This is a genomic window from Bacillota bacterium, assembly GCA_030705925.1.
Classification (GTDB): domain Bacteria; phylum Bacillota; class Clostridia; order Oscillospirales; family Feifaniaceae; genus JAUZPM01.
The window spans coordinates 57672-115342 of record JAUZPM010000001.1 but is presented as its reverse complement, the minus strand read 5'-3'; the positions used below and the strand labels follow the sequence as shown (position 1 = coordinate 115342).

The window sequence follows — 57671 nt, the reverse complement described above, 5'->3', positions numbered from 1 at the left end:
TTAAAAAACATAATGAACCATTGGCAATTGTATGTATTCTTGCTTTTGCCGGTTATATACATAATTATTTTCTCTTATGTTCCAATGGCGGGACTACAGCTGGCCTTTAAGAAATATAATGTCAGACTTGGAATATGGGGAAGCCCGTTTATAGGTTTTCGAAATTTTATTAAGTTTTTTAACTCATACCAATTTGTAAGAGTAGTAGGAAATACGCTTAAAATATCTATTTACAGTCTTATTGCAGGGTTTCCGATCCCGATTATTTTTGCACTTATACTGAACAGTGTGCGTGCAGAGCGTTTTAAGAAGACGATGCAGACTGTTACATATATGCCACATTTTATATCAGTAGTTGTTTTAGTTGGGATAGTCGTTCAGATCATAAATCCGCGCGTTGGCTTACTCAGCACAGTATACTCAGCATTAAATAATGGAAGATACCCTCCTGATCTGCTTGCAAATCCTGGCGTCTTTCCCCATTTATACGTATGGTCCGGTATCTGGCAGACATTCGGTTGGAATTCAATTATTTACACGGCTGCTCTTGCTTCGGTAAGCCTGGATCTGCATGAAGCGGCTCAAATTGACGGGGCAAGCAGATTTCAGCGTATGATTCATGTGGATCTTCCTGCAATCATGCCTACTGCGATAATTATGCTTATTATGAGATGCGGTCATATCATGAGCGTAGGCTTTGAAAAAGTATTTTTGATGCAAAACGATCTGAACCTTTCCACAAGTGAGCTGATTTCGACATATGTTTATAAGGTTGGGTTATCTTCGAGCGGGTCAATGGATTTTTCATACTCTACTGCAATAGGTTTATTCAATTCTATTATCAACCTTATACTCATTATCATTGTGAACTCAATCTCAAAACGCGTAAGTGAGACCAGCTTGTGGTAAGGGAGGCGATATTATGACAAAAACAGAAGAAAAGACATTTATAAATAAAAATAATCTTTCCATTAGCAGTAAGGGAAGTAAAAAAGTAAAGTCACCAATTGAAGATAGGATATATTACACAGTTATTTATACTCTTCTAATTTTTATACTCCTTATAGTACTTTATCCTTTAGTATATATAGTTTCAGCATCATTTTCATCACCAGAGGCTGTTACATCGGGTAAAGTGGTGCTTTTCCCGGTGAGCCCAAGCCTCGCTGGTTACAAGGCTGTGTTTAAGTATAAGGATGTATTTATAGGTTATCGTAATACCTTCTTTTACACGATTGTAGGTACTGCGGTTAATGTGGCAATGACTTTAATGACGGCGTATCCGCTTTCTAGAAAGACTCTGCCGGGCAAGGGATTCTTTACATTTCTTTTTACATTTACGATGCTTTTTTCCGGCGGTATGATTCCCAATTATATGTTGATGAAACAGCTGCATCTTCTGAACACACCATGGGTCATGATTATTCCCGGGGCAATAGGCGTCACCAATCTTATAATTACAAGGACTTTCATGCAGAGCAATATACCTCAAGATTTGCTGGAGGCCGCACAGATAGACGGGTGCTCTGATTTTAAATATTTCTTTTCTGTAGTTCTGCCGCTTTCCCAGGCAAATATAGCAGTAATAACGCTTTACTATGCAGTCGGACATTGGAATTCATATTTCAACGCATTCCTTTTCCTCAGTAATAAAAGGTTATTTCCGTTGCAGCTTTTCTTAAGGGATATCTTGCTTTTAAGTCAGATTGACTCAAATTCTGTTGCCAATCAGGATACGCTAGTTGCGGTGCATGGTCTTGCTGATCTGCTTAAGTATTCATTGATTGTTGTTGCAACGGTTCCTATCCTTTGTCTATATCCCTTTGTTCAGCGTTATTTCGTAAAGGGAGTAATGATAGGATCGCTGAAAGGATAGGGGCAATTTTGAAACTTTCAGTTAACACCCTGCTCTTTGGGGCTTGTCCGGATAGAGATCGGTATACGCCGGTGGAAGCAATCAAGAGGATTGCAAAAGCAGGATTTGATGCAGTAGATTTCAATTTCTGCCCTACCATCCATGACGAAGCATATTTACGCATGGATAACTGGAAAAACACCATTGAAAAAGTGAGTCAAACCGCAAATGAATGCGGAATTGTTATCGAGCAGTCACATCTGCCGTTTTATAATTTTGCTACTCCCGGATGCGAAGAAATGGAGTTCCGAGGGGAAATGCTGTCAAGATCGATTACTGCATCAGCTATACTTGGAGTCAAGTGGGCGGTTTTTCACGCAGGGAATGCGCCTGATGCAGTACTGAGCATAAAGGAATCAAAAAGAAGGACCTTGGAGTTCCTAGACCCATATTTAAACCAGGCAGCAGCGCTTGGGGTGGGAATAGCAATAGAGAACCTGTTTATACCGGCATATCTAAATTCTACGCACAGATATTGTTCAAATGTTGAGGATGTTTGCGATCTTGTTGATACTATCGGTGAAATTGCAGGTATATGCTGGGACTTTGGACATGCGAATCTTATAGGAGATAATCAGACGGATTGTCTAAAGGCTGCCGGCAAAAGATTAAAAGCGTTACATGTTCATGATAACCGGGGAAAGCATGATGATCACGCACCGCCGTTTACAAGCGGAAGTAACATAAAATGGGCGGATATCCTTCCTGTTTTAAAAGAAATCGGATACAGCGGAAATTTTAATTTTGAGGTCGGGGCGAGCCGTGTACCGGATTCATTGCATGATGGCCTTGCGAGTTTCCTAGAGCTTACAGGAAGATACATGATAAAAATGATAGGTTGATAGTTTGGGAGCAGATAATGAAGCAAAACATTGATTTGGAAAAGTTTAGAATTGTTCAGGGTTTGACAATCTCTAAAGCATCCGGGCTTTCTTTAAAACCGGATAAGGATGGATATATCCGCTTACGTCTTGAAGGAGATGCCGGAAAACTCGGCGGGGAAATATGGGATGATGATAAATATTTGATCATAGATATGCTTGCAGATATGGATGCGATGGCTAATATTGACCTTCTTTTCTTTAAAGCGGAAAAAACCGATCCGAATGAAAAGAACTGCATCAACTGCCGCATGATTCCAACTAGACGAGTAAAAATGGCGATTAAACTGGATGAACTTAAATCAAAACGATATTTTCTTCCTACACTTCCCGGGATGCTTAAAGGTCATATATCCTGTATTCCAACAAGCATTAAAGCGATGAGCGCCATGGAAATATATATTCACCCCGGTTACAGCCATGTATTTAAAAGCATCCATATATTCGAAATATATCTCTCAGATACCATTCCTGATATGACGGTGATAGGAAAACCCCTTGTAGATGAGCTTGGGCAATGGACTGAAAAAGAATGGGGCGGCAAGACGCACGGGGTAGATGAATTAATAGCTTATCTTAAAAATGAATATGCAAGTGCAGAAAAAGATAACAGCTATCCTGAAGGATGGAGCAGATTCGGCGGGTTCAAAGATATTAGATTTGATAAAACCGGTTATTTCCACACTCATTTTGACGGGAAACGCTGGTGGTTAGTCGATCCAGATGGTTACGCATTTTTCAGCAACGGCATGTGCTATGGCAGCCGAATGGGAGTTCATGGTTTTGTGGATAAGATGGAGAACCTCTTTTCATGGCTTCCCAAGAAGGATGATCCTGAATTTAGTGACGCTTGGACGACTGCTGATAAAATACCCGAGTTTGCAAAAAGAAACGGAATTGATGCTGGCAGGGAGCGCTATATGTTCAATTTTGCACGGGCAAATATGATACGTGCATTTGGAAAAGACGGTTGGTGGGATGCCTGGGTAAAAATTAACGGTTCAAGGTTAAAACGCTGGGGTTTCAATACGATCGGTGTCGGCGTCGATAATTATATAGATGAGCGTGTTTTGGATTTTCTCAATGCTGTTAAGATACCTTTTGTCTGGACGCTTAAAAACTTCCCGCTTACAGAAAAAAGGGTATTCAGAGATTTTCCAGACGTTTTTTCGGATGAATATGCAGAAAAGTCTAGGATATTTGCAGAGCAGCTTATTCCACTTGCAGGTAATCCATATTTTATAGGTTACTTTGTAACAAATGAACCAGAGTGGAAATTTCAAAAAGTCAATCTGGCTGAACGCACTTTTGCAAGTCCTGAAAGGCTTGACAGCAAAACGGCATTGATTGAACTGCTTCATAAAAAATATGATTCTATTGCTTCACTCAATATTTCATGGAATTCTAATTTCACATGTTTTGAAGATCTGTACACTCCTGTTGAACGCTTAAATATGTTAAGCAGCGGTGCTGAGGCTGATTTGAACTCGCTTCATATTATACTCCTTAAAAAATATGCATCTATCACTGGCGATGAACTTAGAAAAGCGGCGCCCAACCATATGAATCTAGGTATGCGGTATTCGTCGGGAAGCAGTAAAGAGATGGGCGGCTGTGAAGAATACGATGTATTTTCATTTAATCGATATAATCCGTCACCGACTGAACCGCTGGACGAGTGTTCAATGGTCTGTGATATGCCGATGATTATTGGGGAATGGCATATTGGGGGTGGAGATAAAGGGCTGTTTGCACACGGTCTGCTTTCATCCCCGACTCAGGAGGAACGTGGACGTGCATGCGCATATTTTATGCAGAATGCAATGGCACATAAAAACTGCGTCGGAATTCACTACTTCGAAATGAACGATCAGCCCCTACTTGGCAGATTTGACGGTGAATGTATGCAGCATGGGGTAATTGATATTTGCAACCGGCCATATGATGAGCTTACAGCCTACTTTATGAAAACTAATAGGCACCTTTATGGCTATGTAACAGGAAAAATTGAACCCGCAAAAACTGGCGGATTAATCCGCCGCGCAAGATAAAGGAGTATCTAAGGTGTATACATTAAAAAACGGGATTTTATATAAGGATGGAGTTGCACATATCGCATTAGGGCAGTCCTACTACCCATCTTACCATCCTCAAAAGGTGCCTGTTCTTGAGACCGGCGACAGAATGGGTGAAATGGTAAAAGATCTTAAAGATATGAAAGACGCTGGCTTTAATATTGTAAGGATGGCTGCACTTGGAAAAATTGAGCTTGATGATAACAATGAGGTTTCAGTAAGCTTTCCATTTATTGATGAGATGCTTAAAGAGGCAAGCAGAGACGATCTTGCAACTATGGTGCGTCTTCAGGGCTATAGTATTAACCTGCATGGCTATGAGAATGCAACGATGCAAAATCAAAGCGGTGAAGAGATGCCATTTTATTGGTCATGGTTTGTTAGAAACTGTTTAAATCATCCCGGTATCCTTGAGGATAATGAAAGGGCAACTCTCGTTTCAGCGGAGCATTTTGGAAAGTTCGACGATATGGTCAGTTTTCAGATTTATAATGAGGCAGCTTACCCGACTAAGGAATTTTATGATTACAATCCGAAAACAATAGAGTCTTACCGCAAATGGCTGATTGAAAAGGGGTTAAAGTCTGAAGAAGAGGCGAAAGATTACGAGCCTCCGAGAAGAAGACCATATTACGATGAAGATCCACAGGAGTGGGTGAACTTCCGCCTTTTCAATACGGAACGCATGAGTGGCTTTCTGAATAACTTAAGTGATATTGCAAAAAAGGGTTACCAAAAAGCCGAAACGCTTACATGTCATATGGCAAGTCCGTTTACATCAGGAAATGCACTTAGAGGTCAGGATTATTTCGATATCGCAGAGCGGATGGATATTGTGGGCATTACGCATTATGTCAAATCATACGGCCCGGATTACTACCTTGCTTCTTTAGTGCTTGATGGGGCAGAGTGTGCAGCAAGCACATACGGCAAAAATGCCTGGCTTATTGAATATAACGCCCGTACAGCATGCACTCTTTCTGAGTGGGAACGTGAAACATACAACGCAATAGGTTCTGCGTTTAAAGGAATAATGTATTACCAGTGGAGGGCGGACTTTCCGTTTGACGACGCACCGGAACCAAATGGGTTTGGGATGGTTTTCAATAACGGAGATAAAACTGAAAAGTATGATGGTGCTGTCAGAATGACAAAATTAATCGACAGCCTGTCTCCATATATAGCGGAAAGCAAAAAAGTAAGAAGCCGAATAGGGATATTGTATTCGAAACATGCTAACGCCTATTATGACGCGATTGACAACGGTGATGTGAGGTCTGTATATCACGGAAAAGATCGCAATATCGAATTTCTGCGGCGTATCTATACCGCACTTAAAGATTGCGGTATCACACCGGATATAGTAAGAAGCTGTGATCTCTCAGACAATCCGCTTGGGATAGAAATGCTTTTTGTGCCTTCTGTTAAGGGGCTATCGGAAACAGAAACAGAAGAAATCGCGGCATTCGCCGAAAAACATACAGTTTTTAATTATACAATAAAAGGTGACGGCTATATCATCCACGAAAATTGTAATAGCGAAAAAATTCCGCAGGGTTGTTCTTATTCAATGGCAGAGCTAATTAGTGTGCTCGATTATATTCCGGCTGCGGCGGTAAGATGCCCCGATAATTCAGTGAGCACGGGTTTGATTGAAGGCTCAAATAAATTCGGCAGGCATTATTTGATATCACTTACAAACCATGACGGATTTGAGAGAGCTGTTTCAGACGGTAAACTTAATATTTCGGACGGAATCGGTGGAGGCGTAAGCAAGGCGAGATGGATCACTCCATACGAGCAAAAAGATCTTGTAATTGAAAAAGATGAAAAGGGTTTTGGGATTTCGCTTCCAAAGATCGATACCGGAGCTTTTGTGATTTTATATAACGGGGATTTTACAGCATTATAATAATTTTAGTTTGGAGAGATGGAAATGAACATTGAAAGGGCCGCTAAAATCGGGCTTTTGCTTATTGGTTCTCCACGTTTTAAAACACTCGGAGAAGGTACTGAAAATGGCACATATGGGGAAAGAAAGCAGATTGAAGTCGACGCCATAGTAAAAAATCTGAGTGTTGCGGGAGAAATCGTATTCCCAGGGATAGTCTATGAGCGAGATGATGTCAAGAAAGCTATCGAAACCTTCTTCAGTGAAAAAGTGGACTGCGTTGTGGCGGCATATCTGTCATGGTCAGAAGATTTTGCATGGATTAGATTTTTAAGAGACATGCCTCCGGTTCCGATTCTGTTTGCAAGCTTTATCCGTGAGAGCGTTGATATAACAGATACAAACGATGAAGACCAGTTCGTGGATTTTCTTTCGGCAGGCAGTCTTGTCGGCGTGCAGGAGGGGTCAGGGGATTTTAAACGCTTTGATCGCCCCATGCGTGAGACGTTTATAGGGGATATGAATCAAGTTGTAGATAAAGTCAAAAAGTTTTCCAGTGCTGCCAGAGTACGTTCGATGCTTCGCAGTTCGACGATGGCGCTACTTTCGTCCTATAACGAAGTGATGTGGTCGACCTATGTCGATCCTTACAATATATTTTATAAAATTGGACCAGAGATCCGCTTTTTATCAGTGGCACAGCTTGTTGACGAGATAGATGCAGTTTCTAATGAGGATTTGAAGGTGACCGCAGGTAAAATTAAAGAGCAGTTTAAATTTTATAAAGATGTGGATATGATCAAATTTGAGGCCTCTGTTAGGGCTTCAATGGCGCTTGAGAATCTCTCGGCTAAATATGATGTAGATTTAACTGTTTTAAATGATATCGATCCTGTTCTCTTCCAAAAGGTCGGTTTACGTCCTGGTTTTCTACCTACAAACAAGCAGTCAAAGCTTACTGTTGTGCCTGAAGGCGATATAGGCGCAGGGCTGGCGGTATATATACTTACTCTGCTTTCTGGAAAACGTGCAAACTTTATAGAGCCGTTTTACATAATCAAACAAAGGAATACTTTTGCGGCTGGCCATGCGGGTCCTAATGATTACACGGGATGCCCGGAAAATACCATAATAGCTCGGGATACCCGCTTTGCAAAAACAAATTATAAATATGCAGGAGCACCGTTTGCGTGGTATGTCTTTCCCGCAGGCGAAAAGACGATGGTGCACATGTCGGAAAATAACGGGCGTATGAAGCTTGTCTGTACTTTAGTTGAGGCATTGCCGACTGACCATTATCTTGCGAGCTACTCACATGCAGAGTTCAGACACAAGACGCTTGAACCGCAGGAACTGTTTGATCGCCTGATAAATATAGGCGTTACTCAGCATTACGGGATAGTCGACGGCAATTATATGGAAGAGCTTAAGGCGTTCGCCGAATTAATGGATTTTGATTTTTATCAAATATAATAAGAAAGTTTGACTGTTTTATTATTGCGGCAGTCAAGGAGAGGTGCAATTATGAGTTTTATGTTTAACCCCTATCCATACGATGATCCAAATGCGGTCAATAAGATAGACAGCAGTGGTATCGATGTAAAAAGTATTGTTAATGGGAGTGCAGCAACCGCTGAGAATTTAGCAAATGCTGCGCTAGAGAAGATAAACAGCGCTAGAAATTGTGTCATGGGTTTTGACGGGTATGCGACTGCGCCGGTAGATGTTCTTACAACTCTGACCGGCCAGCAGCTTTCATTAAAGAAAATACCGTTCAATATTATTCAAACTTCAGACTTATTTCAGGATGAAGATGTGCTGAGTGCATATCTTGAAAAAAACAATCTGCCTACAGACAGAGAAAAAGATCCTGTTTTACTTTATGGCCACCGTTTTATAGGTGGTTACGAAAAGTTGTTTGATGAAATTAAGCTGAAAGAATGCATAGATAAGATAATTAATTTCAAAAAAACAGGCAAAGGTGTTTTGATCATTAGCGGAAGCGGCGCGCTCTGCGAAAAACTGAGGGTTCTTTACGACCGTAAAATTTACGTTGATATAACGCCGCTTCACGCTATATTAAACGTAAAACGAGGCAATTACCTAAATATTGGGCTTAAAAATGCGCTTGAATTCAAGGCTATGGCAAGACGCTGTTATTACGTTGACTTTGAACTTGCACTTGATTTAAGACTTCAGCTGCTTAAAAACGGTGAGATAGATGATTATGTAATAGGCGTTGACCCACTTAATATGAAATTATTACCATATGCTACACTGAAGCAGGTATTTGAAAAGGGGCTAAAATATCCGTTCAGATGCAGACCTGTTTATCTTGAGGGGGTTTGGGGCGGATATTCAGTTCACAAGCTCAGAAACCTGCCTAAAGAGATGAAAAACTGCGCATGGGTATTTGACATGATACCAATGGAGGTCAGCATCGTTTACGACGTTGAAGGAATGTTATTGGAATTCCCATTCTATGCGCTCGTACAATGCGAGAGTGAAAAACTGATGGGAAAAGAGAGCGTTTCAAAATTCGGCAATTACTTCCCGGTTAGGTTTAATTATGATGATACCATGCATTCAAACGGAAACATGTCTATTCAGTGCCATCCAGGCGAAAAATATGTTGTTGAAAACAATGGCGAGCTTGGACGTCAGGATGAAAGCTACTATATAGTTGAAGCAGGTCAGGGAGCAAGAACTTTCCTCGGCTTTAATAACGGAGTTGACGTTGAACAGTTTATAGCTGATACTAAAAGGTCTGAAAAGGAAGGAACTCCCGTCGATTATGAAAAATATGTAAATGCTGTTGAGTCTAAGCCGGGCGTTCAGGTCATGATTCCGGCCGGGACGATTCATGCGTCAGGGCGAAACCAGCTGATACTTGAGATCGGAAGCCTTACGGTGGGATCATATACATATAAGATGTATGATTATCTTAGAAAAGATCTTGATGGAAATCCGAGACCTATTCATACGTATCACGGTGAAAAAGTTCTTGTGCGTGATCGCAATACAGACTGGATAAAATCCAATGTTGTACAGGAAAAACGTCTTGCTCGTAAAGGTGAAGGCTTTGAAGAGTATATAGTGGGTGAACATGACCTGCTGTATTTTACACTTCGCAACGTAAAGCTTGTTGATAAAGCGACAGATAATACTGACGGCTATTTTCATGTTCTTGCACTGGTTGATGGTGAAAAAGTGCTTGTTCGCTCTAAGGCACATCCAGAATATTGTTTCGTACAGAATTACCTTGATATTGTTGTTGTTCCTGCGGATATGGGTGAATATGAAATAATCAATCTTAAACCGGGTACTACGGCGATTCTTCATAAAACAATGCTCAAGCATTAAGGGGTAAAGGTATGGCTGAGAGAGAGCAGGCAGTACTCGCAGTTGATGTTGGCGGCACATTTTTCAAATCAGCGCTTGTTACTACAGATGGGGAAATTATCAAAGACAGTAAGATACAAGAGCCTGTTGATTCTTCTGGACCGGCTGACGGAATCAAAAGATGTCTGCAAAACATACTGAAAAAGCAATACATTTTTGCTCAGAACAGATTTGAGTTGTTGGGGATAGGAATAGACACTCCCGGACCTTTTGATTTCATAAATATGGAAAGCAGGATGCAGCACAAATTCAAATCTATTTATGGGATACCCCTAAAACCTTGGATCCAAGAAATATTTGACAACGTCTACATAAAGTTTTTGCATGATTCCTCAGCTTTTCTGATCGGAGAGTCATGGAAAGGTGCTGCTAAAGAATATGGAAATTCAGCAGGCGTAATGCTTGGAACCGGACTTGGCTTTGCAGTGATGAGAAATAAAAATATTTTGCAGAATTGTGACGGAGGCCCTGCGGTCAGTATTTATAATTTGCCGTTTAAGGGAAAAACGGCGGAAGAGTATGTATCGAGGCGCGGAATGATTTCAAGGTATTTAAGTAAATCCCCTTATTCTCAAGATATAGATGTTGTTGACATCGCTGAATTGGCGCAAAAAGGTGATATAAATGCGATGCAAACTTTTGAAGAGACCGGTCAGGTGCTTGGTGAAATAATAAGTCCTATCCTAAAACGGTTTGACACTGAATGTCTTGTTTTGGGAGGACAAATCTCAAAATCCTTTAACCTTTTTAGAAATGCGTTAGTCGCTGGACTTGATGGCGTAAATTCACTAAAAAAAATTGATTCGAGTGCGGACATTGAAGGGGCTCACCTATTGGGGTGTGCGGCAGCTATACTTAGTGGCGTTAATGTTAATGATATTGTCAGGTTTGAGATTTTTTCAGGTTAATATAGGTTCTTACATTCAGTTAATCCATTAAATTTTTAGCTGGTTGGAAGGGGAAAGTATGAAAAGATTAAATTGCGTGCTGTCCGTTATTCTGGTTATAGCAATGGTTGCAACTATGATGCCTCTTGGCGCCTATGCTGCAAATGACGATTCCGGGACTCAAACTGGCGGAACTTCTTATGCTAATTCAAAGGATTCACCAATATCAGTCATGGGAACAGACGGTTCATATCCAGGACTCATAATTACTGAAGTTGTTAATTCCTCATATAAACCTGAGGGTGTGACTACTTCAGCAGACGGGTATGACATAATTGAGGTGTACAATACTACCAATAGCAGCATAAACTTAAAGGGTTACAAGGTGGGGCGTAAAAATACCTGGCAGACATCAGTCACAAGGCCTGGCGGTGTGAATGATTACGTAACACCGGTTACTGGAAGCGTTTCATATACAGGTATAAACGATATTACCGCAGATTCACGTGCCTGGGGAGAGTACGCGGGCGGAGACTGCATGCTGCCGGCACACGGTGTCGCGACGCTTTGGGTGCGTTATTATACGACTGGAATAACAAATTTTACTGATTTTAAAGCGCTTGATAAAGATGACTTGAAAGCGATTTATCCAGATGCCAATACAAATTATACTTTTTTGTGTGAAGACGATTACGGACTTCTTCCCGGGGATACATTAGATGCTAAACCTTTGACGAGTTCAACAACTGGAGCCGGGGTAGACAACCAATACAGAGGTCAGTTTTTGCTAGATAATCCGGGATCTACAACCAGGGTTATGCTTATGCTGTTAACACCCGATGCGACAGCTGAGGATGAGAGCTCGGCAGCAAAATATACGGATAATGATGCCGCTTATATGATATCATATGCTAGATATTTCGGAAGCGATGTAACATATCTGACAAGCGACGGCGGCACTTCCACTGCAGGCGTATCATCTGCAAAATTTTATTACGATCTATCCAAAAATCAGAGCATGATACTTGAAAGCAAAACTGCACCCTCAGTCGGAACAATGACTTATAAGCAAAAACCGACATATAACGATACAAATGCTCCTGTCATGTCTGATGTAACAGCAAGCACTTACAACCCGGATAACGGTGCTGATATAACGATCGGAGTTACCGACGACAAAGATATTAGACTTACATCCCTATTTTACAGAACATCAAAAGATACGGCTTTTAAAGAGGCTTCAGAGGATATAGTTCTTCGCGAGACAAAAAAGAACAGCATTGCAGCAGACATAACAAAGGCGGATATTGCAAAGAATATTCCGGCGGAAGATCTTGCAGGAGCCGATTATATCGAATATTATGCAACTGCATTGGACGGAGGAAACAATCCGGCCGCTGTGGGGAGCGCAAGCGCACCCATCAGAATAAACGCGGCAACGGCTGTTTCAAAAACAAACGTTGCTATAACCTATCCAGTGGATATGTCGGTATTCACAGGATCATTCAATGGGATCCTTACAGCAGATTTGTCTGATAAGGATGGGATAGACACCTCTTCTGCGACAATTACAGTGGACAACGGCACGCCTATTTCAGTTCCTGCTCAGAATGTATCAAATACAGCTCTGACTTATTCCTTCGCGGGTAATCCTCTCGGAGTCGGCACACATACAATAAAACTTCAGGTTCATAGCACCAACCAAAGTAAGGACTCGGGCGAGGCGACTGTAACGATCGGTGTAACTGAAGGCAGTTCGACCAAGGACGGAGATTATCCAGACCTTATGATAACCGAGGCAAAAGTTTACACGACTCAGGTTCAAGGCGTGGATGCATACTCGGCGGTTGAGATATATAATGCAAGCGGGCATCCGATAAATCTTAATAATTATAAGCTGGGACGAAAAGCAGACTGGCCTGGAGCCGGAAATTATGACGGGGATATAGCAAATTTAACGAATACATATTATACCGGAATGAACGGGATCACTAAATATTCGGCTGCATGGAGCGGAAATACTGAGCCAAGCGGAGGCAACTGGCTTCCCGCAAATGGAGTAGCCACCTTATGGGTAAGGTATTATCCTATGAGCAAGTTTACCGATGCGGCCGCTTTCAAGGCTCTAGGTGTTGATAGCTTCATTTCGGAAAATCCAACTGTTAATAAAGATTCACTTTTCTTAGCGGAAGATACATACGGATTAAATGCCGGAGATGATCAGACATCTGCTGCCGCAGAGCCGGAGCCAAAATCAGCATCCGACGGAGGCGTTTCATTCAATAAGTTTAAAAATATTTATTTAAAGAGGGTGGGCAGTACAACGCGTGTTATGCTTTTGATGCTCGACTCTTCCGCAACAGTATCGGAGGCCAACCGCTTAAAATATGTTGATGACGACAGTGATATTATGTCTGTCGCGAAATATTTTGGCTCTGATGTAAGTACCGTTAACTCATCTGTTAAATTCAAGTATGATTCCGCAAAAAATTATCTGCCGGTTTCTGAAAAGCTTTCCCAGAGCAATCTTGGAGTAATAACCTATGATCAAAAGCCTATATACGTATCTGATAAAACAGCCGCGGAAATAACGGATAATACCGGCTCATCTTTTAAGTCTGCTGACGGGGCAAAGATTTCAATCAATATGTTTGATAACCGTGATTTAAGATATTCGACGATTTATTATAAGACTTCTAAGGATACGGATTTTAAATCAAAATCGATAGACTATGTAGCTCAAAAAGGCTCAGTTGCTTCAGACACGCAGCTGGCAGAACAGAATATTTCGCTTACCGCAGAGGAACTTACTGACGTCGACTATATCGATTATTATGTAACAGCAATAGATGGCGGCGGAAATACTGCAACACTTGGCAGCAGCGCTATGCCGCATAGAATGATAAATGAAAGTTCAAATCATACTATTGTTAATATTACCTCACCCACTGAGGGCGAAAGTTTCAGCGGATATTTCAGAGATACCCTTACAGCTGACCTTGTGGATGGTGACGGGATTGATGCTTCAACTGCCCAAGTAGTAGTCGACGGCGGCACGCCTATTGCAGTTCCTTCAGAAAATGTTACAGATAAAACGCTTACCTACTCATTTGCTAGCCACCCGCTAACAAAGGGCGATCATACGATAACTGTTAAAGTAAACAGTAAAAACACTGAAAAAGCGGCGGGCGAGGCAACTGTACATATTACTGTTACGGAAGCAGCGGTGAAACGCCCTGATCTAGTTATGACCGAGGTGAATGCTGCACCGGGCGGAACAGGAAACCTGGAATATTTTGAACTGTATAATACAGGGAACCGTGATATCCCGCTTAGCGATGTTCAGTTTAATTATTTGCCGTATATATCTGATTTGAGTAAAGTATACACCAACCCGTGGGTCACGGAGACTCAATATGATGATAAGGGCAATGTGGTGCCGTTTGTCCTTAAAAAGAATCAGATTTATGTAGTCTTTATTTATCAGCAGGGCGCTCAAAAGCTAGGTTACCGTTATGATTCAGATGCGGAAATGGAGCGCACATGGAACGAACTGTTCAAATCAAGATACGGCGTTGAAATTCCAAAGACAAATCGAATTATGGCGCCTTATACAGACAGTAACGGAACTGTAATAAAAGGCGCTGCAAACCTGTGGAACAGTATCAATGCAAAGACAATGCAAATTGTTGATAAATCAACGAAGGCAGTTCTTTGCCAGGCAGTTTATAACGACGGCGCTGTACAGTGCGCAACTGATCAGACAATCGATTATGTTTATTTCGATGGCTGCGATCCCGTAAATAATTGTGAATCACTACTGGTTGATTATACGGGTTCGCCGACTCCTGGAACTCTGCGTGATTACCAGCAGCCAAACTTTACGAGTACTGCGCCGCCCTCTGTAGACTGCGGTGAAGTCGAAGCAGTAAGGCAACCGGACGATACGACATTTACCGCGAAGGTAACAGATCCGGATAATGATATTAAACTTGTTTATTTGTTTTATAAAACTGATCAAATGAGTGGATTCAGCTGCGCTCAAATGGCTAAGACTGAAAATGCTGATGAGTATCGTGTAAGCATATCAATTAATGCTATTAAAGACAGTAAAAGTATTGAGTATTATATAATTGCTACAGACGGCGCAAGTTCAGCATTTGCCCCGCAGTTTATAGATAACCCATATAAACAGACGATAGCAGATACAGAGGGACCGCATATAGATTCAATAACACCTGCTAACGGCGCGAATATTCAAGGAAGAATCAACGGTCAGATAGTCATAACTTATAGTGATTATTCGGGCGTAGATAAAAACTCAATCAAGTTTTGGTTCAACGGCGAGGATGTTACGGATAAGTGCTCAATAAGTGATTATAAACTCACATATAATATGGGTTTATTAACACAGATTGGGGCTTATACCTCAAAACTGCAGATAAGCGATAAATACGGAACCGAAGTTGACGGAAAATATCCGGAGCAGAGAACTGCAATTCATGAAAATAGCTTTAATTTGATACCAATAGTCAATGATCATATGCCTTCTAAGGAAATCATACATGCCCCAATGAACAGCACAATTGACTCGCAGGATCTTGCTGTTCAGGCTCTCGTAATCGATAGCAGTGATTCAAACAATCTGACTTTGCAGTATATTACTGATGACGGGAAATCCGGGACTCTTTCAATGGCAAAAGATACTGCGTTAAGCTCTGCCGGAAACGGAGTTGCATCAACGTATTACACTGCAAGCATTCCTGTTTCTGTGATTAAGGGGCGTTCGTACGTTAAGTATTGTATAACAAGCAGTGGAAATACAGAAATGAGGGCACCATCTTCAGACGGAAGCTGGTATCAGACTGCACTTCAGGCTGCGACGGTGCCGCCGGAGCTTATGATAACCGAAATGCAGCCGAACCCGGATGGCAACGATGATGTTGAATTCATAGAGATTTATAACACAAGCAATAAAGAACTTGACCTGATGAATTATAAGATCAACTTCCAGCCATATCCGCAAACAGCACCAAATGATTATCGTTTTGTTAATTTTGATATGATGATGGATTCATACGGGTTCAGCGGAGGAAAGTATATTATTAACCCGGGTGAAGTGGTTGTAGTTCATTTATTTACTTCTGATGCACGTAAAACAGGGATGACGCTCGATTCCTTCCGTGAAGACAGCCGAATCAACTTATCAGAAAGCAATACTAAGGTTATAGAGCTACCGGCTGATACATCAGTAGATTCTAACAGGTGTCCGCTGCCAAACACACTGGTAAGAAAAGTAATGCTGAATTATAAAAGTAATCCCAACGTTGGACCTTATATATGTGTAGCTACTTATAATGATGAGCTTTCGGCTGGGTACAGCGACTCCCTTAACGGTTTGTCTGTCACTTATGGGGCACCTATAGATGGTACGATTAATTTACACAAACTCGAACATGGTGCTGTGGCTACCCCCGGCAAAATAGATTGGCGGCAGAAAGCAGTAAATTATAACGATAAGTATGCACCATATATTATTCATCAGAAACCGGTAAGCGACGGAGCTGCTCCTCAGGAAATAACACTTACTGTTCAGATATTTGATGAAGCTGAGATAATCCATAAGTCTATCTACTACAGAACGTATGGTACTGAAGGATGGCAGACCGGTGATCTGACACCGGTTGCAGGAAAAGATAACTTGTTCCAATTTACGGTAAGCTATGATTATCTGCAATATACTAATAAACTTGAATACTATTTTGCAGCAACTGACGGGCTTCATGAGGCAGTTCTCAAAAGTCAGAGCGGTGATCCATTCACTATAACGTATAAAGATGTAGCCCCTCCGCAGGTTGGAAGTTTTAAGCCTGAAAACTACTACTTTTACGAGGACTCAAAGATCCCTGTAGTGAAAGCATATATTGAGGATAATTCAGGTATAAACAAGGCAAGTATCCACTTGTATATGGATGATATTGATGAGACTAAGGATACAGTAATTTTAGAGCAAGACCGCGGATTTAACGTTGCTTACACACCGGGAGTTGCAATTGCGGATGGCCGGCATACTCTGAAACTTGTAGCGGCAGACTTGTCTGAAAATAAAAATGTTTTAACTCAGGTAACTGAATTTTCAATCGGAGACGATTCAAAATTAAATCATTATCGTGGAGAAGTTCACAGTCATACCCAGGAATCGGACGGAACAGGAACCGTGGAACAGGCATATGAGTGGGCTAGATATCATAGCAAGCTCGATTATTTCTCAGTTACGGATCATAATGATATGCTTACCACTGATGTGTATAAGAATCAGCTTAAGAGAACTAAAAAGTATAATCAAAACGGCCCTGGCGGATTTATCGTGTTCAACGGATGGGAAACTACTTATTATATGAATACTGGCTGGTTTGGTCACTTTAATATGCTTAATGTGGATTGGCTTAAATCTGATCCTTCGATACCTGCACGTCAGTATTACGATTTCGGAATTGCAGATCCAAATGCGGTCATGCAGTTTAACCATCCCGGCAATTATGACGGAAACAACTGGGGCGACTTCAATGACTTTGGATATTATTCAACACAAGCTGATGATAAATTTGCACTTATAGAATTCAATGCCAATGTAAGCAATGATGATGAGTACAACCGCGCATTGTTTAAAGGTTGGCATGTATCCCCAGTCGTTAACGAGGATAATCATCAGATGTTCTGGGGGTCGGCTGATCCGTCATCCGGAGTTGCTATGGCACCCGCACTTACGCGGGACAATATAATTGAAGCGTTCAGGAAAAACAGAACCTATGCTGCCGGTGACGACAATATAATAATGGAGTATAAAGTTAACGGAAAATGGATGGGAAGTATCCTCAAAGATCCGGATAAGCTGGATATTGATTTGAAAATTTACGGCAAAGATATCAACAATATCCCAGCTGGCACTGTTAGCATAGTTACAGATGCGCAGGTAACGGTATTCCAGAAAACTTACACCGCAGCGGATGCGGTAAACGGAGTTATACATATGCAGTATCAGCTTCCAGCGGATTATAAGTATTGCTATATTAAGCATACGAGGACAGTTGGAGCGTCGACTATTACAAGTATAACAGCGCCTGTCTGGGTCGAAAAAGAACGTGGGATCAACATTGATTCGCTCGATCTTGGATTGTCAAGCGATACAGCTAACCCTGACGCGGTTAAAACCATAGTCAAAAATACTTCGGATGATAATGCGACAAATTTAACTTTATCATACTATTTGGGAACAGTTGATGGCTTTACACTCAGCAGCGATATAATAAATGGGCTTAACGGTTTGCAGCCCCTTGCAGTTCGCAGCCTATCCTCACTTGGAGCAGGCGAAACAGCGACCGTTGGAGTTAATATGCCGCGAAGCCTTGACAGCAGACGAATTTTTGTACTGCTAAGCGGTGTGGTGAATGGAAAACTGATCAGAGATGTCAAATATATCACGCCTTCGCCAATTTATATAACGGAGATTGTAGCTGACAGTTCGGATTACGTGAAAGGCGGTGTCGTATATTCCCGCCCATTCAATTATATCGAAGTATACAATAATGATAATGTTGCTCGAAATCTAAAGGGGCTTGCAATCTCCACCTTCGTAAAAGCGGGTCAGACTGCAGCATATAATACGGCAAAGTATTTAGATAAGTACTCAATAAGTGAAGATTTAATGATCGGGCCTCGTCAGGCAATGGTTCTATGGATTAAAGACGGGATTACAGCCGGGGCGAATAACTCGCTTACTGTAGCGGATTTCAACAAATACTACGGAACCAATTTCGATACCATTTACCAGTTTGTTAAGTCTCCACTGGATCAGTCAGGATCAAGAATATTGTCTGTAAACCTTAATGATGATACAGATAGTCCAACGCCTATAACCTGCATAAAGTATAATGTTGACGAGAGCCTTAACTTGGATGTTGTTGAAAATAAGGGTATTACATATACTTATAATTCAACAGGAATAGATACAAGTATCAAACTAAGCAATCGGGCTGTTCCGACACCGGGAGTTGTCGTCGAGGGTCAGGTTCCGAATTACAGCAACGATTATTCACTGAGTTCGGTTAAACTTGTATACGCCGGCGGAGAAACAAATGTGAATTTAAGTGATAAGAATACAAGCTATCGCGTTTCGGTTCCTGAGGGCGTTAAAAGTGTAACATGCATTCCTGAAACCAAATGTCCAACATTAAACTTAAAAATAAACGGAGTTAAGGTCTGCAGCGGCGGATTTATAGACGCAGGCTCAGGAAATACGTTCCCGACGCTAAACCTTAATAAAACCGGAGCAACTGCAGTTGTTGAAGTTCTTAATGATTCTGATAAAACGGTTGCAACGTACACATTTTCAGTTGGGTCAGGCGACTTAAATATTGATACTGATAACGGCAGCTCGGGTGCCAGCGGAGGCACATCGGGGGGTGCGGATGGATCAAGTGGGTCTTCAGGCGGCACAGATACATCCGGAGGTACTACAGGAGATAGCGGAACGACTGCGCCTACCGAAGGCAATGCTTCTACACCTGATTTCTCCGATACTTCAAATCACTGGGCAAGTGAAGCTATAAAATATATTGCGGATAAGGGTATCATTAAGGGCTATGAGGATGGAACATTCAAGCCTGATGCGACAGTAAATCGCGGAGACTTTACGCTTATGCTGATGAGGTCTTTTGCCGGTGACAAGTCTGGCACCGGAACGTTCAACGATGTTGATCCAAATGCATATTACGCAGGCGCGGTTGCAGCAGCTAAAGACTTAGGTATTGCAACTGGGTCTGATGGAGCATTTAATCCTAAGACTAATGTAACAAGACAGGATATGTTCGTTCTGTTCGCAAGGACACTAAGAGCGTTCAATCTGTTAGACGAAAAAGCGGACATATCTAAGGTAACGTTCAGTGATTCTGACAGTATAGCTGATTACGCCAAAGACGACATTCTGCTTCTTGCGGCAAACGGCTATATAAATGGAACTGAAGGAAAAATAAACCCGACAGGTACCGCTACAAGAGCAGAAACAGCGCAAATGCTGTACAATTATTTTACTAAGCATGCTTCTTAAATCCTATAAATCTCTAACTCTCTCTAACATAAAAAGCACCCATTCGGGGTGCTTTTTATGTTTTAAAATATTTATTCTTCTATAATTTTTCCTTCTATAGAAATGACAATCACCTGCCAAGGGATCATTTTGCCGCTATTAATAATTGCCTGCTTAACAGCATTTTCGATTCCGCCGCAGCAGGGCACTTCCATCCTTACAACTTTAATGCTTTTTATATTATTGTTTTTTATGATTTCGGTCAGCTTTTCTGCATAATCACCTTGGTCAAGTTTTGGGCAGCCTATTAATGTGATGTGGTTTTTTATGAACTTTTCATGAAAGTTTCCGTAGGAAAACGCCGTGCAGTCAGCGGCAACAAGAAGATTGGCTCCGTCAAAGTAAGGTGCGTTGACCGGCACAAGTTTAATTTGGATAGGCCATTGCATAAGTCTGCTTTCCGGGGCATTTTTTTCTTCAATTATTTCGGGAATATTCTGACGGTTTAAGGCTTTAGCCATACTGCCTGGGCAACCGCCTTTATTTACGTTCAACCGAGCCGCAACAGCCTTTTCATTAAATGGCAATGCCTCTCGCTCTTCAAATGAAATAGCTCCTGTAGGACATACCGGAAGACAATTCCCAAGCCCATCGCAATAATCGTCGCGCATAAGTTTTGCTTTCCCGTTTATTACAGCAATTGCTCCTTCATGGCATGCATTAGCGCATAACCCACAACCATTGCACCTTTCTTCATCTATTTTAATGACTTTTCTTAACATTTTTATCACTCCAATTCCTATTGTTATCTTGTTTTTGTAAATATATTGTATTATATTAAAGGTAAAAAAGCGGTTGTATTTACAACAGAAAGAATAAAAATGAAAGATGATAAAACTAGACTAAGCAGAGTATCATTGTTTAGGGGGATTGATTTCGCTGACCTTGACGTGGTTATTCGATGCCTTAACGCCAAAAAAGCCGCCTATAAGAAGAAGGATATTATTTTAATGGAAGGTCAATCTGTTTCATCGGTAGGAATAGTGCTGTCAGGGAATGTTCAGGTCATAAAAGAAGATTTTATGGGAAACCGCAATATTTTAGCTGAGATACCTGCAGGAAGCCTGTTTGCGGAAACTTTTGCATGCGTTCAAACGCCAGACCTTCCGGTGTCTGTTATTTGTTCTGCTGACTGTGAAGTGTTGTGGATAGACTTCAGACGTATTATTTCTACATGCTCAAACGCGTGTATATTCCATACTAAGTTGATTGAGAATATGCTGATGATATTAGCCTCTAAAAATATATTGCTTAACCAGAAAATAGAACATATATCAAAAAGGACTACAAGAGAAAAACTGCTTTCGTATCTTTCAGATGAATCATATAAACAGGGCAAAAATGAATTTGATATCCCTTATAACAGGCAGCAGCTTGCGGATTATTTATGCGTTGACCGCAGCGCCCTGTCCAGTGAACTGTGTAAACTTCAAAATGAAGGGATATTACAGTTTCATCTTAACCATTTTATATTGATACAATAAACATACTTGCCGCTGCGATATGTATGTGAAAGCCTTGAGACAACAGTGCTGTGGGAGGAAATTGGCAAAAAAATCTCTATATTTTATCGAATAAAATTATAAAAAGATAAAGACAAAATTTATACTCTTTGGTATAATAAACAGTTAGAATGGTTAAAAATATATATCTTTACTGAGAGGGAAAAATGAAGACTTTAGAAGAACATAAACGTATTAAAGTGACGGTTAATGGGCGTGAAATTGAAGTATATGATAACCTCACAATATTGCAGGCACTGCTTCAAGAGGATATACATATACCTCATCTGTGTTATGACATTCGGCTTGAGAGATCTAATGGGAACTGCGGACTTTGCGTAGTTGCACTTGGAGAAAATGGAGAGCAGGACGTCAAGGCGTGTCAGACGCCTATCAAAGAGGGCATGATAATCGACACAAACAGTGAAAGACTTGTGAATTATCGTAAAATCAGACTTGAGCAGCTTCTTTCAGATCATAATGCAGACTGCGTGGCTCCATGCGTTATGACATGCCCGGCTAATGTGGATATTCAGTCCTACCTCCGCCATGTCGGCAACGGTAATTTCGAAGCTGCAATCCGTACAATCAAGGAAAACAATCCCTTTCCGTTAGTCTGCGGACGTGTATGTCCTCATCCGTGTGAGGCACAGTGCCGCAGAAATTTAGTCGATTCGCCTGTTGCGATCAATTATGTTAAACGTTTCGCGGCTGACTGGGATATGTCCAGAGAAAATCCCTGGATGCCAAGCAAGAGCGTTGACACGGGAAAGAAAATAGCAATAATAGGTGCCGGCCCGTCTGGTCTTTCTGCGGCATATTATAGTGCTATCAAAGGGCATGACGTTACAGTATTTGAACGCCAGAGCCATGCAGGCGGAATGATGAGATACGGTATCCCGGAATACAGACTGCCAAAAGCGACACTTGATAAAGAGATCGACACAATGAAAAAACTGGGTGTCAAAATAATGACTGGGAAGGCACTAGGCACTCATCTGCATCTAGAAGATTTACATAAAGATTTTGACGCGGTTTACCTTGCTATCGGGTCATGGCAGGCAACTCCTATGCATATTGAAGGTGAAAACCTTGACGGCGTATGGCTTGGCATACAGTATCTTGAACAGGAAATAAACGGATCTAATCCTAAGCCAGACGGTAATGTTATTGTCATCGGCGGCGGCAACACTGCTATAGACTGTACGCGGACTGCGCTTAGAAGAGGCGCAAAGTCAGTAAAGCTTATTTACCGCAGAACTCAAGAGCAGATGCCCGCGGAACCTTACGAGGTTGAGGAAGCATTAAAAGAGGGCGTTGAAATGCTCTTTTTAATGGCGCCCACAAAGATAGAGTCAGAAAACGGCAGAAAGAAACTGCACTGCATAAAGATGATGCTTGGCGAACCTGACCGCTCTGGCCGCCGCCGTCCTGTACCTATTGAAGGCAGTGATGTTGAAATAGAAGCTGATACTATTATCGGTGCTATCGGACAAAGCACAAATACACAGTTCTTATATAACGATTTACCTGTTAAACTTAATAAGTGGGGCAATATTGATATTAGCGGCAAAACACAGCAGACTTCTGAAAGCAATATTTTTGCTGGCGGCGACTGCGTTACAGGCCCGGCAACTGTTATTCAGGCAGTCGCCGCCGGCCGCCATGCCGCTGAAGCTATGGACTGCTACTTAACAAAGGGTTATGTCAAGGAGCAAAACACAGATTACAGTTGCAGCCGCGGTTCTATGGAGGATCTTCCACAGTGGGAATTTGAAGAAAAGCCTAAAATTCCGCGTTCGAAAATGCCTTCCATTTCAATCGAAGAGAGAAATCATAATTTTAATGAAGTTGAGCTTGGTTTGATTGAGAAAACAGCAAGAGAGGAAGCGAACAGGTGCCTAAGATGCGGCTGTACCGAAAGATTCTCATGTGATTTAAGAAAAGAGGCCACAGCACACGGCATCGAATATAAAGATCCCGCATATGAACGTCCATTCATTCCGATTGTCGACGATCATCCGTTCATAGTCAGAAACCATAATAAATGTATTTCGTGCGGAAGGTGTATTGCCGCTTGCGCAGAAATAGAAGGGCCTGACGTGCTTTCATTCTATATGAAAAACGGGCGCCAGATCGTTGGAACAAAGAGCGGACTTCCGCTTCAGGAAACTGACTGTGTAAGCTGTGGACAGTGTGTCAACGCATGCCCGTGTGGAGCACTCGATTACCGCCGTGAAAGAGGAAGAGTATTCAGAGCGATAAATGATCCGAATAAAACAGTTGTCGCTTTCGTTGCTCCTGCAGTAAGAAGCCTTATAACAAAACAGTATGGTGTTCCGTTTGAAAAAGCCTCCGGATTTATGGCCGGGCTCCTAAAGAAAATGAAATTTGATAAGGTATTCGATTTTACCTTTGCCGCTGACCTTACGATCGTTGAGGAGACGACGGAATTTCTCACAAGAGTCGAAAAAAATGGAGTCATGCCGCAGTTTACATCATGCTGTCCAGGCTGGGTCAACTTCGTTGAAAAGAGATACCCTGAGATTATCCCTCATCTCTCCAGCTGCAAATCACCGCAGATGATGATGGGCGCAACTGTTAAGAACCATTTTTCAAAGATTTCAGGAATTGACAAAGAGAATCTTTATGTTGTTTCAATCGTTCCGTGCCTTGCAAAGAAGCATGAGGCTGCACGTCCTGAATTTGCCCCAGAAGGTATCCGCGATGTTGATGCAGTACTCACGACCAGTGAAATGATCGAAATGGTTAACCTCGCAAATATTGATACAAATGATATCGTTCCGCAGGAGTTTGACGATCCTTATCGCCAGGTCACAGGAGCCGGTATCCTGTTTGGAGCTTCCGGCGGCGTTGCTGAAGCGGCGCTTAGAATGGCAGTCGAAAAGCTGACTGGAAAAGCGCTTACCGATCATCTCGATTTTGAAGAGATACGCGGGTTCGAAGGGGTTAAAGAGGCAACAGTTGACGCTAACGGCACAAAAGTCCGCGTTGCTGTAATCAGCGGGCTACATAATGCCGAGCCTATCGTTGAAAAAATAATCCAGGGCGTTGATGTTGGCTATGATTTGATTGAGGTTATGGCATGCCCCGGCGGCTGCATATGCGGCGCCGGACATCCGGTTCCGGAAAAAATCGATGCTCTTGAAAAACGACAGCAGACGCTCGTCAACATCGATAAAATTTCAAAATACCGTAAGTCACAGGAAAACCCTGATATTCTGCGGTTATATGAAGAGTTTTACGGTGAAGCAAATTCTCATTTGGCACACAAGCTTCTGCATACACATTACACACCACGCAGGGGTGATAATGCCTGTGCAATGGTTTCCGTTCGCAAGAAAGCGGATTCAGCTTTTGTAACACAAGAATATACGGTATGTATGTGCGACTCCTGTAAAAGCAAGGGTGCTAAGGAGCTCTATGATCAGCTTTCTGAAACTATAAAGCAGCTGAAAATGGATCCGTTTATAAAGGTAAATACAATAAGATTGAAGGAAACTCATGCTGGGGAGGGCATATATGTGACCCTTAACGGAAAAATGATAGAAGATCCCCATCTGGATAATATACTTAAGAAATAATAATGAAACAGCCGGTGCAACGCACCGGCTGTTTAAATATATGACTATCATTGGTCATTATCATTGTTATCTTTATCAGCAATCTCCTTTGATTGTTCTGTTTGAAAACGCGGCGCTCTTTTATATAAAACTTTTTTATTAATCGTCCGGGTTTGCTTGAAAACTCGCAATATAGCATAACTTAATGTATAAAATACTACAATAATACTCCCTGCAATGAGCCCGGAAGCTTGTCCCTTGACAAACGGCATACTAATGATTGCCGCAATCAGAGATAGCAATACAAATACCGAAGTATACGGAAAGCCCCACATCTGACACTTACCGTCAGGGCAACCATTCTTTTTTCTAAACTTAATATGGGTTGCCATAATTACCGCATACGAAAATAAGATGGCAAATCCGCCTGAACTGATTAAAAAAAGGTATACGCGAGGAAACAATAATCCAAACCCTAACGCAATAAGCATAGCTACCCCTGATGCTAAGATTCCGCGATAAGGAACATCGGTTTTATTCTTCAGCCATTCGGGGGCATGACCCTCATCGGCAAGTGAACGCATCATTCTGCCAAGTCCAAACATTGCAGCAAGCATGGTTGAAAGAATTGCTGTTATAAGGACAATATTTAGCGCATTACCTGCCCAGTCTATCCCGTGCCTATTAAGAGCCGCTACTATCGGGCTTGTGTTTTCGTTTATATCAACGGTTGGGATAAGAGGAAGCAGTATTCCTACGGAGATGATATAAAGTGCGACAAGGCTTATTACCGTATATCTTATAGCTTTAGGAATCGAAGTTTTGGGGTTTTCGGCCTCAGATGACGCAAGGCCAATTATTTCAAATCCGGCATAGCTGAACATAACGATCAGCATGCTGCCGGCAAGCCCTGTTATGCCGCCGGGCATAAAATTTTCGTTTGCAAGTTCGCCGGCGCCGATGGCTTTGTTTCCCGGGAAAGCGCCTACTATAAGTAAAAGCGCGATAATTATAAATGAGACAATAGCGGCTAGCTTAACTGCGGCAAGTCCGCTTTCGAGTTTGCTTAATCTATTTGCACCTAAAAGGTTCAAAAGAGTCACTCCACTGATTATAGCACTGCCGAGAATGGCGATAGGGATTGTAGGAGCCCATACCCTAACTAGTATCGAAACTGCTGTAGCCTCGCTTGACATTGCAAGAATCATTCCAGTCCAATATACCCAGCCTACAACAAACCCAGCGCCAGGCCCGAATGCGTCGGCAGCAAATGTCCTGAAAGATCCTGAATCAGGATTAGCAACAGTCATTTCAGATAAAGCATAGAGTATAAAATAGACAAGCATTCCTCCGTAAATAAACCCTAATAAAATTGATGGTCCTGCGGCGTGAATGGCCACAGATGAGCCGAGGAAGAATGAACCACCTATTACTGTTCCAAGTGCCATCATTGCAAGCTGTAGTGCGCTAAGTCCTTTTTCCGTTTTTTTCATATTAGCTCCAGAATTTAATATTATTAATTTTAGTGTTCCTATTTTTGACGTTGTAATACTTTTTGGTACATAGAAGGGCTTAATCATTTGAAAAATGTCGAATAAAATAAAGCAGAAAAATTCTATTTTTTTAACAGGAACATGTTTACGAGAGCATTAAGAAAAACATTGGTTTAAATTCTGATATTTGTGCTTATAATGCCGCTTTCACGTTATCCTGCAGCGGGAACTGATAAAATGGAGGTAAAGGAAACCACCCTAATAAGTAGGCGTTTACCTGCTCTCCGGAGATATCAGTTTTAGAGAATTAGTCACACTAACTACGAAATTGTCTGCCACTGACGTTACACGGACTATAAAAAAAACACCGTTAAAAAATAACGGTGTCTTTTATGCTCAATGTATGTAATTATAAATTATATAGAGGGGCTGCCTTCAGCATTCCCATCAGAACCTATTGTGCTTTCATTCGTTGCTTCCTCGTTGGTTGAAGTATTAGAATCATCAGCGGTCGTGGTGCCTGTCGAATTACTTACTGAACCGGAAATATCTGTGGTGCCTGTAGTATCTGTAGCACCAGAAGTATCGGTTGATCCAGAGGTGTCGGTTGATCCAGAAGTATCGGTTGATCCAGGAGTTGAATTATCTACCGTTGTGTCATCGCCTGTTGATGGTGGGTTTGTATCGCTTTCATTATCAACATCTATAATTTTATCATCGCTATCCCAGGTGACTTTTAGGTTTAATGCTTCAGCAATAAATCTAAGAGGAACATATGTCCTTCCACAGGTTATTTCTGCATCCGTACCCATATCAACAGGAGCACCATTTTTAAGCACTGTTGAACTGTTTATTGTCAATTCTATTACGGTGTTGTCCTTAGTTATTGTAACAGTCTTGGTATCATCGTTCCATGCAACTTGTGCGCCTAGCCCTTCGGTAATCGCTCTAATTGGAACAAGTGTCGTTCCTCCTTTTATGTACGGGGGAGCATCAAACTTTATTAAGTTATTATTAATTGTTACACTGCCTGCATCAAGTGTATAAGCGTCAGAATACATCTGCTTTATTAGATCTGCAGCGCTGTCAAAAGTTGAAAGTTCTTCATCTGAGTATATAGTTTTAACTACCATATATCTCTCATTGTTAGCCTGCTTTATTTGAGCTTCTAAATCATCTATCTGAGTATCCAAGTTGTTTATGCTGTCCAAAACAGCTTGTGCTCCGGCAGTATCTCCAGCAGCAACCAATTCATTATATTTTTCCTCGAGCTGCTCTTTTTGTGAAGTCAAATCATTTTTTTGATCTACAATTTCTTTTCTTTCTTCGTTCAGCTCTGTTTTAAACTGTTTTTGTAATTCTGATTTATTTTTAGCTTGGTCACCGGAACTTTCGTCCTTCGCATCTCCGCTGGAAGTGTCGGTTGTTGAAGACGATTCTTTTTGACTGTTTTCTACAGCTTTTTCATTTTGCTTGTCTGATTTTTGATCGTTAGAATTGACTGTTGTTTCTTGATTATCAGAACTTTGCACTGCTGGAGCCGTTGCCTTTTCTTTTTGTTGACTGTTTGTTTCTGTTGTTGTTTCCTGCGCTGAAGTTCCTTTTTCGTTTTGTACTGCTGGGGTTTGGGATTGTTCAGATTTGCTGTTTCCTTTGCCCGAACCGGATGCCGCAAAAGCGGACGTTGACATTAGTAGGACAAGAACAAAAGACAGAATTTGAACAAATACCTTTTTCATACAGCATGCATTCCTTTCTTTTTTTCTCCAAAAAAAAACTGCATGCCGAAAAAGCATACAGAATTGAACTGTATAATTCTTCGGCAGCCCGGCTATCATGGCATAAAGCTTTAGACCCGTGGCTTTGCGTCTCTAACTTTCGTTAGGTTTGCCATTATCGGAGATATTTGTAATTACATTATAAATCTATTTTTAAAATATGCAACACTTAATTGATATAATTTACAATTTGCTTGAATTACTGGACAAAAAGTGATATTTATCTTAAAATAATGGTAATATTTATTTCTAATTAGAGGTTTAGCATGGTTAATATAGCAGATAAAGAATATAAGCTTTTAACCGACTATATTTTATCAAACTACGGTATAAAACTGGGTGAAGGTAAAAGAACTCTTGTTGAGGGAAGACTTCAGGGCATTTTGCATCAACTAAATTTCGATAGCTTTTCAAAATATTATGATTATATATTATCTGATGATACAGGACAAGCTGCCTCAAATTTAATGAGCAGGATTACAACAAATCATACATATTTTATGAGAGAACCAGATCATTTTTATTATTTTAGGGACACGGTTTTACCGCAATTAAAAGACTCTGTAACAGATAAAGACATCAGGGTGTGGAGCGCCGGGTGCTCTACCGGTGAAGAGGCTTACACACTTGCAATGATAATGCTTGATTATTTTGGAATGGAAAAACATTTATGGGACACTAATATTTTAGCAACTGATATATCAAGCAGGGTCATTGATATCGCCAAAAAAGGCGAATATGATAATAAAGATATTGAGCCTTTGCCATCAAAATGGAAATCAAATTATTTTAGTCAGATAAATGATGAAATAAGCGTTATAAGTGAAAAAGTGAAAAAAGAAGTGATATTTAGATTTTTTAATTTAAATAACGCGGCTTTTCCGTTTAAAAGGGAATTTCATGTTATATTTTGCAGAAATGTTATGATCTATTTTAACGAGGAAACTAAACGGGATTTAATCAATAAGTTTTATAATTCCTTATACCCGGGAGGATATCTTTTTATAGGACATTCCGAATGCTTGAATAGAGGAAATTTTAAATTTAAATATGTTATGCCATCAATATACCGAAAGGATTAGGCAATGAAGATAATAAAGGTTTTGGTTGTCAGTAATTATGTATATATTGATGTAATAATAAAAGGATTGTCACTTGATCCTGGTATTAAAATTATTCCATCTGCTTATGATGCAGTCGAAGCAAGAAATAGAATAGTTGAGTATGAGCCAGATGTGCTCGTTCTTGATGAAGATCTACCAGATTTAAGCGGAGTAGAATTTTTGAAAAAGCTTATGCCCCAGCATCCGTTACCCGTTGTAATGCTGGTATCTGGCAATAAAAACACTTCTGAAGCAGTTAAATCGGGTGCTGCTGATATTATAAAAAAACCTGACCAGAAAAATGATGTTATCTTTGAGAGTTTAATAAATGAATTAAAAATTAAAATCAAAATTTCATTAACAGCAGATCTTTCAAAATGGAATAAAGAAACCGAAATTCGATCGAAACATTTCTGGAAACACAAAATAATAGCAATTGGGTCTTCTACCGGGGGAACTGAGGCGCTTATCAAAGTATTACAGCTGCTTCCGGGTGACGTTCCTGGTATAGTTATTGTACAGCATATGCCTCCTGGATTTACAAAAATGTATGCTGAGAGGCTTAATAAAACTTTACATTTTAATGTTAAAGAGGCGCAGACCGGGGATATTGTAAAACAGGGGTGCGTCTTTATTGCTCCCGGCGATCAGCATATTAAAATAGAAAAGGCTGGAGAAGCTTATAAAATAATATGCTTTAAAAGCGATAAGGTTAACGGGCATTGTCCTTCTGTCGACGTACTTTTTAATTCGGTTGCAGAAAAGGCAGGCAAGGAAGCAATAGGAGTAATCCTTACCGGAATGGGCGGCGATGGAGCTCGGGGTCTTCTTGCTATGAGAAGCAACGGTGCCAGGACAGCAGGGCAGGATGAGGGGTCAAGTATTGTTTATGGAATGCCTAAAGTGGCTTATGATATTGGAGCAGTTGAAGAGCAGGCACCACTTGACAGAATTTCAGAGGTAATTTACAAATTATTAAATGAACGGTGATATAGTGAATAAAATTGTTGGACTTGGTGAATATGCGATATCTAATGATATAGAAGATGTTATAAAAACGTTTGCGCTTGCGTCTTGTGTGGGTATAACAGTTTACTCGCAAGATAAAAAAATAGCCGGTATGGCACATATTGCACTACCTAATCCGGGTTTAAAATACGATATAAATATAAATAAACCATGTTACTATGCGACATTAGCAGTTCCATTTTTTTTTGATTTAATATGCAATAAATACGGATGCAACAAGAGCAGTCTTCAGGTAAGATTATTTGGAGGAGCTGACTCTTCAGATGTTAATGATGTTTTTGAAATCGGGAAGAAGAATTTATCAGCAGTTAAGGATGAACTATCTAAAATTAATGTAAAATATGAAGCTTTAGAAGTTTCAGGAAGGTTAAGCAGAACTTTGGAAATGGATGTTTTAACGGGGAATGTGAAACTTACAACACAGTTAATAAAGATATAAATTAAAAAGTATAAAAATAAGAGAAATAAAGGGTCTGACACTGCTCGGCGGGTATCAGGCCCTTTATTTTGCCTTGCACTGAAGTGATTTAGATTTTTTAATAATTATAAATAAAATGCTAAATTTATTAATAAAAATTTCGATATATAAAATAGCAACAAAAAAATTAAAAAATGTCAAGAATAATTTGTTAAAAATTTAGATAAATATGTATTTTTTGTTAATGGAAAGTAACGGAGGGGTTTAATTGAAAAAAGTGAAAGTATTTGGTTTAAATAGTTCTTAATCTATTTTTATTATTTATTTTATTGGAGGCGATGTTTAATGTCTGGTACTCAGGTTGAGGCGATTGCTTTAGAGGAAGACACGCAGAAAGGAAAATATTTAACATTTTCTATTGGGAAGGAGGTCTATGCAATTGAAATCAAATTTGTAACCGAAATCATCGGAATCCAGCCGATCACTGAGGTTCCCGAACTGCCAAAGTATGTAAGGGGAATAGTAAACTTAAGAGGCAGTATAATACCCGTAATGGATGTTAGATTGAGGTTTAAAAAAGATTTCGCAGAATATAACGACAGAACCTGTATTATAGTGGTGGATGTCAAGGATATATCCGTTGGCTTGATTGTAGATAATGTTACTGAAGTTTTATCAATATCTGATGAAGATATTGTTCCGCCGCCTGAACTTAATAAACGGGCTGAGAATAAGTATATAAAAGCGATCGGTAAGTGCGAAAATGACGTAAAGCTTATTCTCGATTGTGAAAAACTTATGAATGATAAAGATTTTGATAGTATCAGCCAAATAGCTTAATTTCGTATAAACATAAATAAAAATATAAAAGAAATATAAAATTAAGGGCATAAATATGGGGCTTGGGAGGAATAAAAATGAAATTGTTTTCAAAGGGAAAGATAATTGACTATCAAAACAGGGAAATTGAAAGGCTGGAAAAGAACCTAAAAAAAATGTCACTCGGTGATTTTGACTTAGACTTAAATGTTTCAGCCGGTGATGGATGTGTCGAGGCTGAAAGAGATCATTTTATAAAAATTTATCAGTACTTATTGAAAATTAAAGAAACATTTGTAGGCATCTCAAAAGATTCTGAAGATTTGTCTCTAAATATAAAAGACGGAAATATTGATTACCGAATGGATACCTCTAAGTACCAAGGCCTTTATTCTAAATTTGGCATAGATGTAAATGAAGCGCTAAAGGAAATGATCAAACCCTTAAAAGAAGGGGGTAAGGTACTTGAGAAGATCGCCAATAATGATCTTTCATTGAAAATGGAAGGAAACTATAAAGGAGAATTGTCTAAATTCTCAAGTGATATTAATGGCGTTATAACAAGACTGTTAAGTGTTCAGGACGCATTTGTAAGAGTTGCGAATGGGGACACAAGTCGTCTTGATGAATTTTTAAGATTGGGCAAAAGATCTGAAAATGATAAGCTCATGCCCGCCGCTATTGAAATGATGCAGGCTATTCAGGATATTATTGTTGAGGTTGACAATATAACAACTGGGATTGTTGCGGGAAATATTAAGAACTCTAGAGGAAACGCCGATAAATTTAAAGGCGGATATAAGAAGATAGTTTCAGGGATAAACAGCGCCTTGGATTCAGTAACAGCGCCGTTGGATGAGACTGTTGATGTTATATCAACGATGGCTCTAAACGATTACACCAAGACTATGAATACAAAATATAATGGGGATTTTGCAGTATTGGCGCATTCTATTAATGATGTTCAACAAAGGCTGTTATTGCTGCAAGAAGTCGCGCTTAGAATTTCAAAAGGCGACATAAGCGACCTTGAGGATTTTAGGAAGAGTGGCAAAAGATCGGAAAATGATAAACTCAGACCTGCCTTTACGGAAATGATGGAGACGATTAATTCATTAATTGAAGAGACTGTTTCTTTGTCGGAACAAGCTGAAATAGGAAATTTAAGTGCAAGAGGAGATAGCGCAAAATTTACCGGAGAATTTAAGAATATTGTTTTAGGGGTCAACAATACTCTAGACGCAGTTGTTAAGCCAATTAAAGAAGTTTCTGATGTAATGTCTCAAATGTCTGTTGGAAACCTTTCAACAAGTGTGAGTGGTAATTACAAGGGTGATTTTCTTGCACTCGCAAATGCAGTAAATTCTACTGTTTCAACTTTAAATCACGTAGTGGAGGAAATAGCTAGTATACTTTCTGAAATTGCAACGGGAAATCTAAATCTTTCTCATGTAAGAGAATACAGAGGAGACTTTAGAACGATTTCAGAATCCTTAAATAAAATCATTACATCTTTAAATCGAACACTCAGTGAAATAAATACATCTGCTGAACAAGTAGCTGCCGGAGCCGGCCAGATTTCAGAATCAAGTCAGACATTATCACAGGGTTCGGAAGAGCAGGCAAGCTCTATTGAAGAAGTTACAGCTTCGATAACTGAGATGGCCGCTCAGGTTAAACAGAATGCAGTTAACGCAAATCAGGCTAATGAACTGAGTTTGACCGCTAAGGGAGACGCTGTAAAAGGGAACCAGCAAATGAAGGAAATGCTTCAGGCAATGCATGATATAAATGAGTCGTCATCTCATATTTCAAAGATAATTAAAGTTATCGACGATATAGCTTTCCAAACCAATATCCTTGCGCTTAACGCTGCGGTTGAAGCTGCACGTGCAGGGCAATATGGTAAAGGCTTTGCGGTTGTTGCTGAAGAGGTAAGAAATCTTGCACAGAAGAGCGCAAGTGCGGCTAAAGAAACGACAACCATGATCGAAGGTTCTATCAATAAGGTCGAGTCCGGCACAAAAATCGCTAATAATACGGCGAATGCGCTAGATGAGATAGTTACGAGTATTTCCAAGACGGCTGAACTTGTGGGACAAATAGCAACTGCCTCAAATGAACAGGCAAATGCAATTGCTCAGGTAAATCAGGCGGTAGAACAAGTATCACAGGTGATTCAAACTAACTCAGCAACGGCAGAAGAAAGTGCATCGGCAAGTGAGGAGCTATCAGGTCAGGCTGAGATGCTTAAGCAGATGGTTAATAATTTTAAACTTAAAGATATAAAAGAATTAAACAATGTAAACCTCGATAAACTTAGCCCAGACGTTTTAAAGGCAATTGAGTCTATGTTTGATAAAAATGAAAAAGCCCATGGAAATAAGTTATCTGAAAATCTTCCTATGATCAATCATAAAGATATTGAATTATCAAAAGCTAAACCCCAAATATCACTTGATGATAAAGAGTTTGGAAAGTATTAAAAATTACTTGTAAAATATTATAGAAAGTGTTATTATTAGCCTAGATAAAGCAAGGGCGCTTTTAAGGAATTATTCCTTAAAAGCGCTTTTTTTATTGGAGGAAGCAGAAATGGTAACATACAAGAAAAATGACTTTTTAGGGTATATGTCAGAGGTGCAGAAATGCAAAAACAGTATTTCTATGCTTAATGATCAATGGGAAAATATAAAATTGCAATGTGAAATCAATTGCCCTAATCAGTCTAAAAGTCTTTTGCCTATGATGACGAATATACAGAATAATTTTATTGATCTGCAGCAAAAGCTAATTGATACATTAGTAACCGAAGCACTAAATAAAATGTCACAGAAAATCATATCAAAAGCTCAGGTTGCAATCGATATTCTTATTAGAAATCTATATGAAAGGACTGCTGATGTCGGCTTCCTTGCAACAGATGACGATATAAGAAGTTTTGTATCCTTTAAAGAAAGAAGTAAAAGTGATGAGGAATATATAATTAAACGGCTCCAGGAGTATGTTGCAAAGTATTCTGTATATGAAGAGATTGTTATTCTTGATAAGAGTTATAAAGTTATTGCAAACTTAGATCAATCGAATGAAATAAAAGGTAAGATATTATACAACGAAACTTTAGAAAAAACCCTATATTCAAATGAAAGTTTTATTGAAACTTTTGACGAAAGTCCCCTTCAACCCGATAAGAAGAAGTCTCATATATTTTCAAGAAAAATATTTGCCGAAAACTCAGAAGAAGTTGTTGGAATACTATGCCTGTGCTTCAGGTTTGAAAATGAGATGAAACAAATATTTAAGAACTTATCGACGGATTATGATGGATCTGTAATTATGATAGTAGATAACGACAATATCGTTATAGCCAGCAACGATGAAAATCAAGTCCCTGTTGGGATAAAAGTTGAATTAGTTGAAAATAGCAATAGCGGAATTGTTTATTATCGGGGCCTTGCATATATTGCAAAGACTGTTAAAACTCAAGGCTATCAGGATTATTACGGACTGGGGTGGAGAGGTCATATAATGATTCCGATTCATCTTGCATTTCGAGATAAATCAGATCTTTCGGAAATCGATTCAGAAATCACAGCAGGGCTGATGAACGAAGCAGATTCTTTCTCTGGGGCGCTCAATGAAATTATTGATAAAACTCAGGAAATAAATAATACTTTAAAGCGCATTGTTTATAACGGGCAAATCTTATCTAAAGACGATAATGGAAATGATGAGTATTCAAAACTCAAATGTATCTTAGACAAAATCGGAAAAATAGGTATAAGCACAAGTCATCTTTTCAGAAAGTCTGTTCAAAATCTATTTGCGACCGTAGTTTCAACCAGCCTTGTCGATGCCGGTTTTACCGCTTCTCTCTGCATTAATATAATGGACCGCAAATCTTTATGAAAGAGCGGATGATTGCAGATGGTGGGCTTTAAATTCTACGTTTAGGACTATTTTAGCGAAGAATAATATCACCGAAGAAGATTTGGGGAAACTGACCAAGATACTTTCTTATATAAATAGCCTGTATACCATTTACAGTAACTTATTCTTGTTTGACAAAAACGGAGAAATAATTGCAATATCAAATTCTGAATATAGTGACATTATAGGAACGTCATTGAATAACGCGTATATCCATAATATTTTATATAACACACTGGCAGAAAAATATTTTGTATCCCCGTTTGAGGCCACAACATTGTATAAAAACCGGTATACATATATTTATGGGGCGTCAATCACCGATATTAATAATGAAAAACATACTGTAGGCGGCATCGGGATTGTATTTGATAGCGAATATCAGTTTAAAACAATGCTTAAAGACGCTCTTAATTCAAATGCCAATTCCTTTGCAGTTTTTACTGATAGAAAAGGCAGTGTAATTTCTTCAACAGTTAATGAATTATCGCCGGGTAAAAAACTTGACTTATCGAACTCTAAACTTTTTCAGGTGGGAAACGGCAAGACAAAATCAGAAATACTGGTATATAATGAATGCTATTATGCGGTAGGATGTGCATGTTCTTCAAGTTACAGGGAATATAAGAAAAGTGATGGATATCAGAATGATGTATTGGCATTCGTATTTCAAAAGCTCGCTGACTGTGGGTCTAGCAGTATATATACTGCCGATAATCAAAGCGTTGAACAGTCAGATATAATGCTCAAAGAGGGAGAAACCCAGAAACTTGTTGTTTTTGAGATTAATCATCAGCCGTTTGCTTTGGATCAGTCATTAGTGCTTGAAGCGATTGATACTTCCGGTATTATAGCATTACCGGGGGTTGGCGAGATAATAAAAGGGGCAGTCCAGTTCAATGACAAATATATTGCTGTAGTCGATATGCACGCGACTTTTCATTATAATGAAGAAGGCAGCCCCGGCTCTCATTTATTGATAATAGAATTATCTGACAGTGTTCATATAGCATTAGAAGTAGATAATTTAAGCAGCGTAATCGAAATAAATAAAAGTGATATAAGGCCCGTACCTGAAATATGCTGCTCATCTTCGTTTATATCAGGAATTATATGCATACCCGGTAAAGATAATAGTACGATGCTGCTTTTAGATGCGAAAGCTTTACTTTCAAAACTTGAAGAAAACCAAAATGGATACGAATGGAATGACATTTTGCAAATAATAGGCGATCTTTCAGCAGAGAAAGACGAAAACTAATCTTTATATCCTTTAAAGCAAAAGAAGACACCATCTTTTTTGATAGTGTCTTCTTTTATTTAAGTGATCAAACCAAAATTAAGCTTATCTGCCGAACGCTTTATTTGTTCCTTTATGTTTTTTCCACATAACCCAAAGCGGACCAGCGATGCAAATAGTTGAATAGCAGCCGCTTATTGAACCTATAGCCATAGGTAACGCAAAGCTTTGTATAGATTCTATGCCATTAATAAGAGCAAGAACATAAACAATACTGATACTAATCAAAACAGCTAAGTTAGTGTTGATAGAACGTGTGATTGACTGTGTAATTGACAAGTTTGTAATTGTCTCAATCGGCTGTTTCGGCAGGTTTCTATAGTTTTCACGGATACGGTCGTATATTACTATCGTATCGTTTACTGAATAACCGATGATAGTAAGTGCAACAGCCACGAACGAATCACCTATCGGGATTTTGAAAATAACACAGGTAAAGAATACGACCAGAACGTCATGCAGAAGGGCCACAAGAGCCATAACACCGGCAGAAAGGCCGCCCATTCTGTTGAAACGATACCAAACATAAACCATAACGAGAAGACCGGAAAGAAAAATTGCGATCATACCGTTTCTGAAAAATCTTTGTCCGTAGTATGCCTCAACTATTGACGAGTCAGATAGTTTAAGCCCCGCATCAGGGAATTTGTCTTTTAATGCCTTATCAAGACCCTGCTGAACGCTAGCATCCAAACCGTTATTACCTGAAACGTTGATAATAAGACGTTTTTGGCCGGAAGCAATATCAGTAGTGGTTTGTGTTGTAACAGGCATATTTAATGCTTTTGTGGCGACATCAGATGCAGTGTTAGCGTCAACATCACCGGTATAGGTATACTTAATAAGTGATCCGCCCTTAAACTGTATGTCTAATTGGACACCATTTAGAAATATCGATATAATGCCTATAGTCATAAAAGTAAGCGAAATAATAAAATAGACCCAGCGTTTTCCGTAAAAATTAATTACTTTGTTTGAATTCATAACGTAACCCTCCGTGACATGCAGTTATATAGCCAGGGTTTGCTAAGAAATTTAAATTTGCTCAGCGAGCGAATCATCAGACGGGAGGCAGTTACGCCAGCAACGAAGTTAAATATGATACCAGTTAACAGTGTATAAGCGAATGATAAGAGGGAACCAGAACCAAATATCATTAGGATTATGGCAACAATCAAAACTGTTATATTGCCATCAAAAACTGACGAGAATGCATTTTTAAATCCTGCTGAGATTGCAGCCTGTATTGTTTTGCCGGATTTTATTTCCTCGTTTATACGTTCAGATACTATTACGTTAGCGTCAACGCCCATACCTATTGATAAGATAACACCTGCGATTCCTGTAAGGGTAAGTGTTATCTGAGGGATAGACAGTGCAAGTAACTGGCCAGCAATCTGAATTAGAAGAGAAATACAAGCAACAAATCCCGGAAGCCTATAATACAGAAGCAGTAATAAACAAATAAAGATGAAATCAATAACACCGGCTTTAACCATAACATTAAGAGCGCCTGCACCAAGTGTTGGGCTTATTGTTGAATGGTTTTTAGTTATCATAGAGAAGGGAAGTGCACCGGAATTGATTTTATCGGAAAGTTCTTTAGCAGCATCTAAGCTTTTCAGGCCGTCGATCATTGCTTCTCCGCCGGAGATCTGTTCTTTTACCTGAGCACTTTCAATCAAAGTATTATCCATGTATATGTTGATGTTTTTGCCAACAAGTTTTCCAGTAGCATCACTGAAGAGTTTAGCACCCTGATCGTCGAAGTTCAAAGTAACGACATATTGATTATTTTTTTCATCACGCTCAGCAGCGCTCTTTTTAACGTGAGATCCTTCAACTAATACGTTTCCGCTTTCATCCTTGAATGTTAGAAGAGCGGTTTGACCAAGCTCTGACATTGCTTTTTCAGGATCGAAGTCTTTTTCTTCAGCCTTCCACGGGAAACGAACTAAGATATTGCCATTATCCTTATCAATCGTTACGTCACGATCCAAAATATTTTTCTGATCAAGACGTGTTTCAATGATAGATCTAGCAGCCTCAAGCTCGTCGCTGGTTGGTTTTCTTTTAAGGTCGGCGGGTTGGAAAACTGCGTCAACGCCGCCTCTGATATCTATACCGTACCTCATATCAGGGGTTCCGGGTATTTTAAGCTCTCTTGAGCCTAAAGGAATCGTTACACCAAAAACGGCAACGTAAGACATTATTAAAGCTATTAAAAGTATTAGAAAAAATACAGGCCGTTTAGTTTTCATTTCCTCAGTCCTTTCTGATTGTTAAAATTCAACGTATGAATATTTTAAGTCATTTCGACATAAAAATACATGATAAACCATTTATTATTGGAAAATAGGCGGCGCATGGCCTCCTATAGGAATAGATATTTCCGAAACATTTTTATGCTTATTAATTCTTAAAGAGGTAAAAAGAAAAGCAGATAGTTTTATGTAAATTAAAGCAAGAATTAATGCGAAAACACAGCTAAACAATTCCTGATTATTACGGAGCAATCTGTGAAGAGGACAAAAATATTCATTTGTTATATAGGCTTCTTTTACAGGAAAGTATGAAAAAAAGGGCGTGAATTCACCAAGATGAATATCACTGCTAACAAGACTTAAATAATTATTCGTAATGTAAATGCTATTTTGACTGTAAACAATTGAGCATATGGACAAACATAAAATTATTATGGAAATTAATATGGCAAGTATTCGAAATACTTTATTTGACTGAACTTTGTATATCATACACTCACCTCTTTTTTCCATAATACTATAGCTAAAATACTACAATAATTTCTTTTTGTCAATAAAAATCGGAACTGCGGATAGTTCTTTAAAATAAATTGTATAATTTTTAAAGTTAAAAAACTAAATATTCGTTAATATTGACAATGGTTTTTAAGTATTTATAATAATATTTGACATTAATATTTAATGTATGTGTTTGACATTAAAAGGAGGTATAAATATGGATGAAACATTTTGGAAAGTAGCAGCGATTCTTATTTCTCTTCTCTCCCTTGCGGTTGCGTTCTGGCTTTATACTTGGGTGAAGTCTCAGCCTTCAACGAACAAGGATATTATGCATGTGGGAGATCTAATCAAAAAGGGTGCAAACACGTTTTTAAAACGGGAATACATTCTTTTATCACGCTTTGCCGCCGTGGCAGGTGCCCTTATTCTTATTTTTCTGCCCAAGCCAATTTGGAATGGAGACTGGACAAAAAACCTTATAATGGTACTGGCTTATTTTTGCGGGACAATTATATCTGCTCTTGCAGGAAAAATCGGGATTCAAGTCGCCACTATTGCAAATGTAAAAGCTGCTGAATCAGCGCAAAAAGGTATTAAACAATCTTTTATGACTGGATTTCGCGGCGGAGCAGTAATGGGCATGGCGGTTGTTGGGCTGAGTCTTTTAGGGGTTACTGCCATTTTAATGTTCACTAGTGATTCTTCAGCAGTATTAGGCTTTAGCTTCGGGGCCAGTTCACTTGCTTTATTTGCAAAAGCAGGAGGCGGGATTTATACAAAAACGGCCGACATAAGTGCAGACTTGGTTGGTAAAGTTGAACTTGATATTCCGGAAGACGACCCTCGTAATCCGGCTGTAATTGCTGATAATGTCGGCGATAACGTGGGCGATGTTGCTGGTATGGGCGCGGATCTTTTTGATTCAAATGTTGCATCCATGGCTGCAGCAATCGTTATTGGTTCTGCTCTTTCTCCTAAAAATGTAAGTGTAATACTTGCTTATGCCCTTATTGGCTTATTATCATCTATTGTAGGCGTTATATTTGCAAGAATGGGCAATTCCACAGATCCAACTTCTGCGCTTAATAAAAGCACATATATTACGACAGCTGTCTTTGCGGTTTTGACTGCAGCTGCAACGAACATTTTTAATTTTGAATGGCGTATTTGGGGCGCAACAGCTATTGGTCTGCTTGTAGGGGTTATAATCGGAATGGCTACAGATTACTTTACGAATGATAATAAAAAACCTGTTCGAAACACAGCAAAGGCATCTAATTCCGGAGCCGCGTTCACAATACTTTCAGGCTTTTCATACGGATTTTTAAGTGCACTGCCAGCTTTGATTGGTATTGCTTTATCCGCCCTCCTTTCATATAACTTATGCGCACCGATTGGTGAAGGGTATGGAATGTTTGGTATAGCTATGGCTGCAGTCGGAATGCTTTCAATAGTCGGAATGATCATTTCTAATGATGCTTACGGACCGATCGTTGACAATGCCAGGGGACTTGTTGAAATGGGAGGTTTAGGGGACAAAGCTCTGCGCGTTACTGATGAGCTGGATTCGGCAGGAAATACTGTAAAAGCAATGACAAAAGGTTTTGCAATAGGAGCCGCAGGGCTTACAGTTATTGCTTTGCTTGGTTCTTTTATGAGTGAGGTTAATGAGGCCGCAAAAGAAATCGGTAAGGATATCATCACAGGTTTTGATATAATGAATCCGATTGTTTTCTTTGGCTTAATGATTGGAATAGCGATCCCTGCTGTATTTTCAGCAATGCTTATTCTAGGCGTTGACAGAAATGCACAGAGAATGGTAGAAGAAATACGAAGACAATTTAGAGAAATTGTCGGGCTCAAAGAAGGAAAACCAAATGTTCATCCAGATTATGAACGCTGTATAGATATTGCTACGGTTGGTGCCTTGAAAGAACTGATTCCTGCCGGACTTATGGCCATTATTGCTACACTGGCGGTGGGATTTATAGGTGGCGTACAGGCAATAGGGGGTTATCTGACAGGAAATATTTTGAGCGGGCTTTTACTTGCTTTATTTATGTCAAACGCCGGAGGGCTCTGGGATAACTCTAAAAAATATATTGAAGCAGGCAACTGCGGAGGAAAAGGCTCGCCAGCTCATAAGGCAGCAGTGGTCGGAGATACCGTGGGTGATCCGTTCAAGGATACTGCAGGTCCGTCCCTTAACACGCAAATTACAGTTGTTTCACTTGTTTCAACACTTATGGCTACATTGTTCTTAACAATAAATATTTTCGGTTGATTTACTAAAACAAAAAACCCGCAATCAAAATGATCGCGGGTTTCAGGTTGTCGATAAACTACTTCACGCAAATGCAGACCGAGAAAAATCGTATGAGGCAAGGCGGAAAATGAGGGCGCATATTTGCTATATGCAACCGAAATTTGCCGCTTTTGACAACGCAGCAAGCAAAAATGAAACCATTTTTGAGGTCATGCGACTTTTTCGGCGGTCTGAGGCGGGAACGATCCCGCCATTATCAATATGTAACTGCCGTTACTTCATATCCGACACTTTGTCTCCATAATTCGAATGAATCACGTTTTCTAGCTGCTCAAGATCGTTTTTCAGAGTGGCAAGCGTATTGTATGCGATTATAAAAATAAGGCAGGGCCAAGCCCTGCCTTATTTTCGGATTATTCAATCAGTCGTTCGTCTGATTTTCATTAAATGTAAGCTTCAGATTGTCCGCGTCAAGCGTAGCATGAATGCCGATCGGCAGAATTGCCCCGTTTACCCCATGCCCGAAATCGTGGCAGTATACAACGGGGATCTGATATTTATCTGCAAGTCTTTGTAGGATCGCCATATAATCCGGATAGTCGTCTGTCGAATATTCCCCGACAAGGATGCCGGTTACATGGTCCAACAGGCCGCTTTGCTCGATATGCGAAAAATATCTGCTCGCCGGGGAAGGCAGATTGAAGCGGGCATTTTCTTCGATGCAAAGAATATACTTCTGATCCTTGTCATACGGAAAATACTCAGTGTTCTGAAGCAGAGCGAAATTCAGCAGATAGCCGCCGATTATTACACCGTCTGCCTTTCCGCCGCGCAGAGCTTTCCATTCGCTGTTCGGAGTAAACGTCTTGACATTGCCGTTTACAATCATATCCTCAAAGCACTGATAGTTGTATGGTTTTGGATTGCTGAAAATCCTCGTAAACGAAGATCCGTAATAAGTCACAATACCTGAGCGTGCATATAAAGCATCCAGAAGAGAGGTGCTGTCACTGTAGCTGCATATAATTTTCGGATGCTCCCTTGCCGCTTCAAAATCGATATATGGCAGCGTTTCATTGCTGACTTCACCGCCCCCGAAGAATATTGCATTAACGGAATCGTCCGCGATCAGATCATTGAAATCGTCTGCGCGTTCCTGCGGAGTCGCCGCATAACCGTTTGTAAATTTAAAAATATTTTCCGGCAGTTTCAATTTGTATCCCTGGGCGATCGCGGTATCAATCGCTGTCTGGATGCTCGTCGGCTTCAAGCCGTTGCAGGGCGCGATAACGCCGATTGTATCGCCGGGTTTTAACTTGTTCGGCTTGACAATATCGAGCTTACCGGGAGCAGGCTGGTTCGTCACCGTCACGCCGGACCCCGCTTTTAAGCCTTCGGTTTCATAAGCCAGCAAGGCCTTTGTGCCTGTCGTTTGGATATCGCAGTTTTTACCGCTGACCGTCACGGATGTAAGAGCGCCGTCGCCCGAAATCTGCATATTTTCTGCGGCAGCTTTCACAAAGGCAACTTCCGCGCCTTTCCGCACATCTATGTTCGTGCCGATTGCTGCGGTTTTAACCAGAATATTGTCAATCTTTGTGTTTTCGCCTGCTACAAAATGTGAATCTCCGGCTTCAATATACATTGTGGAGATTTGCGCATTTTGCGCAGTTACAGTGCTTTCCGCCGCTTTTACTGTCAATGTGGGAATTTTGCCGGAGAGGGTAACATTTTGGGACCCGCGTCCAATCACTAAAGAACCTACTTGTGCGCCATCCTCGAATGCAATATCGGCGTCGCCCTCAATTTTTAAAACAGTCACGGCGTTCAGTACGCATGCGCCGCTGATATTCACCGAGTCCTTGCCGCCGCGAATCACTGTATTGCCCTCAACCGTTACATTATTTAACGTCACTTTGCCATCTCCTATACCATCTGCAAGAATCAGGTCACCCTTAATCGTCATATTTTCCAGCGTTACATCCGGTGCATTTACAACCAGAGTTTTATCAATATCTCCCGAATAGGTCCCGGACTTTTGATCAATATCTCCAATCGCCGAGTCCAGAATTTCTACTGTCTCCGCCCTTGTGATGTAAGCGCCGGGATTGAAATTGCCGTCGCTGCCATTGACATATCCCCGAGCCTTCATCGCGTTAACGTAACCATCAGCCCAATATGATACATTTTTGTTGTCGGCGAACTTTGGTTCATTCGTGTAAGTTTCCGTCAAGCCGAGCGCCCGGCCCAGCATTACGGCAGCCTCTTCACGCGTTATGTTGTCATTCGGCCTGATCTGCCCGGATGCGCCCTGTATTACACCCGCGGCGCTGGCTTTCAGCATGGAATCCGCATAACAGTCCTGCCCCAGGTCGGTAAAGGTGTTATCCGCTTTGACCTGATATTTCATAATGCGGTCTATCATGACCGCCATTTCTCCACGAGTTAGCTTGTCGTCAGGACGAAAATCCTCTCCCGATCCACCGATTATACCGCGATCGCTCCATCTTTCCACGGCTACCTTTGCCCAATGTGTGTTCATGTCATCATAGCCTGTGGCGAAAGAACGAGTTCCTGTTACTGTACACAGTATGGATACAGTCAACAGCAGAGATAATAGTCGTTTAGTAAACATCTTTCACATCTCCCAACTATTTAAATTTGTTAGATCAATCCAGAATAGATTTGTGCACGAGTTTGAACTTGTGTACAAAAAGTGCTACGAAACCTGCCATTTCTCTAACTTCTCTGCAAGTAACGGCCGTCGCCGTTCCGTCAGCTATAACCACGCATCCGGGTAAACACCCACCGGGAAATCGCGGTATATTTCATGTCAAGCCTCCTTCACTTTTTTCTATATATTAGCACATGGGGATAGAAAAGTAAATACTACCTATAATGGATACTATAATTATTATGGTATAATGAATTGCAACTCAAAGGGGGAACACAATGGACTTTTTACAGGATTTTCGCGGTATTATTACCAAACGTCTCTCCGTGATGGGCTGGAAACCGGCGGTGATCTGCTGTCTCTTTATGCTCAGTTGAAGCATGATGAGCCGAATACGCTGTGCGCATACGGCATAAATGCGCGTGTATCGGGCAGAGCATTGCGGGTTTTATGTATTTTAAAGGCTTTCCACCATTCTGTAACCTACGCCAACTTCTGTTAAAATATATTTCGGTTCAGCAGGATTCTTTTCAATTTTCCTTCTGATATTTGCCATGTTAACCCGAAGCGCATTATCCTCGTTTGTATAAGGCCCCCAGATTTCCTTTGTAATATAGTCAAGTGTGAGAACTTTGCCTGTGTTTTTAGATAAAAGTAATATGATTTTGTACTCAACGGGGGTAAGGTGCACCTCTTTCCCGTCAACTGTAACTACCCTTTTTACAGTATTCACAACAAGGTTCCCTATACTTATGACATCAGATTCCGAATTGCTGACAAATGTTTTTCTTCTGTGTCTTAAGGCTGTCCTAATTCGCGCAAGTAATTCAGAAGTACCGAATGGTTTTGTGACATAATCGTCAGCACCAAGATCGAGTGCCTTAACTTTTTCATGTTCGTCCCACCGAGCGGAGACTACAATAACAGGTATTTCCGATTTCTCCCTTATTTTTTTAAGAACCTCGATACCGTCTATATCTGGCAAACCCAAATCTAAGAGTATTATGTCAGGGTGAAACGACGAGGTCATTAGCAGACCTTTTTCACCATTTTCAGCTTCAATAACTTTATAATTATTTGATGTTAAAATTGCAGAAATAAAATTAACGATGCTGCTTTCATCTTCAACAATTAAAACAGTATTATTCATTAAACTTATTCTCCTCTATCGGAAGTATAAATCTGAATATCGCGCCAGAGCCAGCTTTGTTTTCAGCCTCGATTTTTCCTCCATGTGCTGTAACTATGGTCCTACATATCGAAAGGCCTATACCCATACCACGGGTTGAGTCAGGATTGTTTTTAGCTGTATAACCCTCAAAAATATATGGCAAATCCTGCTCTGAAATCCCTTTTCCGCTGTCTGAGACTTGAAAAACGGCCGAGTTACCTGATTTACTAACAGTTAATTCAATCATAGAATTTTCAGGAGTGTGTTTAATAGCGTTTTCTAAAAGATTTATGATGACCTGCTCGATTAAAGTCCCATCCATAGGGACGATAAGAAGATCATCTGGGACAGACACTTTTATATTGCAGTCTTTAAATTTACTTTTTACTCTTAATACTGATTCTGCAACTATTTCTTCTACGGCCTCAGGCGATTTTTTGACATTCATTGAAGATTCATTAATCCTAGTAACCGAAAGAAGATTTTCAACCATTCTTATAAGCCACTGTGAATCCTCTTTTATACCGCTTACAAGTTTATTATGCGTTTGCAGACCGATATCTTTATTCTCTAGAATGGCTGAGCTTGCCCCCAAAATAGCAGTTAGAGGGGTTCGCAAGTCGTGGGATATTGCACGAAGCAAATTACTTCTCATTTTTTCCTTTTCTGACTCGATTATTATAGTTCTTTGTTCATCCGATAAATGTTGTCTTTCAAGAGCCATTGCAACTAATGATGAGATTACTCTTAAATAAACACTATTTTCATGGCTGAGTTTTAATCCATTCAAACATGATATCCCAAACACGCCTAAAACGTTTCCCTGCGATAATATTGGCATGTATAATGCTTGTGCAGAGGTGAAAGCATCGGTGCCCGCCCCTGCGCGTTTTTTATTCATAAAGATCCAGTGCACAGCCTTTTTTTCTTCATCAGAGTTTAAAAGGGCAGATGCGTCTGGGTCTTTTTCCGACTGTGTAAGAATTCCTTTTCCGCCATTTTCGGGGTCGCTGGAATAAAACACCACTGAACGATCGAATAATTTGCTAATATAATCATTTGTTAAGTTTATTATATTTTCTAACCCTCTTGTTGCAAGAAGTTTTTTGTTTATTTCATAGAGACCCTCGGTTTTTCTTTCTCTGGAAACGGCATTTTTAGCCTGAGCTTTCATTCGAAGCATTAAAGCGCTTGTTATAAACGCCACTAAAAGCATAATTAGCAAGGTTAAAGGGTATCCCTGCTGAGTAATATTAAAAGTATAATAGGGTTTTATAAATAAAAAGTTTAAAAGTAGTACACTTAGTAAAGACACAATTACACCGTAGATATAACCAGAAGTAATTCTCGAGACAATTAATACAGAAAGGATATAAAGCAGCATTACATTTTGATCGCCCAGTCCAATCTCTCTTAAAGCCAAGGATAACAGTGTTGTAATAACTAGTGTTACAACTGTTTTAAATGTATCGATCCAAGAAAAATACAGGTTTTTCAGCAAATTTGATAACTTTGTTTTTCTATAAGTTTTAATACTGTTATCTGGTAAAATATAAATTTCTATGTCAGACAGCAGTAATAGAAGCTTGTCCTCTAAATTTTTTTCAAAAAAATTAATTATGTTTTTTCTTTTTCTGCTTTTGCCAATAACAATATTAGTTATTCCGGTAAGTTTAGCATACTCAGCTATTGTAGCGGCGACATCATAGCCCGGGAGTACCGTGATTTGACCGCCGAGCTTTGCCGCAAGCTCTAGATTTTTTTGAATATTATCATTATCCTGTTTTGAATAATATTCTTCACCTGGAGTTTCAACAAAAAGAACAGTCCAAGGGGAGCTGAATGCCTCGGCGGCTCTTGCGGCCCATTGTATACATTTAGCAGAAGAAGGGGAAGGCCCTATACATACTAGAAACCTGGAATTAACGTTCTTATTCGAAGCTCTATTTGTTTGTTCATTATCATAACTCTCCACTGCTAATCACCACTTACATATTATAATTGTAATATAACACAAATACCTTTTAATGGGTATATTTATTTGAATCATTATTTAAATTTTTATTGACAAAGTCTATTTGAAAATATATTATAAAAATGGAAATATTTTCAACAGGAGGTATCTATGACCATATTTAATTTTCTAAAAAAGAATGACGCTGATAAAGTTTTTAATGTCAGATACATACCTGAAAATTCAAGAGTAAGAAAGCCGCAAAATATCAAATTAAGTTTTTCACCAGATCATAAGTCCTTTTTGATAAACGGGAAAAAAGAAGTTTTAATAAGCTCAGTATATGTGCAAGGTATGAGCAGCGATTATATGTACCATAAAGTTTTGATTTCCGGCAATATGTTTTGGATTAAACCAAATGAATTTTATGAGTTTATGCAGATAGTTAATAATAATGCCAAACCTCAAAATAATGTTCAAACGGGCTAAGGAGGATATCATAATGTCTATAAATATATTAGATCCTAAATGTAATACTTCGCTTATAAGCAAATTTGATCCTGAGAATACTGATAAATATATTCGTAAAGCTCTCAATTTTGTTAAATGCCCGGGACCTTGGATTTACTGCAATCACCCAGAGAACATTATAGAAGCAGCTCTCGCTGATAATAATTTTTATTTAAATCAGCAAAATATAACATCGGGTGAATCACAGTTATTTGCATCTTACATCAATAAAACTGGCGAGCCTATTATGTTCGGAGTTCAAATATATAATCCTAATGCATCGCAAATCACGATAACAAAAACGAACTACGGCTTTAGGTGTTCAGATGAATACTCATGGGAGGATGTCCAGGGAGGAAGCTGGACAGACTTTTTTAATTCATGTGAAACTACATACGCGATACCCTCTGGCGGGAACATATGGATATTAGACGAATGTATACCTACAGGCGCCTTTTTTACTTATAATTTACGTTTTATAGCCGACTCTAACGCAATAATAACTATATATGCTTATAAGGATAAGTCAAAGATAACTGGTAATGCAGTATATTATCTAGGCAATATAGCTACTGACGGATCAACATACTCTGGTCTTGGAGAAAGCTATTTTTTAAATTGCAGTTTTGATATCAATATAAGTTCTTTATTAAATAAAGGCTTATGCTCTTTAATCGGAAAGGTTTTGACAAATACAAATGAAATCATTTCGATTGTTCAGCCATCTCCTGCACCTATTGCAAGCGAAACGTCACCTTCACCCTATAATAATTTAGGGAATTGGGGCGCCCAAACGCTTTTTAATGTTTGTATTAATAATGATACGTCATTTAATAAAACAATAAACGGCTATGTCGCTTGTAATCCATTAGGAGCAACGCCGGTAATTCAATCCGGGTGTGTAGTCAGATATAAGTCGCTGGAATGCAGTGACGGTCAGAATGTTCAAAGATGGAATTTTTATTCGCATAATATTTGCCCAGGTGATTCTGTGCAAATTGATTTCCAGTATATAACCGGGACCAACAGTTGTACTCCGGTATACCTAATGTGGACGGCGGTATAGATTAAGTATTGATGCTAAATAAAGATTTTTTATTCAGTTTTTTATAATCAGAGATAATTATTAAAATCAAAAAATAGAATAGCGTAAATAATGTAATATGTATCAGAAGAGCCGATACTTTCGAACAAATCATATTTTTTATAAAATATGATATCAAACAGGTAATGTTAAATGAGCCTATTATACTAAAGACTGATTTTAAAATATTTTTTATGCTTATTCTAAAATCAGTAACCTTTATAAGCCGGTTGCAGCTTAATGAGAAGTTTAGTGCTCTTGCAAAAATAATTGTAAAAATGTATCCGTTTAAAGCATATCGCGGAAGCAGGAAATATATTAAAATAACGCTTATAAAGGATTCAAAGCTGTTGTAATACATTGTCCTTACCTGCTCGCCGATACCCTTTAGGACCCCATCAACAAGGGTATCGAGATACATAAGGGGCACTAATGGAGACAGTATACGCATCAAATATGCCGTGCTGTTGTTGTTATATATAACTGAGCTGAGCTCACCAGAATAAAATAAAAAGACACTCATTATACATAAAGATGCAATCATACCTAAATTAAATAATTTCGTTGTTATGCTGTTTATCCGGTCAGTTTTGCCCTGAACCTTACATTCCGCTAGTTCCGGGACGATCAAATCGGAAAGGGTATAAAATAATACCGATGGGTACATGATAACCGGCATAGCCATGCCATTCACAGTGCCATAAGCGGAGAGTGCCGATTCACTTGAAGCCCCGCTTTTTTTAAATCCGTATGGAATTAAAAGTTGCTGTACTGTGCGCATGCCTGACGAAATATATGCGCCTAATGCAACGGGCATCGCGATTTTTATCATACGGGATAAAAGTTTACTTGAGCGTTTGATTTCTTGATATCTTCTAACGTCAAAATAAAAAAGTAATAAAAGAAATAAAAATGATGTCAATTCTCCGGCACAAGATCCTATAACTATTGCGATACAGGCACCTTCAATACTATTAGGCGAAAAAACTGTAAAGCAGGCTATAGTAACGCCAATTGATATGAGCTGTTCAAATATTTGAACAACAGCTGTTTTGGCAACCCTGCGGACAGCAGTGAAATAACCGCTTAGCACAGAAGAAATTGCGATAAGAGGCAGGCTAAAGGCTAAAATTTTTAATGAAGATACTGTTCGTAAGTCGTTTAGTAAATTTTTGCCGATAAAGCCTGCACTAAAAAATAAAATTACCGATGCTGTTATTCCAAATCCGGACGCATATGTAAAACATATTCTCAGCGCTTTTTTTGCCTGGGAGCGCTTATTCTTGCCTAATTCTTCTGCGACTAATCTTGTTGTCGCAAGACGCACACCGGATATTGAAAATGTAATTGCAAAAGAATATATAGATGTTATAAGTTGAAAAAGTCCTATACCCATTGGACCTATTTTATTTGAAATGTAGACTTGAAACGAAATTCCAACCGTTCGTATGATTAACGAAGTTGCTGAAACGATTATTACATTTATTAATAATAATTTAACTTTCTTCATCATACACCTCTATCATTCCGTACGATAGAGTATATGCTTTACATATATTAAATTATTTTAAATGTAATATATAAAAAGATACCAGCCGAAGCTGGTATCTCAGACTTGAAAAAGTACACGCACCGCAAAAGCGATTACATATAGGTGTAAGACAAAAAGAAAGTATGGAGTTTTTACGCAAAACCTTCAGGTTACGGTTTGTAAACGCAAAATGGCGCAAGCACCCCCGTACCGGGGCACTTTTGCTTACTTCAGAACAAGCGCCCTGCTGTATCTGCATACAGCGACGAGCGCCTGTTCTTCGTCTGCGTGTCCTTTTTCGGTAAGTTTAAATACCAGCCGAAGCTGGTATTTAATTACTTGTATTTTCTTGTATTCTGGTTATTTTAATTTCGACACGCCTGTTAGCTGAGCGGCCTTCTTCGGTATTATTACTTTTTATGGGTACATAATGAGAAAATCCGCCTATTGACATTTTTTCTACCGGAAGATTACAACTTTCAGATAAATATTTTAAAACCGCTATCGCACGATCGGCGGATAACTGCCATGAAAAATAATTATCATCTTTTATAAAAACATCAGCTGTATGACCGTCAACTTCTATGTGGTCGATTATTGGTTTGATGCTTTGTAAAGTACTGCCGAGTTTTTGAAGAACAGGCAAAGCAGCAGGTTTCATTCTCGAACTGTCACCGTAAAATAAAACACTATCCTTAAAACGCATGTTGATACTGCTTTCTGTTTTTTCAAGATCAACGCCGCTTTGTCCCACTTTTTCCTTTAATTCGTTATATGTCTGATCGAATTTATCTGAGGGGGTCTGCGAATTCCCATTCTGACCTGTTCCTGCTTGGTTCTGCTGCCCGTTTTTACCCAGACCTTCATCGTTGCTTTTTGTCTTATCGCTCGTGTTGGAAGTTGCAAACATTCCGTTTCGCTCTATGTAGGCAGTGCCCGTAAACGGCATTCCGCCACCAAGAACCCTACCCAGTTCCTCAGCCATTGTACTGTATTTTCCGGCATCAAGGTTACTCATTGAATATAATACAATAAACAGTGCAAGTAGAAGCGTGATCATATCTGAATAGGTAAGAAGCCATCTTTCGCTATTTTCCTTTTCGACCTCCTGGTTTGGATCTGTCATTTCTCAACTTCCCCCTTTGGTTTTGTTGAGTTTTTAATAACGTATGCCTCAAGTCTTTCACGCAAAATTTTCGGGTTTTCTCCGTTACGGATTCCAAGAATACCCTCAATTATCATTTCCTTCTCCATTTTATATGATTTTATCTGTAATTTTAGCTTTGAGGCGATTGGAATATAGATGAGGTTAGCAAAAGATACGCCGTAAAACGTAGCTATGAAAGCAGTAGCTATAGAGGCGGCAAGTTCATCTGCTGCCCCCATGTTAGACAGGACGTGTATTAGCCCCATAACTGTACCGATAACACCCATCGTTGGGGAAAAACCACCTGCGGATTCAAAAATGGATGCATCATTTCTTTTGCTTTGCTCGGCAACATATATTTCAGTTTCAAGCATGTTATGTATTTCCTGAGCGCCGACACCATCAATAACCATTGTGATTCCTCTTTTTAGGAGGGGGTCAATTGGTTCCTGCTGATTATCACTAATCATTGGCTCAAGGCTTAAAAGACCTTCTCTTCGTGCCTGTTCAGACATGGCAACAAGAGTATTTATCTCCTGTTCGGTGTTAAGAGTACTTTTTTTCATGGCTTGCATAAATAATTTTGGTATCTTTTTTATATCGTCGATCCTGTATGATAAAAATACCGCGCCAAGCGTTCCGCCAAAAACAGTGATAAAAGGACTTGGGAGTACTAAAGATGACAGATTTCCGCCTTCCATCAAAAAAGCAATTATCAATGCTCCAAGTCCTGTAATTAAACCTATGATACTAGAAATATCCACTTAATATCAATTCCTTCCGTCGCTTTTATTAATTTACAAGCAGGCGGCAGCTTACTGCAATCAAAATTGCTATAACTTGCTGTCATATATTTTATCATATAGTATACTCTGCAATATATAAGTCGAAAAGAATAATGTAAAAATTAAGTCTTTTTTGTAATTTTATATATTTTTTTGGGCTAGCAAATCCTGGGCAGACCTTCACCCATCAGTGGCTCAATTATTCTTGTGCCGCCTGAACGAGTCTTTATAGTGACTTCCGGGGGTGCAGATTTAACAGTTCCGATCATCTTCGCATTTTTGCCGTATTTTGATGCTTTTATTATATTCAAAGCTTTATCCGCATCGTAGGTGGGTACGAATACGACCATTTTTCCCTCGTTTCCCATATACAGAGGATCTAACCCAAGAATATTGCAAAACCCTTCGACCTGTTCATCTGCTATTTTCAAGTCGGGAAATAAATCTATATTAACGCAAGACGACAATGCGATTTCGTTTAATACTGTGGCAAGCCCGCCGCGGGTTATATCACGCATAGCGTGAATATGGATTTTATTTTCTATTAGCCCGTTAACCATATCGCATAACGGGGCGCAATCACTTTCTATTGTATTTTCAATTCCCATACGCTTCGACATGATACAGGCATGATGATTTCCAAGGTATCCGCTTATTATCACCGTATCATTGGGAACAACATTTTTGGCGCTTACATCAACTTCGTCATTTATTAATCCTATTCCGGAAGTATTGATATATAAGCCGCCTTTACCTTCTATTACTTTTGTATCGCCCGCGACAACAATAACGCCGGCTTCTTTGGCTGTAAGCTGCATCGATCTTACAACTTTTAGAAGAAGATCAGTATCTAGTCCTTCTTCTAAAATAAAGCCTGCCGACAGATATTTAGGAATGGCGCCGCGCATAAGAAGATCGTTTACCGTCCCGCAGACAGCTAGGCGTCCAATATCTCCACCGGAAAAAAACAGCGGGTTTACCACGAATGAATCTGTGGTGAATGCGATTTTATCAGATGGGATTGGTAATACCGCAGAATCCTGCATTTCATTTAATATGCTATTAGAAAAATATCTTTCAAATATATCATGGATTAGCTCGGCAGAAAGTTTGCCGCCGCCGCCATGTGCGGTTGTAATTTTCATTTTATCACCTGTTTTTTGATTGATTATGAAACCATATACCGCAGGTTCCTTCGCTTGATACCATGCAGGGACCTACAGGAGTAAGCGGTGTGCAATTGGTTTTAAAAAGCGGACAGTCATGGGGGCTGGCCTGTCCTATTATTACTTTGCCGCATAAGCAGTTTGCAGGTTCGGCAGCTAAGTAATCATTTTTGCTGCCTGCATCAAATTCTCGATATTCTTCAGATAAGAAATATCCCGAATCGTTTATATTACCGAGTCCTCGCCATAAAGATTCACTTAACTCAAAATATTTTGAAATCTTTTGTTTAGCATCAGTATTGCCATTCTTGGAGACGGCATTGGTATAAAGATTATGCACTTCATTAGTTTTATTGTTAGACTGCATAATTAAATCATAGATGGCGGCAACGATATGTTCAAAGCTAAAACCACTGACAGCAAGGGGAATATGGTATTTTTCGCAGAGAGGCTTATAGACATCGGCACCGATAATAGTGCTTACATGCCCGGGCCCTATAAATCCGTTGATTTTTTGACTGTTATCACAAATCCAATATAAAGCCGGCATAAGAGCCTTTATTGAAGTTAAAAATTTTACGTTCATAAGATTCTTTTCAACTATTTGGTCTAGCATCAGAGCGTATATGGGAAGGGTGGTCTCAAATCCGACTGCTGCAACTATATATGTCTTTTCGGGGTTTGATTCTGCCCAATATATTACGTCCATCGGAGAATACATAATATTAATTTTTCCGCCTGATGCTTTGACTCTTGACAGAGAAGTTTTGCTTCCCGGCACACGTACCATATCTCCAAAGGTACATAATATATTGTTTTCCCGTAACGAAAGCTGTGCCGCATAATCTATATAGCCGGATGGGGTGACGCATACAGGGCAGCCGGGGCCTGATATTAATTTAATGTTCGGAGGCAGAATTTCGTGTATACCGTATTCGAAAATACTTCTTGTATGTGTGCCGCAAACCTCCATAAAAGTTAGAGGCGGACCGTTATAACTTTTAATTTCATTGATATAATCATCAATTGTTTTCATTTACGACCTCGTCTAATAAAGAAAAAAGCTCAGTCAACTCGTCTTTTTCGTCATTTCTTAGAACTGAAATTGCACATCCGGCATGGATAAGCAAAAAGTCGCCTAATTTTGCGTTTACTACGCCAAGTTCTACGGGCAGGATATTGCCGTTGACGTCAACTTTTCCGTGTTTTCCGTCTATTTCAATAAGTTTACCTGGCACTGCAATGCACATAATTATTTCTCCTTTGCTGATGCTGTCGCCAGACCTATATAAGCCTGACCGAGAGATATACCGCCGTCCCCAGGTGGCACGATGGCATTTGTATATACTTTAAAGCCGTCTTTTTGTAATAGTGAGAAGGAACCTGACAAAATGATACGATTTTGAAATACGCCGCCGCTTAATGCAACAGTATTTATGTCGTATTTTTCTCTAAGTATTTTACACATGTCAAGAATGAGCTGACAAACAGTAGAGTGGAAGCGTAACGCAATAAAACCAGCTTCCTCACCCTCTTCTTTAGCTTTCATTATAGAACGCAGGCATGGGGACAGGTCAGCAATAAACATTTCGTTTTCACTGTTTATATTAAAAGGATATGGTGTAGGTTCAGAACTTATATTCATACACTTTGCTGCTGCATTTTCAAGCTCGATTGCACACTGACCTTCATAGCCTGATTCATGACATATGCCGAGGATTGAACTTACGGCATCGAATACGCGCCCCATGCTTGACGACATAATAGTGTTAATATCGCTGTTCAAAGCGGCTCGCACAAGTTTTTCCCGGGCATTATCGGACTGCGGGGCAAGTCCTGCGTCGCTCAAAAGGCACAAGGCTGATTTCCAGCCCTGTTTTATTGAATCGTCTGAGCCAATAAATTTAACAGACTTAAGATGTCCTACCCTTGTAAAGCTCGCAGGGGATGCAATAAGAAATTCGCCGCCCCAGATAGTTCCGTCAGTTCCATATCCGGTTCCGTCAAAAGCCACACCGATTATACTGCTTGTAATATTATTTTCTGCCATTACTGAAGCTATGTGAGCGAAGTGATGCTGCACTTTTATAACCGGTAAGCCAGCAGTTAGCGCGTATTTTGTTGATTCATATAGTGGATGCAGATCACATACAGCTAGCGTTGGAGAAATGCCAAGCAGTTTTTGCATGTCGTCAATGGTATCTTTATAAACTGAAATCGTTTCGCGGCTGTCTAGATCACCAATTTCAGTGCTTGGATAGATTAACGAGCCAAAAGAAAGAGAGGTTGTATTTTTTTGCTGTGACCCGCAGGCGAGTATTGAAATCCGATTATTTAAAGAAGTTTTTATAGGAAGAGGAACATAGCCTCTGGCTCTGCGGATTAACTGTGTGTGCCCGTCAATAACGGCAGCGACTGAATCATCGACACGGCGAAGAATGCAGCGGTCATGGCTTATAACCCCGTCTAAAAGGTTATTATCAATAAAGAATTTCTTTATTTCATCATCATCTTTTATTATCGGTAAAGTTGTGCTGTTTGCGCTGGTCATTATAAGAGGGCCGGTTTTTGATAGGATAAGGTGATGAAGGGGGGTATAAGGCAAAAAAGCGCCTAAAAATCTGCTGCTGCCATACACTCTTTCAGAAAAATCTGTATCTTTTCTTTCTAATAGAACTATAGGTTTTTCACGCGATAACAAAAGGGCTGACTCTGCTTTGTTTATAAAGCAGAGTTTTTCTATTTCTTCAATTGAAGGGAACATTATAGCAAAAGGCTTCTCTTCCCGACCTTTAAGAAGCCTGAGATTGTTTACAGTCTTATCCTCATAGGGGCTGCACGCCAGATGATAGCCGCCTATACCCTTAACAGCGATTATGCCGCCGTTCATAATAGTTTTTACTGCACGTTCTAAAGCATCATAGCCTTCGACAGTTAATGCTCTATCAAAAAAGGTCAAAACTGGACCGCATTTATTGCAGCAGACAGTTTGCGCATGGCATCTTCTATCGGCGGTATCTTTATACTGAAAGTCGCAAAGGCCGCAAAGCGGAAATTCACCCATAGTGGTATTGCCTCTGTCATAAGGCAGTTTGTTAATGATAGTAAATCGTGGGCCGCAGTTTGTGCAGCTTATAAAAGGGTTTAAGTAACGCGGATCGTCTTTTGCAAAAAGCTCTCTCAGGCAGTCACCACAAATTGATATATCAGGTGAGGGCATTGCCAAGTTAAATTTGCCCTCTGTGCTCTTAATTATCTTAAAATCTTCAAAGCAAACTTCATCTTGTTCTATTGGACTAATGTCAAATATAATTATTTTTGATCCTGCCGGGGGGCTGTTTCTTATATTATTTAAAAATAGCAGCAGGTCTTCTTTACTACCAGCTGCCTCAATATAAACATTGTCGCTTTCGTTTTTTACAAAACCTTTAATATTATAAAAGCTGGCAAGTCTTGCTGTAAAAGG

Annotated in this window: 37 protein-coding genes and 1 riboswitch (1 of these 38 only partly in view); of the genes, 22 read left to right on the top strand and 15 right to left on the bottom strand. The window is 39.8% G+C overall.

All coding sequences use genetic code 11. The annotated features are described in order from the left end of the window. The first annotated feature begins 84 nt into the window (after window positions 1–84). Genes Q8865_00490 through Q8865_00450 form a run of 9 tightly spaced genes read left to right on the top strand, consistent with a single transcriptional unit; the run spans window position 85 to window position 20157 of the window. Window positions 85–909 (top strand): ABC transporter permease subunit, encoded by an 825-nt coding sequence (locus Q8865_00490; GenBank protein ID MDP4151905.1) that lies wholly within the window; start codon window positions 85–87, stop codon window positions 907–909. A gap of 13 nt (window positions 910–922) precedes the next feature. After that, complete coding sequence (locus Q8865_00485; protein ID MDP4151904.1) at window positions 923–1876, top strand: carbohydrate ABC transporter permease; 954 nt, start codon at window positions 923–925, stop codon at window positions 1874–1876. A gap of 8 nt (window positions 1877–1884) precedes the next feature. Continuing rightward, on the top strand, window positions 1885–2757 hold the full coding sequence (locus tag Q8865_00480; GenBank protein ID MDP4151903.1) for a sugar phosphate isomerase/epimerase family protein: 873 nt from the start codon (window positions 1885–1887) through the stop codon (window positions 2755–2757). A gap of 17 nt (window positions 2758–2774) precedes the next feature. Next, entirely contained in the window at window positions 2775–4847 is a 2073-nt protein-coding gene (locus Q8865_00475) for a beta-galactosidase (GenBank protein ID MDP4151902.1), read from the top strand. 13 nt (window positions 4848–4860) lie between these two features. Continuing rightward, entirely contained in the window at window positions 4861–6783 is a 1923-nt protein-coding gene (locus tag Q8865_00470; GenBank protein ID MDP4151901.1) for a beta-galactosidase, read from the top strand. Between the two features lie 24 nt (window positions 6784–6807). Further along, window positions 6808–8235 (top strand): hypothetical protein, encoded by a 1428-nt coding sequence (locus Q8865_00465; protein MDP4151900.1) that lies wholly within the window; start codon window positions 6808–6810, stop codon window positions 8233–8235. A 51-nt stretch (window positions 8236–8286) separates the two neighbouring features. Next, window positions 8287–10125 carry a class I mannose-6-phosphate isomerase gene (locus tag Q8865_00460; GenBank protein ID MDP4151899.1) on the top strand — a complete coding sequence of 613 codons (1839 nt, stop codon included), beginning with the start codon at window positions 8287–8289 and terminating at the stop codon, window positions 10123–10125. An 11-nt stretch (window positions 10126–10136) separates the two neighbouring features. Next, window positions 10137–11072 carry an ROK family protein gene (locus Q8865_00455; GenBank protein MDP4151898.1) on the top strand — a complete coding sequence of 312 codons (936 nt, stop codon included), beginning with the start codon at window positions 10137–10139 and terminating at the stop codon, window positions 11070–11072. Between the two features lie 58 nt (window positions 11073–11130). After that, window positions 11131–20157, top strand: a complete 9027-nt coding sequence (locus Q8865_00450; GenBank protein MDP4151897.1) for a lamin tail domain-containing protein — start codon at window positions 11131–11133, stop codon at window positions 20155–20157. A 71-nt stretch (window positions 20158–20228) separates the two neighbouring features. On the opposite strand, the gene Q8865_00445 is transcribed toward Q8865_00450, so the two are convergent. Then, window positions 20229–20918, bottom strand: coding sequence for a 4Fe-4S binding protein (locus Q8865_00445; GenBank protein MDP4151896.1), 690 nt, complete (start codon window positions 20916–20918; stop codon window positions 20229–20231). A 99-nt stretch (window positions 20919–21017) separates the two neighbouring features. On the opposite strand from Q8865_00445, the gene Q8865_00440 reads away from it, so the two are divergent. Together Q8865_00440 and Q8865_00435 are read left to right on the top strand one after the other, a co-directional pair. Further along, on the top strand, window positions 21018–21680 hold the full coding sequence (locus tag Q8865_00440; GenBank protein MDP4151895.1) for a Crp/Fnr family transcriptional regulator: 663 nt from the start codon (window positions 21018–21020) through the stop codon (window positions 21678–21680). Window positions 21681–21865: 185 nt separating this feature from the next. Further along, on the top strand, window positions 21866–25303 hold the full coding sequence (locus Q8865_00435) for an NAD(P)-binding protein (GenBank protein ID MDP4151894.1): 3438 nt from the start codon (window positions 21866–21868) through the stop codon (window positions 25301–25303). A gap of 47 nt (window positions 25304–25350) precedes the next feature. On the opposite strand, the gene Q8865_00430 is transcribed toward Q8865_00435, so the two are convergent. Then, window positions 25351–26775 (bottom strand): amino acid permease, encoded by a 1425-nt coding sequence (locus tag Q8865_00430; GenBank protein ID MDP4151893.1) that lies wholly within the window; start codon window positions 26773–26775, stop codon window positions 25351–25353. Between the two features lie 416 nt (window positions 26776–27191). Further along, a complete protein-coding gene (locus Q8865_00425; protein ID MDP4151892.1) occupies window positions 27192–28514 on the bottom strand; it encodes a stalk domain-containing protein in 1323 nt (440 codons plus the stop codon). A gap of 79 nt (window positions 28515–28593) precedes the next feature. After that, a riboswitch (cyclic di-GMP riboswitch) is annotated at window positions 28594–28677 on the bottom strand. Window positions 28678–28819: 142 nt separating this feature from the next. On the opposite strand from Q8865_00425, the gene Q8865_00420 reads away from it, so the two are divergent. From Q8865_00420 to Q8865_00390, 7 genes are all read left to right on the top strand, one after another. Further along, complete coding sequence (locus tag Q8865_00420) at window positions 28820–29635, top strand: protein-glutamate O-methyltransferase CheR (GenBank protein ID MDP4151891.1); 816 nt, start codon at window positions 28820–28822, stop codon at window positions 29633–29635. A gap of 3 nt (window positions 29636–29638) precedes the next feature. Next, window positions 29639–30646, top strand: a complete 1008-nt coding sequence (gene cheB / locus Q8865_00415; GenBank protein ID MDP4151890.1) for a chemotaxis-specific protein-glutamate methyltransferase CheB — start codon at window positions 29639–29641, stop codon at window positions 30644–30646. Then, complete coding sequence (locus Q8865_00410; protein MDP4151889.1) at window positions 30636–31124, top strand: chemotaxis protein CheD; 489 nt, start codon at window positions 30636–30638, stop codon at window positions 31122–31124. Before cheB ends, Q8865_00410 begins: the two co-directional genes overlap by 11 nt. Before the next feature lie 324 nt (window positions 31125–31448). Beyond that, the gene (locus Q8865_00405) at window positions 31449–31943 is read left to right on the top strand and encodes a chemotaxis protein CheW (protein ID MDP4151888.1); all 495 of its coding nucleotides are present in this window, start codon (window positions 31449–31451) and stop codon (window positions 31941–31943) included. Between the two features lie 77 nt (window positions 31944–32020). Beyond that, entirely contained in the window at window positions 32021–34408 is a 2388-nt protein-coding gene (locus tag Q8865_00400; protein ID MDP4151887.1) for a methyl-accepting chemotaxis protein, read from the top strand. Window positions 34409–34517: 109 nt separating this feature from the next. Beyond that, entirely contained in the window at window positions 34518–35831 is a 1314-nt protein-coding gene (locus tag Q8865_00395) for a cache domain-containing protein (GenBank protein MDP4151886.1), read from the top strand. A 148-nt stretch (window positions 35832–35979) separates the two neighbouring features. Then, on the top strand, window positions 35980–37113 hold the full coding sequence (locus tag Q8865_00390) for a chemotaxis protein CheW (GenBank protein ID MDP4151885.1): 1134 nt from the start codon (window positions 35980–35982) through the stop codon (window positions 37111–37113). 84 nt (window positions 37114–37197) lie between these two features. On the opposite strand, the gene secF is transcribed toward Q8865_00390, so the two are convergent. Together secF and secD are read right to left on the bottom strand one after the other, a co-directional pair. Then, entirely contained in the window at window positions 37198–38136 is a 939-nt protein-coding gene (gene secF, locus Q8865_00385; protein ID MDP4151884.1) for a protein translocase subunit SecF, read from the bottom strand. Next, window positions 38133–39413, bottom strand: coding sequence for a protein translocase subunit SecD (gene secD / locus Q8865_00380; GenBank protein ID MDP4151883.1), 1281 nt, complete (start codon window positions 39411–39413; stop codon window positions 38133–38135). Before secD ends, secF begins: the two co-directional genes overlap by 4 nt. 718 nt (window positions 39414–40131) lie before the next feature. Between secD and Q8865_00375 the strand changes: the two genes are divergently transcribed. Further along, on the top strand, window positions 40132–42201 hold the full coding sequence (locus Q8865_00375; protein MDP4151882.1) for a sodium-translocating pyrophosphatase: 2070 nt from the start codon (window positions 40132–40134) through the stop codon (window positions 42199–42201). 403 nt (window positions 42202–42604) lie between these two features. Here the strand turns inward: Q8865_00375 and Q8865_00370 are convergent, their stop codons facing one another. After that, window positions 42605–44818 (bottom strand): S-layer homology domain-containing protein, encoded by a 2214-nt coding sequence (locus tag Q8865_00370; GenBank protein ID MDP4151881.1) that lies wholly within the window; start codon window positions 44816–44818, stop codon window positions 42605–42607. A 289-nt stretch (window positions 44819–45107) separates the two neighbouring features. Between Q8865_00370 and Q8865_00365 the strand changes: the two genes are divergently transcribed. Continuing rightward, window positions 45108–45359, top strand: a complete 252-nt coding sequence (locus tag Q8865_00365; GenBank protein ID MDP4151880.1) for a hypothetical protein — start codon at window positions 45108–45110, stop codon at window positions 45357–45359. On the opposite strand, the gene Q8865_00360 is transcribed toward Q8865_00365, so the two are convergent. Both Q8865_00360 and Q8865_00355 read right to left on the bottom strand, forming a co-directional pair. Then, complete coding sequence (locus Q8865_00360) at window positions 45315–46007, bottom strand: response regulator (protein MDP4151879.1); 693 nt, start codon at window positions 46005–46007, stop codon at window positions 45315–45317. The two genes, Q8865_00365 and Q8865_00360, sit on opposite strands and share 45 nt — an antisense overlap. Continuing rightward, a complete protein-coding gene (locus Q8865_00355; GenBank protein MDP4151878.1) occupies window positions 46000–48003 on the bottom strand; it encodes a DUF4118 domain-containing protein in 2004 nt (667 codons plus the stop codon). The genes Q8865_00360 and Q8865_00355 overlap by 8 nt, the downstream gene beginning before the upstream one ends. A 150-nt stretch (window positions 48004–48153) precedes the next feature. On the opposite strand from Q8865_00355, the gene Q8865_00350 reads away from it, so the two are divergent. Continuing rightward, a complete protein-coding gene (locus Q8865_00350) occupies window positions 48154–48471 on the top strand; it encodes a hypothetical protein (GenBank protein MDP4151877.1) in 318 nt (105 codons plus the stop codon). A gap of 13 nt (window positions 48472–48484) precedes the next feature. Continuing rightward, window positions 48485–49558 carry a hypothetical protein gene (locus Q8865_00345; protein MDP4151876.1) on the top strand — a complete coding sequence of 358 codons (1074 nt, stop codon included), beginning with the start codon at window positions 48485–48487 and terminating at the stop codon, window positions 49556–49558. 1 nt (window position 49559) lies between these two features. On the opposite strand, the gene Q8865_00340 is transcribed toward Q8865_00345, so the two are convergent. The 7 genes from Q8865_00340 to hypF form a co-directional block, all read right to left on the bottom strand. After that, entirely contained in the window at window positions 49560–51086 is a 1527-nt protein-coding gene (locus tag Q8865_00340) for an oligosaccharide flippase family protein (protein MDP4151875.1), read from the bottom strand. A 352-nt stretch (window positions 51087–51438) separates the two neighbouring features. Further along, complete coding sequence (locus Q8865_00335; GenBank protein ID MDP4151874.1) at window positions 51439–52233, bottom strand: flagellar motor protein MotB; 795 nt, start codon at window positions 52231–52233, stop codon at window positions 51439–51441. Further along, complete coding sequence (locus Q8865_00330; GenBank protein ID MDP4151873.1) at window positions 52230–53018, bottom strand: flagellar motor protein; 789 nt, start codon at window positions 53016–53018, stop codon at window positions 52230–52232. Before Q8865_00330 ends, Q8865_00335 begins: the two co-directional genes overlap by 4 nt. Window positions 53019–53197: 179 nt before the next feature. Beyond that, on the bottom strand, window positions 53198–54184 hold the full coding sequence (gene hypE, locus Q8865_00325) for a hydrogenase expression/formation protein HypE (GenBank protein MDP4151872.1): 987 nt from the start codon (window positions 54182–54184) through the stop codon (window positions 53198–53200). Window positions 54185–54188: 4 nt separating this feature from the next. Further along, on the bottom strand, window positions 54189–55241 hold the full coding sequence (hypD, locus tag Q8865_00320) for a hydrogenase formation protein HypD (protein ID MDP4151871.1): 1053 nt from the start codon (window positions 55239–55241) through the stop codon (window positions 54189–54191). Beyond that, the gene (locus Q8865_00315) at window positions 55228–55455 is read right to left on the bottom strand and encodes a HypC/HybG/HupF family hydrogenase formation chaperone (GenBank protein ID MDP4151870.1); all 228 of its coding nucleotides are present in this window, start codon (window positions 55453–55455) and stop codon (window positions 55228–55230) included. Before Q8865_00315 ends, hypD begins: the two co-directional genes overlap by 14 nt. Before the next feature lie 2 nt (window positions 55456–55457). Further along, window positions 55458–57671, bottom strand: partial view of a carbamoyltransferase HypF gene (hypF, locus tag Q8865_00310; GenBank protein ID MDP4151869.1) — the 3' portion only. The gene runs 75 nt beyond the window's last position; only the last 2214 of its 2289 coding nucleotides appear in the window; its start codon lies beyond the right edge, outside the window — the gene reads right to left on this strand; it ends in the stop codon at window positions 55458–55460.

Excerpts from the sequence above, each read along its gene's own strand:
- Q8865_00420 (MDP4151891.1), top strand. The coding sequence starts at position 28,820 with ATGGTTAATATAGCAGATAAAGAATATAAGCTTTTAACCGACTATATT.
- Q8865_00395 (MDP4151886.1), top strand. The coding sequence starts at position 34,518 with ATGGTAACATACAAGAAAAATGACTTTTTAGGGTATATGTCAGAGGTG.
- Q8865_00370 (MDP4151881.1), bottom strand. The coding sequence starts at position 44,818 with ATGTTTACTAAACGACTATTATCTCTGCTGTTGACTGTATCCATACTG.
- Q8865_00485 (MDP4151904.1), top strand. The coding sequence starts at position 923 with ATGACAAAAACAGAAGAAAAGACATTTATAAATAAAAATAATCTTTCC.
- Q8865_00375 (MDP4151882.1), top strand. The coding sequence starts at position 40,132 with ATGGATGAAACATTTTGGAAAGTAGCAGCGATTCTTATTTCTCTTCTC.
- Q8865_00490 (MDP4151905.1), top strand. The coding sequence starts at position 85 with ATGGCGGGACTACAGCTGGCCTTTAAGAAATATAATGTCAGACTTGGA.
- Q8865_00400 (MDP4151887.1), top strand. The coding sequence starts at position 32,021 with ATGAAATTGTTTTCAAAGGGAAAGATAATTGACTATCAAAACAGGGAA.
- hypE (MDP4151872.1), bottom strand. The coding sequence starts at position 54,184 with ATGAAAATTACAACCGCACATGGCGGCGGCGGCAAACTTTCTGCCGAG.
- Q8865_00440 (MDP4151895.1), top strand. The coding sequence starts at position 21,018 with ATGAAAGATGATAAAACTAGACTAAGCAGAGTATCATTGTTTAGGGGG.
- Q8865_00315 (MDP4151870.1), bottom strand. The coding sequence starts at position 55,455 with ATGTGCATTGCAGTGCCAGGTAAACTTATTGAAATAGACGGAAAACAC.
- Q8865_00345 (MDP4151876.1), top strand. The coding sequence starts at position 48,485 with ATGTCTATAAATATATTAGATCCTAAATGTAATACTTCGCTTATAAGC.
- Q8865_00435 (MDP4151894.1), top strand. The coding sequence starts at position 21,866 with ATGAAGACTTTAGAAGAACATAAACGTATTAAAGTGACGGTTAATGGG.
- Q8865_00445 (MDP4151896.1), bottom strand. The coding sequence starts at position 20,918 with ATGTTAAGAAAAGTCATTAAAATAGATGAAGAAAGGTGCAATGGTTGT.
- Q8865_00460 (MDP4151899.1), top strand. The coding sequence starts at position 8,287 with ATGAGTTTTATGTTTAACCCCTATCCATACGATGATCCAAATGCGGTC.
- Q8865_00475 (MDP4151902.1), top strand. The coding sequence starts at position 2,775 with ATGAAGCAAAACATTGATTTGGAAAAGTTTAGAATTGTTCAGGGTTTG.
- Q8865_00455 (MDP4151898.1), top strand. The coding sequence starts at position 10,137 with ATGGCTGAGAGAGAGCAGGCAGTACTCGCAGTTGATGTTGGCGGCACA.
- Q8865_00410 (MDP4151889.1), top strand. The coding sequence starts at position 30,636 with ATGAACGGTGATATAGTGAATAAAATTGTTGGACTTGGTGAATATGCG.
- hypD (MDP4151871.1), bottom strand. The coding sequence starts at position 55,241 with ATGAAAACAATTGATGATTATATCAATGAAATTAAAAGTTATAACGGT.
- Q8865_00465 (MDP4151900.1), top strand. The coding sequence starts at position 6,808 with ATGAACATTGAAAGGGCCGCTAAAATCGGGCTTTTGCTTATTGGTTCT.
- cheB (MDP4151890.1), top strand. The coding sequence starts at position 29,639 with ATGAAGATAATAAAGGTTTTGGTTGTCAGTAATTATGTATATATTGAT.
- secD (MDP4151883.1), bottom strand. The coding sequence starts at position 39,413 with ATGAAAACTAAACGGCCTGTATTTTTTCTAATACTTTTAATAGCTTTA.
- Q8865_00335 (MDP4151874.1), bottom strand. The coding sequence starts at position 52,233 with ATGACAGATCCAAACCAGGAGGTCGAAAAGGAAAATAGCGAAAGATGG.
- Q8865_00340 (MDP4151875.1), bottom strand. The coding sequence starts at position 51,086 with ATGAAGAAAGTTAAATTATTATTAATAAATGTAATAATCGTTTCAGCA.
- Q8865_00405 (MDP4151888.1), top strand. The coding sequence starts at position 31,449 with ATGTCTGGTACTCAGGTTGAGGCGATTGCTTTAGAGGAAGACACGCAG.
- Q8865_00425 (MDP4151892.1), bottom strand. The coding sequence starts at position 28,514 with ATGAAAAAGGTATTTGTTCAAATTCTGTCTTTTGTTCTTGTCCTACTA.
- Q8865_00350 (MDP4151877.1), top strand. The coding sequence starts at position 48,154 with ATGACCATATTTAATTTTCTAAAAAAGAATGACGCTGATAAAGTTTTT.
- secF (MDP4151884.1), bottom strand. The coding sequence starts at position 38,136 with ATGAATTCAAACAAAGTAATTAATTTTTACGGAAAACGCTGGGTCTAT.
- Q8865_00430 (MDP4151893.1), bottom strand. The coding sequence starts at position 26,775 with ATGAAAAAAACGGAAAAAGGACTTAGCGCACTACAGCTTGCAATGATG.
- Q8865_00450 (MDP4151897.1), top strand. The coding sequence starts at position 11,131 with ATGAAAAGATTAAATTGCGTGCTGTCCGTTATTCTGGTTATAGCAATG.
- Q8865_00365 (MDP4151880.1), top strand. The coding sequence starts at position 45,108 with ATGAATTGCAACTCAAAGGGGGAACACAATGGACTTTTTACAGGATTT.
- Q8865_00360 (MDP4151879.1), bottom strand. The coding sequence starts at position 46,007 with ATGAATAATACTGTTTTAATTGTTGAAGATGAAAGCAGCATCGTTAAT.